Here is a 57,222-nt window from a genome sequence, read left to right as displayed (position 1 = left end):
ACCCGGTGGTCGGCCTGGTCCAGGCGCTGGCCCGGGTGGTGGCCGCCGAGGACCCGGCCGCCGCCGAGTACGTGCACCGCGGCTCGACCAGCCAGGACATCCTGGACACCGGCGCGATGCTGGTCGCCGCCCGGGCCCTGCGGCTGATCCGGGCCGACCTGGAGCGCACCGCCCGCGCGCTCGCCGCCCTGGCCGCCGGGCACCGGGACACCGTGCTGGCCGGACGCACCCTGGCGCTCCAGGCGGTGCCCACCACCTTCGGCCTCAAGGCGGCCGGCTGGCGGCAGCTGGTGCTGGACGCCGACCGCCGGCTCGCCGCCGTCCTGGCGGACGGCCTGCCGGTCTCCCTCGGCGGCGCCGCCGGCACCGTGGCCGGCTACCTGGAGTACGCCCGGCTGGACGGCCCGGACCCGGACGCCGACGCCGGCGGCTACCTGGACCGGCTGGTGGACGCCTTCGCGGCGGAGACCGGCCTGGCCCGCCCGGTGCTGCCCTGGCACGCGCTGCGCACCCCGATGGCCGACCTGGCGGCCGCGCTGGCCTTCACCGCCGGGGCGCTCGGCAAGATCGCGGTGGACGTGCAGTCGCTGACCCGCACCGAGGTCGCCGAGGTGGTCGAGCCGGCCGTCGCCGGGCGCGGCGCCTCCTCCGCGATGCCGCACAAGCGCAACCCGGTGCTCTCCACCCTGCTGCGCAGCGCCGCGCTCCAGGTGCCGGTGCTGGCCGCCGGGCTGACCCAGTGCCTGGTCACCGAGGACGAGCGCTCCGGCGGCGCCTGGCACGCCGAGTGGCTGCTGCTGCGGGAGTGCCTGCGGCTGGCCGGCGGCGCCGCGCACACCTCGGTGGAGCTCGCCGAGGGCCTGCTGGTCCGCCCGGAGCGGATGCGGGCCAACCTGGAGCTCACCGGCGGGCAGCTGGTCTCCGAGCGGATCGCCGCCCGGCTGGCCCCCAAGCTGGGCAAGGCGGTGGCCAAGCAGCTGCTCACGGAGGTGTCGCTGACCGCCGACCGGGAGGGCCGGACGCTGGCCGAGGTGCTCGGCGGACAGGCCGAACTGGCCGGCCGCTTCACGCCGGAGGAGGTCGCCGCGCTGTGCGACCCGGCCGGGTACACCGGCGCGGCCGGCGCCCTGGTGGACCGGGCCCTGCGGGACTGAGCGCCGCCGGGATCCCGGAGGGGACCACCCCCACCGGGATCCCGGGAAGGCTCACCGGATGACGGTCTTGGTCCGCATCAGGAACTCCCCGAGGTAGCCGTCGTGCGGCACCCCCGGCCGGATCCAGTACGTCGGGTGGTCGCCCCGGTAGACGTTGGCGATGCTCGGCTCCCGCAGCAGCCGGTCGAACAGCGCGTCGTCCCCGGTGAGCGCGGTCAGCACCAGCGAGTTCCGCAGCGGCGCGACTCCGGCCTCCGGGCTCCACGGTGCCACCCAGACGCAGGGGAAGGCCAGTTCGATCCCGGCCTGCTCGGCGTCCGGCCGGTCCAGCTGGTGCACGGCCGGGCGCAGCACCGCGCTGCCGTCGCCGAGTTCGGCCACCACGCCGTCCCCGCCGAGCCAGGCCCGGGTGCCGGCCGCGCGGCGCAGCAGGTACGCCTCGATCGCCCTGGCCTCGGCGACCGGCTGGACGGCGAGCACCGCCTTCTCGTCCTCGGGCGGCAGGGTGGGCAGCGTGGCCAGCCGCTCGGCGATCGCCGCCGCCAGCGGCGCCGGGTCGCCCTCGACCAGCACGGCGGTGGCGTTGATGCAGGCCACGCCGCCCTGGTGGGCGATCGAGTCGACGATGGTGTCCAGGTGGTCGCGCCAGTCGGTGTCCCGGGTGACCAGGATCTTGGAGCGGCCGGGGCCCTGCGGCAGCACGGTGCTGCCGGCGTACTTGCGGACCACCTCGTCGCCGCCGTAGACCATGCCGAGGTCGGCGCCGGCCAGCAGTTCGTCGGCGGCGTCGTGGTCGGTGGGCAGCAGCACCACCTGGTCGGAGCCGAAGCCGGCCAGCCGCAGCGCGGTGACCAGCCGGTGCGGGGTGAGCGGTTCACGGCGCGAGGGCCGGACGGCGACCCGGTAGCCGAGCGCCAGCGCCTCCAGCCAGAGGCCGTGCGGCCCGGGGTGGTTGCCGGCCGCGTGCACGGCGAACACCTCGCCGCGCCTGGTCCACACCGCGCTGCCGTTCAGCGTCGCGGCGTCCCGCCAGTCGGCCACCGCCCCGCCGGGACGGGCCTGGCGGGCGGCCCAGCCGGCCTTCTCCGCGGAGTCGGCGATGGCCCGCACGGCCTCCCGGACCACCCGGACCGGCACCCCGGAGACCCGGGCGACGGCCCGCTGGTAGCCGGGGAGGTCCAGGCCGTCGATGCGCTCGGTGAGGAAGATCCGCCCGGCCCGGGCGAGCGCGGCGGACCGCTCCTCGGCCGGCAGCGGCTCGGCGGCGTGCAGGGCGCGCATCGCCCGGCTGACGAACAGCCGCGGCACCAGGCTGAGTTCGGCGAACGGCGCGCCGGTGACGTCGCCCACCACGGTGCGCCGGCGGGCCCGGTAGGGCGCACCGGGGCCGAGCGCGTCCAGCTGCAGCAACGCCTGCTGGTCGGCCATCAGTACACCCCCTCGATCACCGTCTCGTCCTCGAACTCCCGGACCGGCGCGATGTCCGCCACCGAGTCGCCGGGCAGGCCGGGCGGCGCGGGGATCCGGGTGGCGAGGTCGCGCTCCAGGTTGTTGGGCACCAGCAGGCTCTTGGAGACGTGGTGCATCACCACCTGGCCGCGCTCGCCGTACTCCACCGTCCGCCCGGTCCCCGGGTCGACCACGCCGAAGCTCATGTACGGCGCGAAGGGGTCGTAGACACAGGGGTCGTCGTCGGTCAGCCCGGGGCGCTCACTGGCGTTGCCGAGGATCATGGTCGAGCCGTAGCCGCTGTAGAGCACGGTCCGCGGGAAGACCTCGGTGCGGTAGAGGTGGCGGGTGTCCGGGTCCAGCTGGGTGCCGACCCAGTTGACCGCCCGGACCTTCTCGTTCACCAGTTTGGCCAGGGCGTCCCGGCGGGCGATCCGCTCCAGCACCGGCGGGGTGCAGAGCAGCACGCCGACGTCCTGGGTCTCCAGCACGAAGGCGACCTGGTCGACGATGTGCTCGGCGTAGCCGGCGGCCTCCTCGCCCCGGCCCGCCGAGATCAGCTTCTTGACCCAGCGCGGGTCGAGGTCGACGGTGAAGGCGAGGCCGCCGCGCAGCGCGGTCTGCGCCTTGATGACGTCGCCGACCATGTGCGGTCCGGTGGGCCCGACGATCAGCCAGTTGACGCCCTGCGGCACGCCGTGCAGGTCGAGTTGGGCGCTGGACCAGCCGAGCAGCCGGTCCAGCCAGTCGCGCAGCAGCAGCACCCGCTTGGGCGCGCCGGTGGTGCCGCCGCTCTCGTAGACGCCGACCACCTCGGCGCGCCCGCCGTAGCCGCGCGGCAGCAGGTCCTCGACCCGGGCGGTGCGCAGCTCGCCCACGAGGTTGGGGAACTTCGCGAGGTCGGCGTGGGTGGTGACCTCGGTGAGCGGGTCGAAGCCGAGCGAGCCGGCCCGGGACAGCCAGAACGGGGAGCCGGTCTCCGGGGAGAAGTGCCAGCGCATCGCGGCGCGCAGATGGGCGTCCGGGTCGGGGGCGGCGTCGAAGGGCAGGTCGAGCAGCGGGTCGGGGGTCACTGCGGTCCCTCCTCGGGGAGGCGGTCGGTGCCGGGCGGGTTGTCGATGGCGTAGCGCCAGCGGCCGTCGGCGCCGCGCCGGGCGACGTCGGTGGCGGTGCCCGCGGAGCGGATCGGGTCGCCGTCCGGGCCCTTTCCCTCGATCAGGTAGTCGCCGATCAGCAGGGCGAGGTCGCCGCTGACGTAGCAGTGCCGCAGCTCGATGCGGATCGGCAGGCCGAAGGAGAGGAAGCGGGCGACGGCGGCGCGCCGGTCGTCGCCGGTGAGCACGGTGCCGGGGCGGTCGACGAAGGCGGCGCCGGGCTCGAAGAGCACCTCGACGGCGGCCGGGTCGCCGGTGTTGAACGCCGCGGCGAAGACGGCCGGCAGCCGGGCCGGGTCGGTCGGCGGGGGCGCGGGAGTCGGGGGAGTCGCGGGAGTCGGGGGAGTCGCGGGAGTCGGGGGAGTCGCGGGAGTCGTGGGAGCCATCGCGGTCAGCCGGTCTGGACGCCGGCGGTGACGCCGCCCTCGGGCCGGTCGGGCAGCCGGTCGAGGCTGAACCCGAAGTGGGTCTTGTACGCCTCCAGCACGGCCGCGTCCCCGGCGAACTCCCGGGTGCTGCGCTCGCCGCCGGCCAGCGTGGCGAGCTGGTTGCCCTTGAGGGTGATCCGGCCGTCCTCGGTGCGCAGGGTGCAGAACACGTCCTGCAGGAAGGGCGATTCGGGCGCGGTGCGGTACCACCAGAGGGTCGGGCGGAAGTCCTCGATCCGCACCGGGCGGTCGTCCAGCCGGTACAGCGGCTTGCCGTCCAGCAGCACGTCGAAGCCGCCGCCCTCGACGTCGGCGAGCCGGTACTCGCCGTCCGGGTCGTGCTGGACCTCGCGGGAGGCCAGCCGCAGCGGGTGCCGGCTGTTGCGGCCGAAGCCGGTGTCGACCAGCCACTGCTCGCCGTCCGCGGTGACCCGCAGGGCCAGGTGGCACAGGGCGGCGCCGAGCGTGCCGCCGGGGCGGTGGACCCGGCCGGGGAGGATCTCCACCGGGTAGCCGAGGGCGGCGAGCAGGAAGGAGAAGGCCGGGTTCAGCTCGTAGCAGCCGCCGCCCCGGCGCTGCCGGACGATCTTGTCGAGCACCTGCTCGTCCATGTGGACGGGCTCGTCGAGGTGGTAGCCGAGGTTCTCGAACGGCACGGACAGCACATGCCGTTCCTGGAGGCGGGTGAGCGCGGCGAGGTCGGCCCGCTCGGGCCGTTCGGCGCCGATCCGGGCCAGGTACGCGTCCACCATGGCGTCGTCGAGCACGGTGATCTCCTTGTCGGTGGTTGCCGTGGTTCCGGTGGTTCCGGTGGTTCCGCCGGGTTTTCCGGCTCCGCTAATGCCTTTCCAGGTGGAACGATTGAGGGACGTGTACAACCCGTCAGCGGAATTCCGCCCGCGCCGGCGCATTCCGGCCGGCCGGCGCCAATGCCAACGCGTGTTCGATCAGATCGCCGGTGATCCGGACGCCGTCCCGGGTGAGCACCGACTCGGCGTGGAACTGCACCGAGGCGAAGCCGGGACCGCGCAGCGCGTGCACCTCGCCGGTCGCAGCGTCCCGGGCGATCCGCACCGGGCCGACCCCGGGCGCCTCGAACTCCGCCGGCCGGTCCGCGCCCGCGTCCCAGGCGGCCGCGAAGGTGTTGTAGAAGCCCACCCGCTCGGCGGCGCCGAACAGGTCGATCGGGCGCTGCACGCCCTGGTTGGGCACCGCGCGGCGGACCAGCGGCAGGCCCAGCTCGGCACTGAGCACCTGGTGGCTCAGGCAGACCGCCAGGAACGGCCGCCGCCCGGCCAGCAACTCCCGGACCGCCGCGCGCAGATGGGCGATCTTCGGGTGCGCGGTGTCGCGCGGGTCGCCGGGCCCGGGCCCGAGCACCACCAGGTCCGCCCCGGTGAACGCGTACGGCTCGTCGAACCGGCGGACCTCGACCGTCAGGCCGAGCGCCCGCAGCTGGTGGCCGATCATCGCGGTGAAGGTGTCCTCGGCGTCCACCACCAGCACCCGCCGCCCGGCCAGCGCGGCGCGCGGCCGGGCCCGCTCGGCCTCCCCGGCCAGCCAGAAGTCCGCCAGTCCCCGGTTGCGCCCGGCCAGCGCCGCCCGGACGTCCGGGTGCGCGGCGAACCGGTCCCGGCCGCCGTCGGACAGCGCGGCCAGCAGGCCGGCCGCCTTGGCCCGGGTCTCGGCCACCTCGGAGCCCGGGTCGGAGTGCCGCACCAGGGTCGCCCCGACGCCGATCCGCAGCCGGCCGCCGGGCGCGATGTCGGCGGTGCGGATCAGGATGCCGGAGTCCAGGGTCCGCCCGCCGGCCGCGTCCCGGCCGATCAGCGCGGCCACCCCGCTGTAGTAACCCCGGCCGCCGGGCTCGTACTTGGCGATCACCCGGGCCGCGGACTCCAGCGGGCTGCCGGTCACGGTCGGCGCGAACAGCGTCTCGCGCAGCACCTCGCGCGGGTCCCGGCCGGTGCGGCCCTCGATGAAGTACTCGGTGTGCGCCAGCCGGGCCATCTCCCGGAGGTAGGGGCCGACCACCCGCCCGCCGCCCGGGCAGATCCGGGCCATCATCTTGAGCTCCTCGTCGAGCACCATGGACAGCTCCTCGACCTCCTTGCGGTCGGCCAGGAAGTCCATCAGCCCGGCGAGGTCCGGGCCGCGCTCCGGGTAGCGGTAGGTGCCGCTGATCGGGTTCATCACCGCGCGCCCGCCGTGCACGCTGATGTGCCGCTCGGGGGTGGCGCCGACCAGCGTCCGCTCCCCGGTGTGCACCAGGAAGGTCCAGTAGGCGCCGCTCTCCCGCTGCAGCAGCCGGCCGAACAGGGTGAGCGCGGCGGCCGTGGCGTTCCCGGCGAGCGTGGCGACGTAGGAGCGCTTGAGCACGAAGTTGGCGCCGGTGCCCTCGCCGATCTCCTCGGCGACCACCCGGCGGACGGTCTGCGCGTACTCCTCGTCGCCGAGGTCGAAGCCGCCGCCGGTCAGCTCGATCGGCCCGTCCGGGAGGCGGGCGAGCAGCTCGGCGAGCGGCAGCACGGCCTGCTCGGTGACGCTCAGCGCGAGCAGCGGGGCGCCGTCGTCCGGGGCCTCGAAGCCGCGCTCGGCGATCTGCCGGTACGGGACCAGGGCCAGCAGCTCGTGCCGCTCGCCGGCCGGCTCCGCGGCCGGCGGCCGCTCGGACAGCGGCAGGTCGGCCAGCGCCGCCGGGGCGGACACCTCGCCGAGCAGCAGCTCGACCAGGCCCGGACCGGTGGCCTCCGGCCGGTGCAGCAGCGCGAACGCGGGCGGCCGCTCGGCCAGCACCCGGTCCAGCGGGGACGGCGAGGACGGCGGGGACGGCCGGAAGGGCGGGGACGGCGGGGAAGGTCTGTCGCTACGCACCGAGCCCGGCACCCCCGTCCACCGTCAGCGCGTGCAGGGTGATGTGCCCGGCCTCGTCGGAGAGCAGGAAGGCCACCGCGTGCGCGACGTCCTCCGGCCGGGCCAGCTTGCCGAGCGGGATGCCGACCTTGTACGCGGCCGACAGCCCGGCGACGGTGGCCGCCCGCCCGGCCTCGGCGTCCGACCACATCGCGCTGAGCATCGGCGTGTCGGTCGAGCCGGGCGCGACCACGTTGCAGCGGATGCCGTACCGGGCGACCTCCAGGCCGAGGCTGCGGGTGAAGTGGGTGGCCGCCGCCTTGGAGGCCGCGTAGGCGGCCATCTCGGTGCGCGGCACCAGGCCGGCGTTGGAGGCGACGGTGACGATCGCGCCGCGCCCGCGCGGGATCATCCGCCGGACCACCGTCCGGGAGACCCGGAAGACGCCCTCCGTGTTGATCGCGAAGGTGGTCCGCCAGTCCTCGTCGCTCAGGTCGCGGATCTCGCCGAGCCGCAGCACCCCGGCGTTGTTGACCAGCCGGTCGATCGGCCCCAGCCGCTGCTCGGCGGCGTCGACGGCCGCCTCGACCGAGGCGCTGTCGGTGACGTCGGCGGGCACCGCCGCCACCGTGAGGCCCTCGGCGGTCAGCTTGCCGGCGAGCTCGGCGAGGCGGTCGGCGTCCCGGTCCACGGCCGCGACCAGCGCTCCGCGCTCGGCCAGCAGCCGGACCACGGCGGCGCCGATGCCGCCCGCCGCTCCGGTGACGAATGCCACCTTGTTTCTCATGTGCGGACCTCCCTGGGGGACGCGGCCCGGGGGCGTGGGCCGCGGGTGGGTTGGGGTGGTGCACAGCGGTGCGCTCCCGGCTCAGCGGCGCCAGGCGGACACCACGGCGAGCGCCTGGGCCGGGTTGAGCCGCGGATCGCACAGGCTCGTGTACTTGTCGCCGACCCGGGCGAGCCCGCCCGCGTGGTCGGCGCACTCGGTGACGTCGTCCGGGGTGGTCTCCAGGTGCAGACCCCCGTCGACGCCGCCCTCGGCGCGGACGGCCTGCTGGAACGCCTCGACCTCCCGCACCAGCGACGGCACCAGACGGGTCTTCAGCCCGTCCGGCCCGGGCACGGTGTTGCCGTGCATCGGGTCGCAGAGCCAGACCACCGGGTGCCCGGCCGTGCGGACGGCGCGGACCAGCCCGGGGAGGACCTCGGCGGCCCGGTCGGCGCCCAGCCGGGCGATCAGGGTGAGCCGGCCGGGCTCGCGGCCCGGGTCGAGCAGGGCGCACAGCCGCCGCAGCTCCTCGGCGGTGGTCGCCGGGCCGACCTTGCAGCCGACCGGGTTCACCACCCGGGCGAGCAGCGCGACATGGGCGCCGTCGGGACGGCGGGTGCGCTCGCCGATCCACGGGAAGTGCGTGGAGGCGAGCAGCGGCCGGCCCCGCTCGTCCCGGCGCAGCAGCGGCAGTTCGTAGTCCAGCAGCAGCGCCTCGTGGCTGGTCCACAGCGGCGGCCCGGCGGCGGCCGGGGCGCCGGGGGCGAGCCGGCCGAGGTGGTCCATGGCCCGCCGGGCCGCCTCGTAGCCGGCCGTCAGCCGGCGCGGGTCCGGGGTGCGCCGGGCCGGGTGGGGCTCCGGGCCGTTGACCAGGTGGCCCCGGTAGACCGGGAGTTCGACGCCGTCGCAGCGCTCGGTGGGGTGTGAGCGGGGCTTGGCGAACTGGCCGGCGAGCCGGCCGATCCGGACCACCGGGCGGTGCGTGGTGAGCTTCAGCCGGCCGGCCAGCAGGTCGAGCAGTCCGGCCTTGCGGGCGAGGTCCCCGGCGGTGCACTCCTGCGGGTCCTCGGCGCAGTCGCCGGCCTGCAGGACGTGCGCGCCGCCCTGCGCGACCCGGCCGAGCAGGGCGCGCAGCCGGTGCACGTCGGCGGCCGCCACCAGGGCCGGGCGGTCGGCCAACTCCTTCCTGACGGCGGCGACTTCGGCCGGATCCGGCCAGCCGGGCTGCTGCCCGGCGGGCCGCCCGGCGAGGGCGTCCGTGAGCGGGTCGTGCACTGTCCTCTCCCTCCCGGGTCGGGGGACCCGCCGGCCGCCGACCGCTAGCCGGCGAGGCCGCGGACCAGTCCGGCCACCCGGACCACCCGGCGGGCCTGGAACTCGACGGCGGCGATGTTCTCCTCGTGCACCTGGCCCGGCACGTTGCGGGAGACGGCGCTGGCCCCGTACGGATTGCCGTTGTTCGGGCGGAACAGCACCGGGTCGGTGGAGCCGGTGGCCAGGATCAGCGAGCCCCAGTGGCAGAACGCGTTGTGCAGCGCCAGGATCGCCGTCTCGTGGCCGCCGTGCGGCGCCGAGCCCGAGGTGAACGCGGAGACCGCCTTGTCGGCCAGCCCGCCGGGGATCGACAGCGGCGCCGTCGAGTCGACGAACCGCAGCACCGGCGCGGCCGGCAGGCCGAACCGCACCGGGGTGCCGATCAGGATGCCGTCCGCCCAGGCCAGGTCGTCCAGGGTGGCCTCGGGGACGTCCGCGGTGCGGATCCGCAACTGACGGGCGGCCTCCTCGGTGCCCAGCACATAGGTGTCGTCCGGCAGGTCCGCGATCCGGCGCAGCCGCACCTCGGCGCCCGCCTTCCCGGCGGCTTCGGCCGCCGCCCCGGCCAGCCTGGCGACATTTCCGGTCGACGAGTAATAGATGACGGCAATCGTGGTCACGGCGGCGAACTCCTCGGGGACGGCGGCGTGTTCCCCTGATCGTTGACCGTGGACGGCCGACCGGCCAACGGAGTTCCCGGCACTTCGTCAGGTGGCGGCGGAGTCCATCAAATACTCACCGATCACTTCGGCCACCCGACCTGACATTGACCGGAGGGCTCACTTTTCCGGGCACGAATTGCTCCCTATCCTCGGTGCACGGGCCGTTTGCGGACCGTCGCAGAGCCGAGGAGCAGTGATCCCGCAGTGAAGAAGCCGCCGGCCGCCTCGCCCCGCACCGGGGACCTGCGGCCGCTGATCGCCGAGGGCGTCTCACCCTGGCTGGACGGGATCCACCGCGGTCTGGCCACCTCGGGCCGGCTCGGCCGGCTGATCGAGGGCGCCGGGCTGCGCGGCGCCACCACCAACCCCGCCCTGCTGGCCGGGCCGCTGCGCCACGACCCGGCCTACGCCGAACAGTTGGCCCGGCTGGCCGGCCACCACGTCTCCCCCGAGGGCTCGGTCTGGGCGGCCACCGTGCACGACCTGCGGCTGGTCTGCGAGGAGTTCCTCGGCGTCTTCCGCACCACCCACGGCCACGACGGCCTGGTCTCCGCCGACCTGGACCCGCGGCTGGCCCACGACCCGGCGGCGACCGTCGCGGAGGCCGTCGAGCTGGCCCGCGCGGTGAACCGGCCCAATCTGCTGGTGAAGATCCCGGCCACTCCCGCCGGCCTGACCGCGATCCGCGACTGCCTGGGCCGCGGGCTCGGCGTGCACGCCACCGGCCTCTACTCGGTGCACCGCTACGGGCAGGTGGTGGACGCCTACTTCGACGGCCTGGAGCAGGCGCTGGCGGCCGGCCGGCCGCTGGCCGCGATCGCCTCGGTGGCCTCGCTGCCGGTCGGCCGGGTCGACCGGGAGATCGACCGGCGGCTCGCCGCGATCCCCGGGCCGGACGCCGCCGCGCTGCGCGGCCTCACCGCCCAGGCGGCGGCCCGGCTGATGTACCGGGCCTACGAGGACCGGCTCGGCGACGGCCGCTGGCGCACCCTGCGCGCCTCCGGGGCCCGCCCGCAGCGGCTGCTGTGGACCGACTCGGCGCTGGGCGGGGCCGCCGCACAGGCCCGCTACGTGGCCGGGCTGGTGTCCTGGGGCACCGCGCACGCGATGACCCGGCCGGTGCTGGAGGAGGCGGTCCGCAAGCTGCGGCTGGAGGGCGACACCCTGCTGGGCCGCTACGAGGCGGCCGGCGCGGTGCTCGACCGGCTGGGCCGGCTCGGCATCGACTACGGCGCGGTGGCCCGGCGGCTGGAGGAGGAGAGCGTGCCCGGACTGGTCGAGCACTGGCGGCGCCTGCACACCGTCGTCGAGCACCGCCCGGCCGGCCGCCCCGGCGACCAGGAACCGGCCCGGCTGAGCGATCGCGCCGTGCCCTGACGATCCGTCACCGCCTTGTCATGCGCCTCCGGTAAGGGCCCGGACCCGTTCTTGACGGGACCAACCGCCCCCGCATACCTTCCGATCTGCAGGCCGTCACGCACTCCTTCGTCCAGGAGGGCCTGGGGGGAGGGAAGGTCATGACGCGACGGTCGGCCGACTCAATCGCGTTCAACGTCCTGGAACTGCTGGCCAGTGAGGCGCCGGCCGCCGAGGTGGCGGAACTGGTCGAGCAGGCCCGGCGCGGCTGCGAGTCCGCCCGGGAACGGGAGGCGCTCTGCCGGATCGAGCAGCTCGGCCTGTCCATCCGGACCCAGTCCCAGCACCGCCGCCGGCGCGAGGCCGGGCTGGCCGCGCTCGCCGACACCGCCCGCGACCTGGCCCTTCCGTACGAACTGGACAGCCTGCTGCGGGTGATCACCCGCCGGGCCCGGCTGCTGCTCGGCGCCGATGTGTCCTGCCTGACCACCGCCGAGCCGGCCGGCCGGGACGCCGAGCCGGGCCGGGTGCGGATCCGCACCACCGACGGCCCCTGCTCGTCGCTGCGGACCGGCCTGGCCGTCCCCGACGGCCTCGGCGCGGGCGGCGGCGTCCCGGGCGACCCGGGGCCGTTCTGGACCCCGGACTACCTCGCCGACGAGCGGATCCGGCGCAGCCCGGTGGTCGACGCGACGATCCGCGCCGAGGGACTGCGCGCCGTGATGGCCGTCCCGCTCGGCCACCGCGCCCGCCCGTTCGGCACGCTGTACGTCGCCGAGCGCGCGGTGCGCTACTTCACCACCGACGAGATCTCGCTGATGGCCGCGCTCGGCGACCTCGCCGGGGTGGCGATCGAGAAGGCCCGGCTGCTGGAACGGGCCGCCCGGCCGCCCGCCGGAGCACCCGGCAGGCCGGCCGACCCGGCCGGCCCGGATCCGACCGGCCCGGCGGACCCGGCCGGTGAACTCGCCGAGGTGCACCGCACCCTGGTCGACCTGGCGCTCTCCGGCCGCGACCCGCACGCCCTGGTCCGGGACGCCGGCCGCCGGCTCGACCTGGGCCTGCGGGTGTACGCCAGCGACGGCACCGTGCTCGCCTCGGCCGGCGAGCTGCCCGAGCTCGACGAGCCGACCGTGGTGGCCACCGCCGTCGACACCCACGCGGCCGGCCGCCCGGTCCGGCTGGCCGGACCGCTCTGGGCCGCCCCGGTCTGCGCCGGCTCCACCGACCTCGGCACCCTGCTCGCCCGCCCGTCCGGCCGGCGCGCCGAACTGGCCGCGGAGTTCTGCCAGAGCGTCGCGCAGGCCCTCGCGGTCGCCCTGTTGCTGGAGGGCGAGCGGTCGGCCGCCCCGGCCCGCCCGGTCCGCGACGAACTGCTCGACGAGCTGCTCAGCACCCCCCAGCGCCCGCCCCAGCAACTCGCCGCCCGGGCCCGCCGGCTGGGCATCGACCTGTCCGCCGAGCACGTCCTGGTGGTCGCCCGGCCGGAGGGCGAGGCGCAGGGGCGGACGGCCACCTGGGCCGGCCTGTACGCCCACCGGATGGGCGGCCTCAAACGGGTGCACAACGGCCGGGCGGTGCTGCTGCTGCCCGGCACCGACCCGGGCCGGGCCGCCCGGGCGGTCGCCGAGGAGCTCACCCCGCTGCTCGGGCTGCCGGTGACGGTCGGCGCGGCCGGGCCGGTCTGCGATCCGACCTCGGTCCTGCACGGCTACCGGGAGGCGCTGCGCTGCCTGGACGCGATGACCTCGCTGGGCGCCGTCGGCCGCGCCGCCTCGGCCCGCGAACTCGGCTTCGTGGGCGTCCTGCTGGCCGACAACCACGACATCGACGGGTTCATCGAGTCGGCCGTCGGACCGGTCCTCGACTACGACCGGCACCGGCTGACCGAGCTGACCCGCACCCTGCAGGCCTGGTTCGAGACCGGCAACAGCCCGACCCACGCGGCGCAGCGGCTGCACGTCCACCCCAACACGGTGGCCCGGCGGCTGGAGCGGATCGGCGAACTGCTCGGCCCGGACTGGCTGAAGCCCGAGCGCTCCATCGAGATCCAGCTGGCGCTCAAGCTCTGCCGGGTGCGCCGCGTCCTGCTCGACCGCGACACCCGCGGCACCCGGGACGGCCACGCCGGTCCCGTCGGCTGACCTCCGCGGGAGCGCCGTCCGGTCCCCGGCCGCGGCCGCCCGCCGCTCACCGCCGGTCGTCGCCGCGGGCCAGCACCGCCACCGCGTGCGCCGCCGAGGCGAGCGTGATGTGCCGGTGCCAGCCGCCGAACGAGCGCCCGGCGAAGTCCCGGACCCCGACCCGGTCGGCGGTGCGGGTGAAGTCCCGGTCCACCCGGTCGGCCAGCCGCACCAGCCGGACCAGCCCGGCCGGCGGCAGGTCCACCAGGTCGGTCAGCCACAGCTCGGCCGGCCAGCGCCCGCCGGCCGCGCCGACCCCGAGCAGCAGCAGGTCCGCGCCGCCGCGCCGCCCCCGCTCGGCCCGGGCCGGCCCCGGCCAGGCCGGGCGCACCCGCACCGCGGCGACCAGCCCGGAGCGCAGCGCGCCCGCCGGGTCCGACCAGACCACCGGCCGGCGCAGGTCCCGGGCGGCGGTGAGCAGTTGGCAGGCGGGTCCCGGTCCGGCCGGGTGGCCGGGCAGCGGCGCCGCGGGCCGCAGCGGGAACGAGCCGCCCACCCGGACCAGCATCGGCAGCCGCTCGGCCCGCATCCGGCGCACCAGGCGCAGCCCGTCGGCGTCCCGGGCGTCCGCGACCACCGGGCGGGCCGGCAGCCCCCAGCGGGCGGGCAGGCCGAGCACCGCCTCCAGCGCGCAGTCACCCAGGGTCTCCGCGTCCACCTCGTCCGGGATCAGCGCCTGGCTGCGCCGCGGCGCGTCCTCCAGCCAGGTGCGCGGCAGGTGCAGCCGCCAGTTGACCGGGCCGCTGAAGCTCTCCGAGGCGGCCCAGACTCCCACCGCCTGCTGGGCGTTGAGCACCTGGCCGAGGGCCGGGATGAAGCGGCGGTCCACGCCCACCGAGTGGTCGCCGGCCTTCGGGACGACCATCGGCCGCAGCACGTACGCCTGCGGCGGGGCGATCCGGGCGAGGTGCTGGGCCAGCGCCTGGCGCACCGGGCCCCACTCCCAGGTGGAGCTGGTGATGAAGTGGTGCAGGCTCTGCTCGGCGGCCGGCCCGCCGACCACGGTGGCGATGTTGCGGATCGACTTGCGCCCGCGCGCGCCGAGCAGCCCGCGCAGGTACTGGGCGCCCTTGCGCCGCTGGTCGCTGCGCGGCAGCGAGGCGAACAGCACCGCGCACAGCTCCTTGAGCAGCACCTCGTGCGAGGCGTCGAGCAACCGGCCGTCCTCCGGGGGAGCCTGCGGCTCTCCCGGCAGAGGTCGGGTCATGGCTGGGCCGCTCATCGTTCCCCCTCGAATCGCGGTCGGCTGCGCCGTGTTCACGGCCAGGGTCCGTCCTCGCGCCCCGTCCCGCTAAGGTGCGCGGCCCACCTCTCCGGCGCGGTCGGTGGTGGCCCGGCCACCGGGGTCCCGCCGACCGGTGCGACGGGTCCGCATTCCGGTGCGGCCGGCCCGGTGGCGGGCCCGCCGGTCGGCGCTCAGGCGGTGAAGTCCGCGGCGTGGTCGCGGGCCCACTCGGCGAAGGTCCGGGCCGGGCGGCCGGTGATCCGCTCCACCGTGTCGGAGACCTCGGTCGGAACGCCGTCGGAGCCGGCCCAGTAGCCGACCACCGCGTCCATCACCCAGACCGGCACGATCGGGGCGAGTGCCTCGCGCGCCTCGGCGTCGGTCAGCTCCTCGAACACCAGCGGCCGCCCGAGCGCCTCGGAGAGCGCCGCCAGCTGCTCGCGCTGGGTGATCGAGACCGGGCCGCTGAGGAAGTACGCCCGCCCCTCGTGACCGGTCCCGGTGAGCGCGGCCACCGCGACCGCGGCGATGTCCTTCTCGTGGATCGCGTCGCTGTGCGACTCCGGGTACGGGAAGCGGATCCGCCCCTCGGCCCGGATCGACTCCGGCCAGCCCCACATCAGGATGTTGGTGGCGAAGTTGTGCGGCCGCAGGAAGGTGTACGGGATACCGGAGGCCAGCACCGCGTCCTCGACCGCGCGGTGCATCTCGACGATCGGCTTCTGCACCGGGAAGGCGTCCACCACGGTCTGCGAGGAGAGCACCACGACGTGCCGCACGCCCGCCTCCTTCGCCGCGGCGAGGAAGCCGGCCGTGCCCTGCGGGACGGCGTAGAGGAACACCTTCTCGACCCCGGCCAGCGCCGGGCCGTAGGTAGCGGGGTCGGTGAGGTCGAGCACGGCGCTCTCGACCGGGGTGGGCGGCGCCGGCTTCGCCGGGGTCCGGGCGCCCGCCCGGACGTCGGCACCGGCCGCCAGCAGTTGTGCCAGCACCTCGGCGCCGACCTGGCCGGTCGCCCCGGTGACGAGGATCTTGCCCATGGGTACGGCTCGCTTTCTCGACGTCGGTCAGGAGGGTCGGGACGTGGTCGTCCCGGCCGGCGCGCGGCGCGGGGCGGAGAACCGCCGGGTGAGCGGCGCCTCGACCAGCCGGTACAGCACCCAGGAGAGCAGCACGGTCACCCCGATGGCGAGCAGCAGCAGGCCGACGCCCTCGACGGTGGAGTACATCCGGGTGCCGAGCAGGTCGCGCAGCTCGGTCAGCACGATGAAGTGCAGCAGGTAGAAGGCGAAGGAGATCTCGCCGAGCCAGGTCATCGCCCGGTTGCGGAAGGGGGTGAACCGGCCGTCCCGGTCGGCGATCGCGGCGGAGGCGATCAGCAGCGCGATCGGCACCACGGTGAGCGCCCGCTGGGCGTACAGGTAGGGCACCCAGCGGGTGGCGGCGTAGCCGGCCACCAGCAGCAGGCCGGACCAGAGCATGCCGATGTCGCGCCAGCGGCCGGAGCGCACCGCGAGGGCGACCAGGATGCCGAGCGCGAAGTCCACCATCCGCACCGGCGGGAGCACGTAGGCGAACCAGTACTGGGCGACCGAGGCCCGGTAGCCGCCGGGCACGCCCGGGGTGTCGGGCAGCAGCAGATAGGCGAGGGCGGGGGTGGCGACCACGGCGGCGACCGCCCCGGCGATCCAGTACGGCAGCCGCTCCGGGCGGATCGCCCGCAGCGCCCGGTGCAGCAGCGGGAAGGAGAGGTAGAAGACCAGCTCGGCGGCGAGCGACCAGCTCGGCGGGTCGACGCTGAAGTAGGTGTTGAAGTCGGGTATCCAGACCTGCACCATCAGCAGGTTGAGGACCGCGGTGCGGACCGGGGTGTAGGAGCCCGCGAACAGCACCATGGCCAGCGCCCAGGCGACCACGTAATTGGGGACGATCTTGACCAGGCGGCGCCGCCAGAACCCGGTGGCGGTGTCGCCGGGGCGGGCCGACCAGGTCAGCACGAAGCCGCTGAGCACGAAGAAGAAGGCCACGCCGAGGCCGCCGGCCTGGTCGGCGAGGTCGGTGAAGCGGTACTCGGCGCCGTCGTCGGCGAACAGCCGCAGGGTCGGGATCGGCAGCGCCGCGTGGTAGGCGAAGACCGCGAGGGCGGCCGGGAAGCGCAGGCCGGTCAGGGACGGCAGGCGGACGGCGGACGGGCGCGGCGTGCCCGGTCCGCTCCCGCCGGCGGGTCTCGGCCCCGGCTGGGCGAGGAGTCGGTCGGTGGCCATGGTTCCGTCCTTGGTGTCGAGCGGTGGGCGGGAACGGAGGCAGGCCGGCCCACCCGCAGGCCGAGTAAACTACTCCGTGCAGATGAGAGATTGCACCGATCGGTGTAGCATCTATGTCAGGTCGGGGGACAACCCGTCCCCATCCGGCTTTCCGTCCGAGACAAGGGAGTTGACGAACGATGCCGCGATCCGCCGCCGCCCGTCCGCGCCTCCCGCAGGATCGGCCCCATGCGTGCAGCGTTCATCCCGCGACTCGGACCGGCCACCGCCATCCGTCACGGCGAGGTGCCGGAGCCGGTCCCCGGGCCCACCGATGTCCTGGTCCGGGTGGCCGCCGTGGCGGTCAACCCGGTCGACACCTTCGTCCGCTCGGGGCTCTACCGGACCCCGCTGCCCTTCCCGTTCGTGATCGGGCGGGACCTGGTGGGCACGGTGGTCCGGGCCGGCCCCGGCGCCCCCGGCTTCGCCCCCGGTGACCGGGTCTGGTGCAACAGCCTCGGCCACGACGGCCGGCAGGGCGCGGCGGCCGAACGCGCGGCCGTCCCGGCCGACCGGCTCTACCGCCTGCCCCCGGGCGTCGACCCGGCCGAGGCGGTCGCCGTGGTCCACCCCGCGGCCACCGCGCACCTCGCCCTGTTCACCCACGGCGGGCTGCGCACCGGCGAGACCGTGCTGGTCGGCGGCGGGGGCGGCAACGTCGGCGGCGCCCTGATCCTGCTGGCCGCCGAGGCCGGCGCCCGGGTGGTCGCCACCGCGAACCGCGCCGACGCCGGGCACTGCCGGGCCCTCGGCGCCACCGAGGTGCTCGACTACCGCGCCCCCGACCTGCCCGACCGGCTGCGCGCCGCCTGCCCCGGCGGCGTCGACCTCCACCTCGACACCTCCGGCACCAACGACCTCGCCACCGCCGTCGACCTGCTCGCCCCGCGCGGCCGGATCGTGCTGCTCGCCGGCGCCCGCTCCCGCCCCGAACTGCCCGCCGGCCGGCTCTACATGAAGGACGGCTCGGTCCGCGGGTTCGTCATCTCCCGCGCCACCACCGCCGAACTCGCCGACGCCGCGGTCACCGTCAACCGGCTGCTCGCGGCCGGCCGGCTGCGCCCGCGGGCTCTGGAGATCCACCCGCTGAGCGCCGCCGCCGAGACCCACCAGCGCCTGGAGAAAGGCGAGTTGAACGGCCGCCGGGTCGTCCTGACCCCTGGGCCGTGAGGGCTCGCACCCCGTCCACCGTCCCCGTGCTCCCCCGACCGCCCCGAAAGGCTCCCCATGTCCCCGTCCGCCGGCGCCGAGCACACCGCCGGGCCGAGCCGCTCGGGCCTCCTGCTGGCCCTGCTGGCGTTCGCCCAGCTGATCGTCTCGATCGACTACAACATCGTCTACGTGGCGCTCCCGGAGATCGGCAGCGGCCTCGGCTTCTCCGCGCAGACCCTGCAGTGGGTGGTCAGCGCCTACGCGGTCGCCTTCGGCGGCTTCCTGCTCTTCGGCGGCCGGGCCTCCGACCTCTTCGGCCGCCGCCGGATGTTCGTCCTCGGCCTGCTGCTCTACGCCGGCTCCTCGCTGCTCGGCGGCCTGGCCGGCGCCCCCGGCCTGCTGGTCGCGGCCCGCGCCCTGCAGGGCCTCGGCGGCGCCTTCCTGTTCCCCGCCACCCTCGCCCTGGTGGTCACCGGCTTCGCCGAGGGCCGCGAACGCAACCGGGCGCTGTCGGTCTGGGCGGCGGCCGGCGCCAGCGGCATGATCATCGGCTCGCTGGCCGGCGGGGTGCTCACCGAGGCCTTCGGCTGGCAGGCGGTCTTCTACGTCAACGTGCCGCTGGCCGGCGGCGCCGCCCTGCTCGCGCCCCGGCTGATCCGCGCCGACGGCCCGCGCGAGGGCGGCCGCTCCTTCGACCTGCCCGGCGCGCTGACCGCCACCGCCGGCGCCACCCTGGTGGTCTTCACCCTGGTCCAGGCGCCCGCCTCCGGCTGGACCTCGCCGCTGGTGCTGACCACCGCCGTGCTCGGACTCGGCCTGCTCGCCGCCTTCGTGGCGATCGAGGCCAGGGCAGGCGACCCGCTGATGCCGCTGCGGCTCTTCCGCAACCGCAACCTGTCCACCGGCGCGGTCACCACCTTCCTGTTCATGGCGAGCTTCGGCACCCTGCTCTACTTCCTGACCGTCTACTTCCAGACCGTGCACGGCTACAGCGCGCTGCGCACCGGCGTCGCCTTCCTGGTCCCGATGGCCTGCGGCTTCCTCGGCTCGATGCTGGGCGGCCGGCTCGCCACCCGGTTCGGCGCCCGCAACACGCTGATCGCCTCCTACCTGCTCGGCGCGCTCGGCACCGCCGCGACGGCGCTGACCATGGAGCCGGACGGCGGCTACGTCGCCCTGCTGCCCGGTCTGGTGGTGCTCAGCGTCTGCCAGGGCGTCATCTTCACCACCATGTTCGCCGCCTCCGCGACCGGGGTGCACCCCTACGAGCAGGGCATCGCCTCCGGCATCGTCTCCACCGGCCAGCAGGTCGGCAGCGCTGTCGGCCTCGGCGCGCTGGTGGCGATCGCCAACGCCGGCACCGAGGGCCTGACCGGGGAGGCGCTGCGCTCGGCCACCACCGACGGCCTGCGCACCGCCGTCCTGGTCGCCACCGGCGGCATCGTCGCCCTGGTCCTGGTCGCGCTCGGCTTCGAACGCGCCCCGCGCCCGGCCGCGGCCGCCGTCGACGACGACGACAGCGCCGCCAAGAGCCTCGCCTGACCCGTCCGTCCCGTTCCGTTCCGTCCGCCGCTTCGAGGAGAACCTCCGCCATGCCCTTCGTCACCAGCCCCAGCGCCCGCGTCTCCTACGCCGTCGAGGGCTCCGGCCACCCGCCCCTGGTCTTCGTGCACGGCACCGGTTTCGGCGCCGCGGGCACCTTCGGCCACCTCGTCGGCAACTTCACCGACGTCCGCACCGTCCTGCTGCCGGACTTCGCCGGCTGCGGCGACACCGAGGACGACGGCCGCGAGCTGACCCCCGAACTGCTCGCCGAGCAGATCGCCGCCGTGATCGAGGCGGTCGGCGACGGCCCGGCCGACCTGGTCGGCTTCTCGCTCGGCTCGCTGGTCGCCGCCACCCTGGCCGCGCTCCGCCCCGAACTGGTGCGCAGCCTGGTGCTCACCTCCGGCTGGACCCGCCCGGACGACACCTACCTGCGCAACCACATGACCACCTGGCGCGCCATCCGCGGCGACGCCGACGCCTTCGGCCGGTTCGGCACCCTGACCGCGTTCAGCCGCGACCACCTGAACTCCCTCGACCACGACGTCGTCGAGGGCATCGTCAAGGGCAACCAGCCGACCGAGGGCGCGCTGCGCCACATCGACCTCAACCTGCGCGCCGACATCCGCCCGCTGCTGCCCCGGATCACCGCCCGCACCCTGGTGATCGGCTGCACCCAGGACGCCACCGCCCCGGTCGGACTCTCCCGCGAGCTCGCCGACGCCATCACCGGCAGCACCTACGCGGAGATCGACAGCGGCCACGTCGTCGTCTACGAGCAGGTCGCCACCTGGTCCGGCCTGGTCCGCGACTTCGTCCTCCAGGAGGGCTGAGCGCGTCGCAACAGCCACCTGCGCCCCGGGTGATGACGGGACATCACCCGGGGCGTAGCGTGTCCGCCGTGGACGAACTGACCTTCCGTTCGAAGGACCGGTACCGCTGGTCCTGGTATTTCGCCATCGTGGTCGGGGTGGCCGCGGCCACCACCGGCGCCCGCGTCGTGCACGACTTCGGCCCGACGGCCCTCTACTGGGCGATCGGCGGCACCGCCGTCCTCGCCCTCCCCCGTCTGCTGGCCCCCTCCCCGTGGAGCACGGTGGGGGCCGCCGGGATCACCATCCGCGGGGGCCTCCGGCGCGCCCGCACCTACCCCTGGCACGAGATCCGGTGGATCGAGGTGTACGAGCTGGACTCCCGGTTCGGGGACTTCCGCACGCTCCAGATCCACTTCGCCAACGGGCGCAGCCGCTTCCTGAGCGGGCTCGTCCAGGACCGCTCGCACCCCTCCCCCGACTTCGAGGAGCAGGTGTGGCGCGTGCGCAACCGGTGGCAGCTCAGCACCGACCCCGCCGCCCGGGTCCGCCCGCCGCAGAAGTTCCTCGACCTGCCGGCCTCCCAGCTGGTCGGCCTGGTCGTCCTCCTCCTGGTCGGCACCGCTCTCCCGGCGGTCCTCCTGATGAAGTGAGCCCGCCCCTCCCTCACGCACGGCGACCGCCCCTGTCCGGACGGTCGCCGCGGCGTCCCGGGCCGCCGTTGGCAGCGGACGGGCGAACCCTGTGACACTGGAGTCGCTCGAAAACCGAGGTGCGCTCCACCGCATCTCCTTGCGAACCTAGAGGGATGCCCGCCGTGAGTTCTCCCGCAGTCCAGTCCGCCGCCGAGTCCGCCCGGAGCGAGGGGCCCGGCATCGGCGAGCTGGCCGCGCGCCTGCCCGAACTGACCCTGCGCGACCAGGTGCGGATCGGCCGCCGGCTGGACGGCGCGCGCCGGGTCCGCAAGCCCGAGGCGCGTGCGAAGATCGCCGCCGAGATCGCCGCCGACGTCGCCAGGGCCGAGCTGCTGGTCGAGCGCCGCCGCGCCGCCGTGCCGGCCGTCGACTACCCCGCCGAGCTGCCGGTCAGCCAGAAGAAGGACGAGATCCTCGAAGCCGTCCGCGACCACCAGGTGGTGATCGTGGCGGGCGAGACCGGCTCCGGCAAGACCACCCAGATCCCGAAGATCTGCCTGGAGCTGGGCCGCGGCGTGCGCGGTCTGGTCGGCCACACCCAGCCCCGCCGGATCGCCGCCCGCACGGTGGCCGAGCGGGTCGCCGAGGAGCTGCGCAGCCCGCTGGGCGAGGCGGTCGGCTGGAAGGTCCGGTTCACCGACCAGGTCGGCCCGGACACCCTGGTCAAGCTGATGACCGACGGCATCCTGCTCGCGGAGATCCAGACCGACCGCGAGCTGCGCCAGTACGACACCCTGATCATCGACGAGGCCCATGAGCGCAGCCTCAACATCGACTTCCTGCTCGGCTACCTCAAGCAGCTGCTGCCCCGCCGCCCCGACCTCAAGGTGATCATCACCTCGGCGACCATCGACCCGGAGCGCTTCTCCCGGCACTTCGAGGACGCCCCGATCGTCGAGGTCTCCGGCCGCACCTACCCGGTCGAGGTCCGCTACCGCCCGATCGTGGACGAGAACGACGAGGACGGCGACGGTGACGAGGCGGACCGCGACCGCGACCAGATCCAGGCGATCTGCGACGCCGCCGAGGAGCTCCAGGCCGAGGGCCCGGGCGACATCCTGGTCTTCCTCTCGGGCGAGCGCGAGATCCGCGACACCGCCGACGCGCTCGCCAAGCTGAAGCTGAAGAGCACCGAGATCCTGCCGCTGTACGCCCGGCTGAGCTCGGCCGAGCAGCACAAGGTCTTCCAGCGCTCCGGCTCCCGCCGGATCGTGCTGGCCACCAACGTCGCCGAGACCAGCCTCACCGTCCCCGGCATCAAGTACGTGATCGACCCGGGCACCGCCCGGATCTCCCGCTACAGCCACCGCACCAAGGTCCAGCGGCTGCCGATCGAGGCGATCAGCCAGGCCAGCGCCAACCAGCGCAAGGGCCGCTGCGGCCGCACCTCGGACGGCATCTGCATCCGGCTCTACTCGGAGGAGGACTTCCTCTCCCGCCCCGAGTTCACCGACGCCGAGATCCTGCGCACCAACCTGGCCTCGGTCATCCTCCAGATGACCGCCGCCGGCCTCGGCGACATCGCCGCCTTCCCGTTCCTGGACCCGCCGGACTCCCGCAACATCAAGGACGGCGTCAGCCTGCTGCACGAGCTGGGCGCGCTCGACCCGGAGGAGAAGGACGTCCGCAAGCGGCTCACCCCGCTCGGCCGCAAGCTGTCCCAGCTCCCGGTCGACCCGCGGATGGCCCGGATGGTCCTGGAGGCGGACCGGAACGGCTGCGTGCGCGACGTCATGGTGATCGCCGCCGCGCTCTCCATCCAGGACCCGCGCGAGCGCCCCGCCGAGAAGCGCCAGGCCGCCGACGACCGGCACCGCCGGTTCACCTCGGAGACCTCCGACTTCCTCTCCTTCCTGTCGATGTGGCGCTACGTGCGCGAGCAGCAGCGCGAGCTCTCCTCCTCCGCGTTCCGCCGGATGTGCAAGGCCGAGTTCCTCAACTACCTGCGGATACGGGAGTGGCAGGACATCTACTCCCAGCTGCGCACGGTCGCCAAGCAGCTCGGCGTCACCATCGAGGAGGCGCACGACGACGCCGAGCCGGACGCCGACCGGATCCACCAGTCGCTGCTGGCCGGCCTGCTCTCCCACATCGGTCTGTACGACGTGGAGAAGCGCGAGTACGGCGGCGCGCGCGGCGCCCGGTTCGCGGTCTTCCCCGGCTCGGGCCTGTTCAAGAAGCCGCCGCGCTGGGTGATGTCCGCCGAGCTGGTGGAGACCTCCCGGCTCTGGGCCCGGATCAACGCGAAGATCGAGCCGGAGTGGGTCGAGCCGCTGGCCGGCCACCTGGTGAAGCGCGGCTACAGCGAGCCGCACTGGGAGAAGAAGGCCGGGGCCGTCCTGGCGTACGAGAAGGTCACCCTCTACGGGGTGCCGGTGGTCGCCCAGCGCAAGGTCAACTACGGCCGGATCGACCCCGAGCTCTGCCGCGAGCTGTTCATCCGCAACGCCCTGGTCGAGGGCGACTGGGAGACCCACCACCGCTTCTTCGCCGAGAACCGCAAGCTGCTCAGCGAGGTCGAGGAGCTGGAGAACCGGGCCCGCCGCCGGGACATCCTGGTCGACGACCAGACCCTGTTCGACTTCTACGACGGCCGGCTGCCCGACGACATCGTCTCCACCCGGCACTTCGACTCCTGGTGGAAGCAGGCCCGCCGGGAGCAGCCCGACCTGCTCAGCTTCGAGAAGTCGATGCTGATCAACGACGCCGCCGACGGCGTCACCGAGGCCGACTACCCGGACTACTGGCAGCAGGGCACGCTCCGCTTCAAGCTCACCTACCAGTTCGAGCCGGGCAGCGACGCGGACGGCGTGACCGTGCACATCCCGCTGCCGGTGCTCAACCAGGTCACCGCGGAGGGCTTCGACTGGCAGATCCCGGGTCTGCGCGAGGAGCTGGTCACCGCCTGGATCAAGGCGCTGCCCAAGGCGGTGCGGCGCAACTTCGTGCCCGCCCCGGACTTCGCCCGCGCCGCGCTGCGCGAGCTGAGGAACCACCAGGAGTGCCAGGAGCCGCTGCTCCCGGCCCTGGAGCACGCCCTGAAGCGGCTGACGGCGGTCACCGTGCCTCCGGAGGCCTGGGACGGGGAACGCGTCCCGGAACACCTCAAGGTGACCTTCCGGGTGGTGGACGGCCGCAAGAAGCTCGCCGAGTCCAAGGACCTGGAGGACCTGCGGCTGCGGCTCAACCCGAAGCTGAAGGAGACACTCTCCTCGGCCGCCTCCGGCCGGGGCATCGAGCGGTCCGGGCTGACCGCCTGGCCGGAGGGCCTGCCGGTGCTGCAGCGCACCTTCGAGCAGCGCTCCCGCGGCCACGCGCTGCGCGCCTACCCGGCGCTGGTGGACGAGCGGGAGGCGGTCGGCATCCGGCTGTTCGACACCCCGGAGGCGCAGCGGAAGGCGATGTGGGAGGGCACCCGGCGGCTGCTGATGCTCTCCACCACCTCGCCCGCCAAGTCCATCCAGGGGCGGCTGGGCAACCAGGCCAAGCTCGCGCTGTCGTACAACCCGCACGGCTCGATCCCGGCGCTCTTCGAGGACGTGGTGGCCTGCGCCGCGGACCGGCTGATGGCCCTGGCCGGCGGCCCGGTCTGGGACGAGGCGGCGTTCGGCGTGCTGCGCGACAAGGTCCGGGCCGACCTGTACGACCTCTCGGCGGACACCACGCTGAAGACGGCCACCGCGCTGATCGCCTTCCACAAGGCGTCGACCCGGCTGAAGTCGGTGAGCAGCCCGGTGCTGCTGAACGCGGTGAACGACATCCGGCTGCACCTCGCCTCGCTGGTGCACCCGGGCTTCGTCACCGGGACCGGCTGGCAGCGGCTGCCGGACCTCAAGCGCTACCTGCTGGCGGTGGACCGGCGGCTGGAGGCGCTGCCCAACCACCCGCAGCGGGACGCCCAGCAGCTGCTGAAGGTGCAGCAGGTCCAGCAGGCCTACGGGGAGCTGCTGGCGGCCGTGCCGGCCGGGCGGGAGCCGTCCCCGGAGGTACGGGCGATCCGCTGGATGATCGAGGAGCTGCGGGTCAGCTTCTTCGCCCAGTCGCTGGGCACGCCGTCGCCGGTCTCGGAGAAGCGGATCACCAAGGCGATGGAGGCGGCCAGGGCCACGCTCTGAGCTGCGCCGGGGGCCCTCCGGAGCCGGTTCGACCTGGGGGCCCCACATGGGCTACGATCTGTCTTGTTCGCAGCGCGGCCCGAAAGGGAAGCGGAGCGGACGGATCAGGAACACTCTGGTCCCGTGGAGCAGTTGGTTAGCTCGCCACCCTGTCAAGGTGGAGGTCGCGGGTTCAAGTCCCGTCGGGATCGCCGTAGTCGAGAGGCCCGGAACCGTTTGGTTCCGGGCCTTTCGCGTTCTCCGGGCCGGCCCTTTTACCCGGACTAGGTCTAGACCACAAGTGACGTTGCGTGTGATAGTCGTCACCCGCTTTTGCCGGGAACCGGCCGTTCGAACACCCTTCCCAGAAGGGGCTAATTTAATATGTAAAATTGTACTGCTATTCACAGTAAATCCCCCCCACCCCTTCCCCCTCAAATCGTTATCCGGAGTTCAACATTCCGGGGTGGATCGCACCAGTACGACAGTCCTGTAGAAGGAACTCCGCGGGGCGCGCCGGAACAAACAAAGGGGCTGCTTACCGGACCCGGCGGAGTCCGGTAAGCAGCCCCTTCGAAAGAGCGTTGAGCGTCGGCCCTGTCAGGCCTCAGTACGCTGCGCCGGAATACCGGCCAGCAGGGCGCGCACCTCCGCCTCACGGTAACGGCGATGGCCGCCCAGCGTGCGGATCGACGTGAGCTTGCCGGCCTTCGCCCAGCGCGTCACGGTCTTCGGATCCACACGGAACATGGTGGCGACCTCTGCCGGAGTCAGCAGGGGCTCGGCATCGGGGGTACGAGCGGTCATGAGCGGCCTCCTCGGGAGAACCGAACCAGGGCGGTTCTATCCTTCAAATTCTGCACCTTGGCCCGCGATGCCCGAAATGGCATAGACGGGCCGAGTCGGTTATAGGACGAACGGCTTGTCCTGGTGTCTACAACTACACCATCCGTCCAGCCCTATCGACCAAACCGCCAAAATTGACCCCTCACGGGTTCAAGCCCGGCGGATGGCGATGGACCACCCCATAACGGGCGGTCACCCTATAGTGACATTCGGTTACGAGGGGACCAGACCCACCGTTTCCCCGCAAAGCACGCATCGACTCCAGAACCACCCAAAAGTGGGCACGCTCACGTGAACTTGGGCTGGTTGTCCCATTTTTGCACATAGGGGTGAGTTCGCGTCAACAGTGAGTAGTGTCACGTTCGACAGCTATTGACCCGAACCAGGACCTTGGTCATATGGCTCGGGCCATAGGACTCTTACAGTCTTACAAGTACCACCGACACCCGCTCCGGCCAGCGGTGACGCCTCCTCAGCCGGTCCTCCCCCGTCCTCCCCCGTCCTCCCCCGTCCTCCCCGGCCCACGGCCGGCCCGCCCGGCTCAGTTCGCGTGGCGCAGCGCCAGCACCCGCCGCCAGCGCACCGCCAGCGCCTCGTACGCGCGCACCGCCTCCGCCTCGTCCCCCGCCCGCAGCGCCCGCAGCCCGTCCTCCAGCTCCCCGGCCGAACGGTCCGCCAACAGCCGCTCCGGCCCCAGCAGATGCACCAGCCCCCCGTAGTCCAGTTCCACCAGCGACCTCGGATGGAACTCCTCCAGCCACCGCCCGACCTGCTCCGCCCCCCGCACCAGCTCCCCTTCCGGCACCGCCTCGCGCAGCGCCCGGTACGCCCGGGCGACCCGGCGGCGCGCCTGCGCCATCGGCGTCAGATAGAACAGCGACGCCTGGTCCCCCCGGACCCCTTCCTCCCTCTTCTCCCCCGTCCCTGCGGGAACGAAGCATCGATCCTCGTCCCCGAACGGCAGGAACCACCGCACCGGCACCTCCCAGCGGCTGGTGAGGATCCACGGCCGGGCGTCCGGGTGCTCCGCCCGCCAGCGCTCGCGGTCCGCCTCGGCCTCCGCCCGGGTGGCCGGCGGCAGCGCGGTGTCCACCAGCGCCACCGGCGCCGCGGCCCGCAGGTCCTCCAGCGCCTGCCAGTTGCGCAGCCTGGTCGCCCACGGGCAGACGTACAGCACACCGTCCACCAGCCGGACGAAGGCCCGCTCGCTCTCCCGCTCCGGCAGCGCCCGCGGGGTGCGGCCGACCACCTCGGCCAGCGCCGTGCGCTGCTCCGCCAGCGCCGCCGCGGCCACCGAGCGGCCCGCCTCCGAGGCGTCCGGACCGTGCTCCGCCGCATAGGCCTGCCAGTGCGCCCGCTCGGGCTCCGGGAAGGCGGCCAGCGGCTCGTAGACCCGCAGGTGCGCGGCGTAGGGCGGCAGCACGGAGGTACGGACGACGGTCACGTCCTGCATCGTCGCACGCACCCCCCGCCGCCCGGGAGTGTCCGGCCGCCGCCACCCGGCGGGCCCGGGGCGGCGGCCGGACGGCGGGCCCGTTCGCGGACGCACCCGCGGGACACGAACGGGCTGCTGGCAACCGCCCCCGTCTCAACCCTCGGACAACCTGCCCGACCTTCGTCAAGGGGGCGGATCGGCGGCGCCCTCGGGGCTACGCTTCGCCCTAGGCGCCCGCACCACAGCAAGCGGGCCTCGATTGCTGGAGTCACCACAGTGACCGACGTACAGACCGCCGCCCCCACGCACTCCGCACCCGGCGTGCTCGGCAGGATCTTCGGCAACTCCCAGGACGGCGCCACCGGCGACGGCCACGAGCAGGTCGTGCTCTGCCACGACCGCTCCTCCGGGCTGAAGGCGATCATCGCCATCCACTCCACCGCGCTGGGCCCGGCCCTCGGCGGCACCCGCTTCTTCCCGTACGCCTCCGAGGAGGCGGCGCTGGAGGACGCGCTGAACCTCTCCCGCGGCATGTCCTACAAGAACGCGCTGGCCGGGCTCGACCTCGGCGGCGGCAAGGCCGTCATCATCGGCGACCCGAACAAGGACAAGAACGAGGCGATGCTGCGCGCCTACGGCCGCTTCGTCGAGTCGCTGCGCGGCCGCTACATCACCGCCTGCGACGTGGGCACCTACGTCCAGGACATGGACGTCGTGGCGCGCGAGACCGAGTTCGTCACCGGTCGCTCGCCCGAGCACGGCGGCGCCGGCGACTCGTCCATCCTGACCGCCTTCGGCGTCTTCCAGGGCATGCGCGCCTCGGCCCAGGCCCGCTGGGGCCAGCCGACCCTGCGCGGCAAGCGGGTCGGCGTGGCCGGCGTCGGCAAGGTCGGCCACTACCTGGTCGGCCACCTGGTCGCGGACGGCGCCACCGTCGTCGTCACCGACGTCTCCGAGGCCGCCGTCAACCGCGTGCGGGCGGCCCACCCGGAGGTCGAGGTGGTCGCCGACACCGCCGCGCTGCTCCAGGCCAAGCTGGACGTCTACGCCCCCTGCGCGCTGGGCGGCGCCCTCACCGACGACAGCGTGGCCGCGCTGGGCGAGTTCGGCACCGTCGTCGTCTGCGGCGCCGCCAACAACCAGCTGGCCCACCCGGGCGTCGAGAAGGACCTCGCCGACCGCGGCATCCTCTACGCCCCGGACTACCTGGTGAACTCCGGCGGCGTCATCCAGGTCGCCGACGAGATCGACGGCTTCAACTTCGAGCGGGCCAAGAACAAGGCCACGAGGATCTTCGACACCACCCTGGAGATCTTCACCCGGGCCGCCTCCGACGGCGTGCCGCCGGCCGTCGCCGCCGACCGCCTCGCCGAGAAGCGGATGCGCGAGATCAGCGCGCTGCGCTCGGTGCTGCTGCCGGGCGCCCGCCGGGGCTGATCCCCGCCCGCCCCGGATCACCCGCGCGGGGGACGGCCGCTCGCCGTCCCCCGCGCATCACTCGCGCATCACAATGTGGAACCGGATTCTCGATTCTGCACCCGACCGGGTGATCCAACGTCCCCCTTGGGGGGATAATCGGTGAGGAAACAACGGACCTGAGACACCTCCGGACAGCGTGCAGAAAGCCGCGGAACCTCCCCTGACCTGGGACGACCTGGTCGCGGGTGCGGCTGGTGCGCGCCACGTCACACCGACGACGTACCGTCCAGCGGCAGAAACAGGTACCGTTAATGCTCCAAGGGACGGTTCTCCCCATTCGGGCAGGCCGCTCTTGATCATGAACACGTGTCAGACTCGGGGCCGTGAGCCCCATCGTTGAGGGGGTCGACCCATGGGGCGCGGCCGGGCCAAGGCCAAGCAGACGAAGGTCGCCCGCGAGCTGAAGTACAACAGCGGCGGGTTTGACGCCAATCGTCTCTCCAGCGAGCTGGGCGTATCGCCCTCCACCTCCCCGATCGAGCCGGAGCCGATCGAAGAGGACGAGGACGATGACCCTTACGCGGAGTATGCGGCTCGTTACGCCGATGACGGCGAGGACGACGACACCGAGTCGGGCACCGGGCCTTCCCAGGCCCGCCGTCGCGCGTAGTCTCCCAGTCTGACCTGACCGGCCTCGGTGCCCAGTGCACCGGGCCGGTCTTCGGCGTTCCCGCATCCCGGCCGTTCCCGCGGGCCGGACGCGGAGCCCCTGTGCGAAGGCCCCGCCGGCACGCCGCCGGCGGGGCCCGTCACCTGTCCGCGGCTCAGCCCGCCGTGAAGCCCTCGTAGGCGTTGTAGAGGGCCGCGCCGTCCGCGTGCTCGGCGGTGCGCTCGACGATGTCGCCCAGCACCCAGGACTCCACGCCGCGGTCCTCCAGGACCGCCAGCACGGTGTCCACCGAGTGCGGCGGGACGACCGCGACCATGCCGACGCCCATGTTGAGCGTCTTCTCGATCTCCAGGGTGGCCACCTTGCCGACCTCGGCCACGGTCCGGAAGACCGGCAGCGGGGTCCAGGTGCCGCGGTCCAGGCGGGCGTGCAGGCCGTCCGGGATCACCCGGGCCAGGTTGGCCGCCAGGCCGCCGCCGGTGACGTGCGAGAAGGCGTGCACCTCGGTGGCCCGGATCAGCGCCAGGCAGTCCAGCGAGTAGATCCGGGTCGGCTCCAGCAGCTCCTCGCCGAGCGTGCGGCCGAACTCCTCGACCTTGCGGTCCAGCTTCCAGCCGGCCTGGTTCAGCAGCACGTGGCGGACCAGCGAGTAGCCGTTGGAGTGCAGGCCGGAGGCGGCCATCGCGATCACCACGTCGCCGGCCCGGACGCGCTCGGCGCCCAGCAGCGCGTCCGCCTCGACCACGCCGGTGCCGGCGCCCGCGACGTCGTACTCGTCCGGACCGAGCAGGCCCGGGTGCTCGGCGGTCTCGCCGCCGACCAGGGCGCAGCCGGCCAGCGCGCAGCCCTCGGCGATGCCCTTGACGATCGCGGCGACCCGCTCCGGGACGACCTTGCCGACGCAGATGTAGTCGGTCATGAAGAGCGGCTCGGCGCCGCACACCACGATGTCGTCGACGACCATGCCGACCAGGTCGTGGCCGATGGTGTCGTGCTTGTCCATCGCGGCCGCGATGGCCACCTTGGTCCCCACGCCGTCGGTGGCCGAGGCCAGCAGCGGCCGCTCGTAGTTCTTGAAGGCGGAGACGTCGAAGAGGCCGGCGAAGCCGCCGAGACCGCCGACCACCTCGGGGCGGTTGGCCTTCTTCACCCACTGCTTCATGAGCTCGACGGCGCGGTCGCCCGCCTCGATGTCCACGCCGGCGGCGGCGTAGGTGGCGCCGTTCTGGTCGGTAGTCACTGCTGTGCGGCCCTTTCGGGTCTGTGGTGGGGGTTGGAACGACGGCGGGGTCCCGGTTGCGGGACCCCACCGCGGGTTCGTCGTTACGGGCGGCGCAGCGCGTCGGCCGCGCCCGCCCCGCCGAGCAGCGACTGGACGCCGTCCAGGTCGCTGCCGCTGGTCGGCTTGCCGCGGACCGCGGGGGCCTGCTGGCCACCCTTGATCTCGGCCTCCAGCAGGAGCTTGCCGAGCAGCGCGGGGTCCGGCAGCTCCATCGGGTACTCACCGTCGAAGCAGGCCCGGCAGAGCCGGTCCTTCGGCTGCTTGGTGGCCTCGATCATGCCGTCGATCGAGATGTAGGAGAGCGAGTCCGCGCCGAGCGTGCGGCCGATCTCCTCGATGGTCATGCCGTTGGCGATCAGCTCCGCGCGGGTGGCGAAGTCGATGCCGAAGAAGCACGGCCACTTCACCGGCGGCGAGGAGATCCGGATGTGGACCTCGGCGGCGCCGGCCTCGCGGAGCATCTTCACCAGGGCGCGCTGGGTGTTGCCGCGGACGATCGAGTCGTCGACCACGACCAGGCGCTTGCCCCGGATGACCTCGCGCAGCGGGTTGAGCTTGAGCCGGATGCCGAGCTGGCGGATGGTCTGGCTGGGCTGGATGAAGGTGCGGCCCACGTAGGCGTTCTTCACCAGGCCGGAGCCGTACGGGATGCCGCTGGCCTCGGCGTAGCCGATGGCGGCCGGGGTGCCGGACTCGGGCGTCGCTATCACCAGGTCGGCCTCGACCGGGGCCTCCTTCGCCAGCCGGCGGCCCATCTCCACGCGGGAGAGGTGGACGTTGCGGCCGGCGATGGTGGTGTCCGGGCGGGCCAGGTACACGTACTCGAAGACGCAGCCCTTGGGCTTGGCCTCGGCGAACCTGGAGGTGCGCATGCCGTTCTCGTCGATGGCGATGAGCTCGCCGGGCTCGACCTCGCGGATGAAGGAGGCGCCGCAGATGTCCAGCGCCGCCGTCTCGGAGGCGACCACCCAGCCGCGCTCCAGCCGGCCCAGCACCAGCGGGCGGATGCCCTGCGGGTCACGGGCGGCGTAGAGCGTGTTCTCGTCCATGAAGACGAGCGAGAAGGCGCCCTTGACCTTGGGCAGGACGACCTTGGCCGTCTCCTCGATGGAGAGGTCCGGGTGGCCGGCGAGCAGCGCCGTCACCAGGTCGGTGTCATTGGTCGCGGCCGTCCGCCCGGAGCGGGAGACGTGCTCCTCGCCGGGGAGTTCGGCGACCATGGCCGCCAGTTCGGCGGTGTTCACCAGGTTTCCGTTGTGACCGAGGGCCAGGGAGCCGTGAACGGTCGCCCGGAAGGTCGGCTGGGCGTTCTCCCAGACCGAGGAACCGGTGGTCGAGTAGCGGGCGTGTCCGACGGCGATATGCCCGTGCAACGACCCCAGCGAGGCCTCGTCGAAGACCTGGGAGACGAGTCCCATGTCCTTGAAGACGAGAATCTGGGAGCCGTTGCTCACTGCGATGCCCGCGGATTCCTGACCGCGGTGCTGCAGGGCGTAAAGGCCGAAGAACGTGAGCTTGGCGACCTCCTCGCCGGGAGCCCAGACACCGAAGACGCCGCAAGCGTCCTGGGGGCCTTTCTCGCCGGGAAGAAGATCGTGGTTGAGTCTTCCGTCACCACGTGGCACGCCATCGAGTCTAGGCCAGCCGACCTGCCCTTCCGGCACCCGGGCGGCCGGATCTGACCGGGTGTGCGCCGGTAACGCGCGTAGACGAAACCCCTTACCCGCGGCGGACTTCCGCGCCCCGGGGCGGCCGGCGCACGCGCCCGGCCTTGCGATTCGCGCCCGTTGGCGCGTTCCGGCCGTGCCCGGGGCTTCGCCGCGCGTTCGTCCGGCGTTCGTCCAACGTGAGCCTGCTCACCCGGGGGCCCGCTCGGCGCGGGACGGCCGGTCGGCGGGCAGCAGCAGGCCCCAGCACCCCGGATGGACCGTCCAGGTGCGGGCCCGGACCGGGCCCACCGGGTGGCCGTCCGCCTCGTACCCGAAGCCGCGCCCGGCCACCGAGACGCTGGCCGCCCGGGCCCGGAGCAGGGCCCCGGGGGCGCGCACCACGATCTCCATCACGCCCTCGCCGGCCGGCAGGGTCACCTGGACCACCCGGACCGGCCGATGCACGTCGGCGAGCAGCCGGCCGTCCGCCTCGACCCGCAGCCGCGAGCTCGGCTCGCCCAGGCCGGGCTCGGCGCGCGCGGCGCGCCCCGCCGCCCCGGTGCGCGCGATCCGCTCCGGGGTGAGTACGGTCCCCTGCTCGGCCGCAGCCAGTTTCGCCCATAGCGAACGCCAGCCGCTCGGACGGCCCGCCGGGCGCCGTATCCCGCTCCCGGAGATCCGCACCCCGCCGAGCGCCACCCCGCCACCGTCGTCGACCAGCAGGTCCAGCTTGCGCACCGTCCCCGCCAGCACCGCCCGCGCCGCCGCCACCGGGGCCACCGGCACGCCCAGCCCGCGGGCCGCCGCCACCTCCTCCGGCCGGCCGACCGGCACCAGGCCCACCGGGTCCGTCCCCAGCTCACGTTGGCGGTACAGCGCCTGGAGCACCCGCTGGAGCGCGAGATCGGAACCGATCACCACCGGTCGCCTCCGACCGCGGTGCGAAAGCATCCGGTCGAGCTCGGAGGGCGTCTCCGGATAGGCCACCTTGACGTCCGTCCCACCGGAGAGAACGTCCTTCGCGATCCGCACCGACTCGCCGTCGGACTGCCGGGCCGCCGGGTCGAGGAGCAGGAGAAGCGGCTCCGGGCCGCCGGTTGCAGGCGTGGACAGGGACGACACAACCGGTCCTTCCTCAGGTAATCTCTCGGTGCAAGAGCCCCTTGCGCTATTGCGCCAGGGGCTTCGTCTATCTCGGGGCAGACTGCGGCCTACGCAGGATGCCCCAACCGGAAGGGGTGTACGCCTGTGCCGGCACTCGTGCTCGTTGGCGCTCAGTGGGGAGACGAGGGCAAGGGGAAGGCGACCGACCTCCTCGGCGGCTCCGTCGACTACGTCGTCCGCTACCAGGGCGGCAACAACGCCGGTCACACGGTGGTCATCGGCGACCAGAAGTACGCGCTGCACCTGCTGCCTTCCGGCATCCTCAGCCCGAATGTGACGCCGGTGATCGGCAACGGCGTCGTCATCGACCCGGGCGTGCTGCTCTCCGAGCTCAACGGCCTGAACGAGCGCGGCATCGACACCTCCAAGCTGCTGGTCTCGGGCAACGCCCACCTGATCACGCCGTACCACCGCACCCTGGACAAGGTCACCGAGCGCTTCCTCGGCAAGCGCCGGATCGGCACCACCGGCCGCGGCATCGGCCCGACCTACGCGGACAAGATCAACCGCGTCGGCATCCGGGTCCAGGACCTCTTCGACGAGTCGATCCTGCGCCAGAAGATCGAGGCGGCGCTGCACGACAAGAACCAGCTGCTGGTCAAGCTGTACAACCGCCGTGCCATCCCCGCCGACCTGGTGCTGGAGGAGTACCTGGGCTACGCGGACAAGATCAAGCCGTTCCTGGCCGACACCACCCTGGTGCTCGACGAGGCGCTGAAGGCCGGCAAGGTCGTCCTGCTGGAGGGCGGCCAGGGCACCCTGCTCGACGTCGACCACGGCACGTACCCGTTCGTCACCTCCAGCAACCCGACCTCGGGCGGCGCCTGCACCGGCTCCGGCATCGGCCCCACCAAGATCGACCGGGTCATCGGCATCCTGAAGGCCTACACCACCCGCGTCGGCTCCGGCCCGTTCCCGACCGAGCTGCTCGACGAGGACGGCGAGGCGCTGCGCCGCATCGGCGGCGAGCGCGGCGTCACCACCGGCCGCGACCGCCGCTGCGGCTGGTTCGACGCGGTGATCGCGCGCTACGCGACCCGGGTCAACGGCCTCACCGACTTCTTCCTGACCAAGCTCGACGTGCTCACCGGCTGGGAGCAGATCCCGGTCTGCGTGGCCTACGAGATCGACGGCCGGCGGGTCGAGGAGCTGCCGTACAACCAGTCGGACTTCCACCACGCCAAGCCGGTCTACGAGACCCTGCCGGGCTGGAGCGAGGACATCAGCAAGGCGAAGACCTTCGCCGAGCTGCCGAAGAACGCCCAGGCGTACGTGAAGGCGCTGGAGGAGATGTCGGGCGCCCCGATCTCCGCCATCGGCGTCGGCCCGGGCCGCGACGAGACGATCCAGATCAACTCGTTCCTGTAGGCCCGTCGGCCGCTTGGGAGGAGGCCCCGCGGGTTCGCCCGCGGGGCCTCCTCTTGTCTTGGGGATTTTGCACTAGCACAAAAAGCCATTGCCTCTAGTGCATTCGCGGGCTACCGTTGGCGATCATGACCGCCAAGCTGCCCGTCCCCGTCACCCTCACCGGCCGCCACGTCCGCCTGGAACCGCTGGAGCGCCGCCACCTGTCCGGCCTGTGGGCCGCCGTCGGGCCGGACCCCGAGGTGTGGCGGTGGATCCCGTTCGCCGCGCCGGCCTCGGAGCAGGAACTGGGGGCGATCCTCGACGTCCGGCTCGCCGAGACGGCGGCCGGGGAGGCCGTGAAGTTCGCCGTGATCGACCTCGCCTCCGGCCGGGCCGTCGGCATCACCGGCTACTACGCGTTCGACGCGGAGGACGAGCTCGTCGAGATCGGCGGCACCTGGTACGCCCGGTCGGTGTGGCGCAGCGCCGTCAACACGGAGTCGAAGCTGCTGCTGCTCACGCACGCGTTCGACGAGTTGGGCATGGGTCGGGTGTTCTGGAAGACCGACGCGCTCAACGAGCGCTCGCGCAACGCGATCCTGCGGCTGGGCGCGCGGTACGAGGGCGTCCACCGGCGCGAGAAGCGGCGCGCCAGTGGCGTCTGGCGGGACACCGCGTACTTCTCGATGCTGCGCGACGAGTGGCCGGCCGCCCGGACCCGGCTGGAGCGGCGGCTCGCCGCCGGCTGACCGCTACCTCTCCTTGCGGGACGCCAAGTCGCGTTTGCCCGACCGCCGTTCCCGCGGCTGACGGGTCGCGATGATCTGCGCCACCACTCCGACGAAGACCACCGACACCAGCAGGCCCGTCAGCAACACCACGGCCATCAGCGATCGACCGCCGCCACGGCCCGGACCGCCTCGCCGCACACCCCGATGAGTTCCACACCCCAGTCATCGGCCAAAGCGGCGACGAGGTCAAGCCCCCGCCCGCACGTTCGATCGGCGTCCGGTTCCCCGGTGCCGGGGAGCCGCCCGTGACGTGGTCCTTCGGGGTCGGCCCCGATCCGCGGTGGAAGCAACATCGACTGTCTCCAGTCCAGTTGAGGGGTGGAGTCGGCTGCCGACGCAGTCCGGACCCGTGTCGACGACGCTAGGGTTCCAGGGGCAACAGTTGCTACCGCATCCGGCGCACTTCACCCCATCGGGCTACTCGGTGGACCCGGTGTCCACCGGGCGGCAAACTGCACCGAAGGCACCGAGCGAGGAGGGACGCGCATGCCACCACGCCTGTCGCCCAGCGTGCGCCAGCAACGACTCGGCTCGGAACTGCGCCGGCTGCGCGAGCACGCCGGCATGACGCCCAAGGCCATGGCGGCCGCCCTGGGCACGGACGTTCCCAAGATCTCCCAGATGGAGAACGGCAAGTCCGGCATCAGCGCCGACCGCCTCCGCTCCTGGGCCGCCGCCTGCCGGTGCGCCAACCTCCCGCTCATCGAGGCCCTGACCCTGATGACCCAGGACCGCGGCAGGCACTGGTGGCACCACTTCCGCGGCCGGGTCCCCGCCGGCATGCTCGACATCGCCGAACTCGAACACCACGCCGAGTCCCTGCTCGTCCTGAACACCACCTCGATCCCCGGCCTGCTCCAGACCAGTCGCTACGCCGCCGCGATGTTCGCCCGGCTGCGCCCGCCGCTGCCCCGCCACGACGCCGACGTCCGGACCGCCTTCCGCACCGAACGCCAGCAAGTCCTCTCCGCCGGAAGGCCGTTCACCGCGTTCATACACGAGGCGGCGCTCCGGATGCAGTTCGGCGGCCCGGCGGTCCTCCGGGAGCAGCTGGCGAGCCTGCTCGACGACGCCGAGCGCCCCGGCGTCACCCTCCGCGCCATCCCCTTCAGCGTCGACACCTATCCGGGCTCGGGCGAGGACCTCTTCCTCGCGCACGGCCCGGTCCCCGAACTCGACACGGTGCAGATCGACCTGACCCAGGGGCCGCAGTTCATCGACTCGGAGGCGGACTTGGCGTCCTACCGCGCCATCGTCGCCGAGTCCGACGCGCTCGCCCTGAGCCCCGGGGAGTCCCACGACTTCATCCGGGGCGTCTTGACGGACCTGAAAGGCCGGCAATCCCGATGAGCGACTGGCAGAAGTCCTCGATCAGCGGCAACAGCAACCAGTGCGTCGAAGTCCGGGCCGCCGGCGGCCGCATCGAGATCCGCGAGTCCGACGCCCCCGACTCCGTCGTCGTCACCACCCCGCAGACGTTCGCGCTGTGCATCGAAGGCGTCAAGCGCGGCGAGTTCGACCACCTCACCCCCTGAAGGAGCCCTCCCCATGGACACCTGGCAGAAGGCCGCCCCCGGCGGCCAGGGCGACGACGCCCTGGAGATCCGCACCGTCAACGGCATGGTCGAGATCCGCGACCCCCGCAACGACGCCGTCATCGTGCGCACCACTCCCCGCAAGTGGGCCGCCTTCGTCCTCGGCGTGAAGGCCGGCGAATTCGACCACTTCGTCGCCGACTGACCGCCCCCTGCCGCCATCCCGCCGTCCTCCCCCTCGGGGGGCGCGGCGGGCCCGGCGGGCGACGCCCCCGGAAAAATGGGCGCGAGGGGGCGGGGCGGGCTTCGATAGGATTGGGACGCCCACAGTGGAACGTCGCTCTGGCCGGCAGCCCGGGAGGCGGCGCCTGTGCCCGGTTCCCTTCGCCGCCCCAGACCCTGCGCCCGTCGCGGCACTCCGGGACAGGGGTGCGTGCGGGAGAAATCGGAGCATCCGAGGATGGCTCGGCACCTGATCACCAGCGCCCTCCCCTATATCAACGGGATCAAGCACCTGGGCAACATGGTCGGGTCCATGCTGCCGGCGGACGTCTACGCGCGGTACCTGCGCCGGCGCGGGCACGAGGTGCTGTACATCTGCGCGACCGACGAGCACGGGACGCCGGCCGAGCTGGCCGCCCAGGAGGCCGGGCTGCCGGTGGCGGAGTTCTGCGCGCGGGCGCACGAGCAGCAGAAGGCGGTGTACGACGGCTTCAAGCTGTCGTTCGACTACTTCGGCCGCAGCTCCTCGCCGCAGAACCGGGAGATCACCCAGGAGATCGCCCGCGAGCTGCACGCCAACGGGTTCATCGAGGAGCGGGCGATCCGCCAGGTGTACTCCAACGCGGACGGCCGCTTCCTGCCGGACCGGTACATCGTCGGCACCTGCCCGCACTGCGGCTACGACAAGGCGCGCGGCGACCAGTGCGAGAACTGCACCCGCGTCCTGGACCCGACGGACCTGCTGGAGCCGCGCTCGGCGATCAGCGGCAGCGCGGACCTGGAGGTCCGGGAGACCAAGCACCTGTTCCTGCTCCAGTCGAAGCTGACCGGGCAGGTGGAGGACTGGGTCGCCGCGCACGGCGACGAGTGGCCGGTGCTGGCCTCCTCGATCGCCCGCAAGTGGCTGACCGAGGGCCTGCAGGACCGCGCGATCACCCGTGACCTGGAGTGGGGCGTGCCGGTGCCGGCCGATGTGTGGCCGGAGCTGGCGGCCGCCGGCAAGGTCTTCTACGTCTGGTTCGACGCGCCGATCGAGTACATCGGCGCGACGAAGGAGTGGGCGGACGCGGCGCCGGCCGGCGAGCAGCGGGACTGGAAGTCCTGGTGGTACGAGGCGGACGAGACCGTCCGCTACACCGAGTTCATGGCCAAGGACAACGTCCCGTTCCACACCGTGATGTTCCCGGCCACGATCCTCGGCTCGCGCAAGCCGTGGAAGAAGGTCGACTACGTCAAGGCCTTCAACTGGCTGACCTACTACGGCGGGAAGTTCTCCACCAGCCAGAAGCGGGGCATCTTCACCGACGTCGCCCTGGAGCTGCTGCCCGCCGACTACTGGCGCTACTTCCTGATGGCGCACGCGCCCGAGTCGGACGACTCCAGCTTCACCTGGGACCTCTTCGCCTCGGTGGTCAACAAGGACCTCGCCGACACCCTCGGCAACTTCGTCAACCGGGTGCTGTCGTTCAGCCGCAAGCGGTTCGGCGACGACGTGCCGGCCGGGAACCCGGCGGGCGAGGCGGAGCAGCGGCTGGGCGCGCAGATCGCCGAGCTGCTGGCCGACTACGAGACGCAGCTGGAGGCGCTCAACTTCCGCAAGGCGGCGCAGAGCCTGCGCACCCTGTGGAGCGCGGGCAACGCCTACCTGGACGAGAAGGCGCCCTGGCTGCAGGTGAAGACCGACCCGGAGGCGGCGGCGCTGACGCTGCGCACGGCGATGAACCTCATCCACCTGTACGCGGTGGTCTCCGAGCCGTTCATCCCGACGGCGGCGCGGGCGATGCGCGAGGCCTTCGCCCTGCCCGCCGACGCCCCGGCGCGCACCGCCGCCTGGGTGGACGCGGACGCGGCGCGGGCGCTGGACGCGGTGCCGGCCGGCACGCCGTTCACGGTCCCGCCGGTGCTGTTCGCCAAGATCACCGACGAGGACCTGGCCACCTGGACCGAGCGCTTCGGCGGCGGCGAGTAGAGCGCGGGACGGCCGCTCTCCCCGTACCGGGAGGGCGGCCGACCCGTCCTGCCCGCGCCGTGGGGGGCGTTGCGACGATCGGCGGATGACCACCACGAGCGGCGCGCCCCCCGGCGGTACCCGGCTCCCCTGCCGCGTCCTCGGCCGGGGCGAGCCGCTGCCCGTCCTGCCCGGCGGGGCGACGCGCGCCTGCGTACCCGTGCGGCCTCGGCGGGCGCGTCGGACACCGCCCGCTCCACCTCCCGGACCTGCGCGGCACCGGCCGCTCGCCCGGGACGTGTCCTGAAGACCGGCCCGGGGCCACGACGCCGGGGCACGCGCGCCCCCGGCCTCGTCCCGACCTGATCCACAGGACCGCCCTATCGGGCGTCGGCCGCGCGGGCGGTGTGGACGGTGAGGGCGGCGAGGTAGAAGGCGTCGGGGCGGGTGAGGATGCCGGTGGGCGCGTCGCGGTCCAGCAGGGCGTCCAGGGCGGCGAGGTCGCCGGCGTCCAGCAGGTCGGCGAACTGCTCCCGGCGGCGGGTGAGTTGGACGTGCAGGAACTCGCGGGCCGAGGTGTCCAGCGGGGCCGGGCGGTCGACCAGGAAGGTCCGGGTGCCGGAGGGCACCAGGCCGGCGGCGGCCAGCATGGCCGGCCAGTCCTCGACCACGGCCACCGAGCCCGGGGCGGACTCGCGCATCGCCGTGAAGGTGTCCTCGTGCGCCGCGTCCAGGCGGGCCTGGAGGCCCGGACGGCCGAGACCGAGGTCGCGCGGGAGGTAGCGGGCCGGCAGGCCGCGCTCGGCGACGGCCAGCACGCCGCCCGGGCGCAGGGTGGCGGCCAGCGCGGTGAGCGCGGCCTGCTGGTCGCCGAGGTGGTGGATCGCGTTGCCGGACCAGACCAGGTCGGCGGCGCCGAGCGTGCCGAAGTCCTCGGGCAGGTCGGCCCGGTGGGTGGCGACGCGACCGGCCGAGCGGGTGCGGGCGCGCTCCAGCAGGGCCTCGGACTGGTCGACGGCGACCACCTCGGCGGCCGGGAAGGCGTCCGCGAGCAGCCCGGCGATCACGCCGGGGCCGCTGCCCACGTCGAGCACCCGGCGGACCGGGGTGCCGTCCAGCAGCCCGCCCAGCCACCGGGCGGCCTCGGTGACGGCCGGGGCCTGGACCTCGGCCTCGCGCTCCAGGTGGACGGCGAGGGCGTCCCAGTCGAAGTCGGCGTCCTGGCCGTGGCCGTGAGCATGGCCGTGGCCGTGCTGCGCGTGGCCGTGCTGCGCGTGGGTGTGGGCGTGGATATCGGCGTGCCGGGTCATGGGGAACTCCGTCCTCTCGATGGGTCGACTCAGGCGGCGGCGAGGGCGTGCTCGACGTCCTCGTCCACCAGGTCGTGGTTGAGCGCGAACGCCGCCGCGGCGCCCGCCCCGGCGGCGGTGACCACCTGGGCGCGCGGGTCGGCGACGTTGCCCACCGCCCACACCCCCGGCACGCTGGTGCGGCCCGTGCGGTCGGTGGTCACCCAGCCCTGCGCGTCCCGCTCGCAGGCCAGGCCGAACAGCAGGGCGTCCCGGGGCACCGCCCGGGGGAACAGGAACACCGCCTCGCGCGGCACCGCCGTGCCGTCCGCCAGTTCGACGCCGCGCAGCCGGTCGTCGGTGACGACCACCCGCTTGAGCTCGCCCTCGACGACCCGCACGCCCCGGGCGGCGAGCCGGGCCCGGTCGTCCGCGGAGAGCTCCAGGGTGTGCGCGAGCAGCACCACGTCCGCCGACCACTGGCGCAGCAGCAGCGCCTGGTGCACCGCGCCCGGGTGGGTGCCGAGCACCCCGAGCGGGCGGTCGCGGACCTCGTAGCCGTGGCAGTACGGGCAGTGCAGCACGTCGCGGCCCCAGCGTTCGGCCAGGCCGGGCAGCTCCGGCAGGCCGTCGCGCAGCCCGGTGGCGACGACCACCCGGCGGGCCCGCAGCGCCGGACCGCCGGCCAGGTGGACGTCGAAGGCGGGGCCCCGCGGGGACGGCGCCGGCTCGATGTGGTCCACCCGGGCGTCGAGCAGGTCGACCCCGTACCCCGCCAGTTCGGCGCGGCCGGTCTCCAGCAGCGCGGCCGGGGCCATGCCGTCCCGGGAGAGGAAGCCCCCCATCCGCGCGGCCGGGGCGTTGCGCGGCTGCCCGGCGTCCACCACGGCCACCCGGCGGCAGGCCCGGGCCAGGACCAGGGCCGCGTTCAGTCCGGCGGCGCCGCCGCCGACCACCACGACGTCATGGCCGTCGGTGCCGGCGGGGATCTCGGGAACAGTCCCGTTTCGCGTGTCGCTCACGGCGATCACCTCCACCGCCAGGCTGCGCCGACCGCCGGGCGGCGGGCAACTTTCGTTGCTGTTTCGGCAACACCTGCCGACGTCGGGGAAACGGCCCTTGCCTTGGAGCGCACTCCAACTCCTAGGGTCGGCAGTCGGAATCAGCGCCCCGCACACCCGTACACCCGTACACCCGCACGCCCGTACACCCGCACACCCCAGGGGGACCACCACCATGCGTTACCGCACCCTCGGCGGCACCGGCATCGAGGTCAGCGCCTACTGCCTCGGCACGATGATGTTCGGCGCGATCGGCAACCCCGACCACGACGACTGCGCCCGGATCGTCCACGCCGCACTCGACGCGGGCGTCAACTTCGTGGACACCGCCGACATGTACTCGGCCGGCGAGTCCGAGGAGATCGTCGGCAAGGCCCTGCAGGCCCGCGGCGACCGCGACGACGTCGTGCTCGCCACCAAGGTGCACTTCCCGATGGGCGAGGGCCGCAACCGCGGCGGCAACTCCCGCCGCTGGATCGTCCGCGAGGTCGAGGAGAGCCTGCGCCGGCTGCGCACCGACCGGATCGACCTCTACCAGGTGCACCGGCCGGACCCCGGCACCGACCTGGAGGAGACCCTGGCCGTCCTCGGCGACCTGGTGCGGGCCGGCAAGATCCTCGCCTTCGGCTGCTCGACCTTCCCGGCCCATGAGCTCGTCGAGGCCCACCACGTCGCCGAGCGGCGCGGCCTGCCCCGCTTCCGCACCGAGCAGCCGCCGTACTCGCTGCTCGCCCGCGGCGTCGAGCGGGACGTCCTGCCGACCGTGCGGCGGCTCGGCATGGGGGCGCTGACCTGGTCGCCGCTCGCCTCCGGCTTCCTCACCGGCCGCTACCGCAAGGACCGGCCGATCGACCTGGGCAGCGGGCGGGCCGCCCTGATGCCGGCCCGCTTCGACCCGGCGCTGCCGGTCAACCAGGCCAAGCTGGACGCCGTCGAGGCCCTGACCGCCGTCGCCGAGGACCTCGGCCGTACCCTGCCCGAGCTGGCCCTCGCCTTCCCGCTGGCGCACCCGGCGGTCACCTCGGTGATCATCGGACCGCGCACCCCCGGCCAGCTGGAGGCCGCCCTCAGGGGCGCCGACCTGGTGCTCGACGACGCCACCCTGGACCGCATCGACGCCATCGTCCCGCCCGGCACCGACGTCTACCCCCCGGACGGCGTCTGGCGCCCCCGCGCCCTCACCGACCCCGCCCTGCGCCGCCGCCTGCCCACCGACCGACCGGCGGCCGACCGCCCGGCGGCCGGCTGAACGGGAGGACCGGCAGGGGGCCGGGGGCGGGAGCCCTACCCGCGCAGGAGGTCGACCACGCCGGTGAGGTCCTCCACGCCGTGGCGGGCCGGGTCGGCGTCCAGGCGGCGGCGCATCAGCTCGAAGTAGGGCGTGAGCAGTTCGCCGCTCACGCCCTGCTCCTCGGCGGTCCGCAGGAAGGTCGGCACCCCGGCGACCTGCATCGCCAGGTTGGAGACGACGCCCTCGGTGTAGTCACCGGCCGCCAGCTGCCCGGCGGTGGCCGCGACCGAGCCGGTCATCGCGGTGAGCCAGGAGGACAGCAGCGGGGCCAGCGCGCGCGGGTCGACGGACTCGCCGCGGACCAGCGCGAAGGCGTGTGCGACGCCCGCGAACATGCCGTACATCGCGCTCAGCAGCGCCACGTCGTGCAGCGCGGCGAAGCCGGCGTCCTCGCCGACGTACCGCGCGCCGGCCGGGGCCTCCAGGGTCACGCGGTGCTCCTCGAACAGCTCCGGGGAGCCGCTGTAGAAGACGTACGGGCCGGCCTGCGGGACCCCGATCATCGGCGGGACGGCCATGATGCCGCCGTCCAGGTAGCGGGCGCCGCGCCCGGTCACCCGGGCCGCGCGGGCGCGGGCCGTGCCGGGGGTGCTGGTGACCAGGTTGACGACGTCCTTGCCGGTGAGGTCGGCGCCGGCCAGCGCCTCCTCGACCGAGGCGTCGTCGAGCAGGCAGACCACCACCAGCCCGTTGGCGGCGACCGCCTCGGCCGCGGTGGCGGCGACGGCGGCGCCCCGGGCGGCCAGCGGTTCGGCCCGGGCGGCGGTGCGGTTCCAGACGGTGAGCGGATGCCCGGCGTCCAGCCATGCCCCGGCCAGCGCGGTGCCCATCGCACCGAGGCCGAGCAGGGTGAGCGGGGTCTTCGAAACGGCGTCAGCGGCGTTCTGTGTCATGCCGGCCAGCCTCGTTCCGGCCCCGGGAACGATCAAGTACGCACGTGGGAGTGGGTGGTTACCCTGAGGTGAGCGAGCAGGCCGGCGAAGGGGTGGGACAGGACATGGCGGCAACCGTGCCGAGGCCCGGTGCGTACGTCTGCGGGATCGACGCCGCGATGGACGTCATCGGCGGCAAGTGGAAGGTGCTGATCCTCTGGGCGCTGGGCGAGCGGCCGCACCTGCGCTTCGGCGAGCTGCGCCGGCAGGTGCCGGGGATCACCGAGAAGGTGCTCGCCGCCCACCTGCGCGAGCTGGAGGCGGACGGCATCGTGCACCGCGCCTCGTACGACGAGGTGCCGCCGCGGGTCGAGTACTCGCTCACGGCGGCCGGACGGCGGCTCAACGAGGCGCTGGCACCGCTGGGCGCCTGGGGCCGGCAGCACGTGCTGAACGACGCCCCGCACCCCTGAGCGGGCCGGGGTCAGGCGATCGAGGCGGACACGATCGCCGCCACCGCGAGGTTGCAGCTGGCGGTCACCCAGACCGCCGGGTGCGGCTCCGGGTCGACGAGGATCGCGCCCAGCTTGCCCGGCGTCAGCACGTCCACCACCCAGAACGCGACGGCCATCAGCACCAGGCCGAGGACGCCGAAGCAGGCGGTGGAGGCCAGGCCCTTCCCGAAGTCCTCGTAGGTGTAGAGGATCGCGGTGAAGACGATGCCGCCGATGCCGAGCAGCGCCGAGCTGAGCAGCACGGCCGCGTTGCGGTTGCGCTCCACCCAGATCTGCCGGCCGAGCTTGCCCGGTGTCAGGACGTCCACCAGGACGATGCCGAGCAGCAGCAGAACCACGCCGACGCCGCCGAAGGCCGCCGCCGCGCCGAGACCGTGCAGGATGTCGTTCATGGGTGTGTGGCCCCCCGGGTCCGTGTCGCAGGTCGCACGCCGTGGGCCGGGCCACCCGCGCGCGGGCCCCCTCCCGCGGTCAAGGATCGGCAAAAGATAACCCATCACGGCCTGGTTCCGAGAGGGAACGGACCCCTCCCGCACCAACAGGGGCACGCGTACCATCGGACGCCATGACCCAGCCGTCGCCCGCCAGTTCCACCCGGATACCGGACATCCCCGGACCGGCCGCCGCAAAGCCCCCGGCCGCCGCACCCGTGGCCGCCGCACCGGGCGCCCCCGCGGCGGACGGCGCGACGCCGGGGGCCGCCTCCCGCCGCCGCTCCGGCTTCGTCGCCCTGGGCATGGTCGGCACCCTCGCCCTCGCGCTCTCCGGCTGCTCGTCCTCCTCCGGGAAGAACCCGCCGAGCCGCTGCGTCGACCCGGCCACCCTCAAGGTCCTCGACAGCCACTCCTGCACCACCAAGAGCAGCACCACCACCGCCGGCCGCTGGTACTACTGCGGCTCGGGCGGCACCACCGCCACCGGCGGCACCTTCGACAAGGCCGCCACCAAGCGCGGCGGCTTCGGCTGCCCGTCCGGCTCCAGCGGCTCGGGCGGGGGCTGATCCGCCGTGCGCCGCCGCACCCTCGAACCCCGCCCCGACTGGCTGGCCACCGTCGAGGGCCAGGGCCTCATCTACGCGATGTGCTCGGACCCGTGCAACCAGGGCGGCCCGCACGCCTACTGGGACGAGTCCGCATACTACGAGTTCTCGCTGCCCGAGGTGGAGGCGCTGGAGGAGGTGGTCGAGGAGCTGCACGAGATGTCGCTGGCCGCCGCCGGCCACGTGGTCCGTACCGGCCGCTTCGCCGACTACGGCATCACCGACCCGCGGCTCGCCGCCGCCGTCACCGAGTCCTGGCACCGCCGCGACGAACAGCCCACCCTCTACGGGCGGTTCGACCTCGCCTACGACGGCACCGGCCCGGCGAAGCTGTTCGAGTACAACGCCGACACCCCGACCTCGCTGATCGAGGCGGCCGGACCCCAGTGGTTCTGGATGGAGGAGCGGTTCCCGCACGCCGACCAGTGGAACTCGCTGCACGAGCGGCTGGTCGCCGCCTGGGGCCGGCAGAAGCACCTGCTGCCGCCCGGCCCGGTGCACTTCGCGCACTCGCGCGGCGACACCGAGGGCGAGGACTGGATGACCACCCTCTACCTCCAGGAGTGCGCCGAGCAGGCCGGCATCGAGACGGTCGGCATCGCCATGGAGGACATCGGCTGGGACGGCCTGTCCGGGCGCTTCGTCGACCTGGAGCACCGCTTCGTCCGCGCCGCGTTCAAGCTCTACCCGTGGGAGTGGCTGGCCACCGACGAGTTCGCCGAGCAGCTGCTGGACGTCGTCGACCACGGCGGCTCCACCGGCTCCACAATGTGGATCGAGCCGGCCTGGAAGATGCTGCTCTCCAACAAGGCCCTGCTGGCCGTCCTCTGGGAGCTGTACCCGGGCCACCCCAACCTGCTGCCCGCCTACCTGGACGGCCCGCGCGAGCTCGCCGACCCGGACGGCCCGGGCTACGCCGCCAAGCCGCTGCTCGGCCGCGAGGGCGCGGGCGTGCGCATCGTCGAGCCGGGCGGCCGCGAGACCCGGCTCGCCGACTGGGCCGGCGACCCGGACCGCTACGGCGCCGAGGGCCACTGCTACCAGCAGCTCCACCCGCTGCCCGACTTCGACGGCAACCGCCCCGTCCTCGGCACCTGGGTGGTCGACGGCGAGGCCGCCGGCCTCGGCATCCGCGAGACCGACGACAGCCCCATCACCCACCAGGGCGCCCGCTTCCTCCCCCACCTCATCCTCTGAACCCGCCCGGCCCGGCCCCCCGCCCCGGCCCGCCGCCGGAATGCCGGCCGGGCCGGTGCTGTTTGATTGGCCCATGGCATCTCGTGCACGTGTACGCGCCCCCGAGCTGGTCGGGGCAGGCGGTTGGCTGAACACCGGCGGCAAGGAGCTGACGCTCGCCGACTTCCGGGGCAAGATCACCATTCTGGACTTCTGGACGTTCTGCTGCATCAACTGCCTGCACGTCCTCGACGAGCTGCGGGAGCTGGAGGAGAAGCACCGGGACACCGTGGTGATCGTCGGCGTGCACTCGCCCAAGTTCGTGCACGAGGCCGACCACCGGGCCGTGGTGGACGCGGTGGACCGGTACGAGGTGCACCACCCGGTACTGGACGACCCGGCGCTCGCGACCTGGAAGCAGTACGCGGTGCGCGCCTGGCCGACACTGGTGGTGATCGACCCGGAGGGGTACGTGGTCGCCCAGCACGCCGGCGAGGGGCACGCGCACGCGATCGCCCGGCTGGTCGAGGAGCTGGAGGCGGAGCACGCCGCCAAGGGCACCCTGCGGCGCGGCGACGGCCCGTACGTGGCGCCCGAGCCGACCGCCGGGGACCTCAAGTTCCCGGGCAAGGCCGTCCGGCTGCCGAACGGCCACTTCCTGGTGGCCGACTCCGGTCACCACTCGCTGGTCGAGCTGGAGGCCGACGGCGAGACCGTGGTGCGCCGGATCGGCGACGGGGTGCGCGGCCTGGTGGACGGCCACGGCCCCCGGTTCAGCGAGCCGCAGGGCCTCGCGCTGCTGCCGGAGGGCACCGCCGAGTACGACGTGATCGTCGCCGACACCGTCAACCACGCACTGCGCGGCGTCCGGCTCGCGGACGGCCACGTGACCACCCTGGCCGGCACCGGCCGGCAGTGGTGGCAGGGCTCGGCGACCGAGGGCCCGGCCCGCGAGGTGGACCTCTCCTCGCCGTGGGACGTCGCCTGGTTCGACGGCCGGGTCTGGATCGCGATGGCCGGCGTCCACCAGCTGTGGGCGTACGACCCGGCCGCCGGCACCGTCGGCGTCGCGGCCGGCACCACCAACGAGGGCCTGGTCGACGGACCCGCCGCCGAGGCCTGGTTCGCCCAGCCCTCCGGCCTGGCCGTCTCCGCGGACGGCGAGCGGCTCTGGGTCGCCGACTCCGAGACCTCGGCGCTGCGCTGGGTTTCACGTGAAACCAAGACCGTGCACAGCGCCGTCGGCACCGGCCTGTTCGACTTCGGGCACCGGGACGGCGCGGCCGGACAGGCGCTGCTCCAGCACCCGCTGGGCGTGACCGTGCTGCCGGACGGCTCGGTGGCCGTCAGCGACACCTACAACCACGCGCTGCGCCGCTACGACCCGGCGAGCGGCGAGGTCAGCACGCTGGCCACCGACCTGCGCGAGCCCTCCGGCGCGGTGCTGGCCGACGGCGACATCGTGGTGGTCGAGTCCGCCCGGCACCGGCTGACCCGGCTGCGGCTGCCCGAGGAGGCCGTCCGGGTGGACGCGGTGGCGCACCGCACCCAGCGGGCCGCCACCGAGGTCGCGCCGGGCGCGCTGCGGCTGGACGTGGTCTTCCGGGCGCCCACCGGCCAGAAGCTGGACGAGCGCTACGGCCCGTCCACCCGGCTGCTGGTCAGCGCCACCCCGCCCGAACTGCTGGTCTCCGGCGCGGGCGCGGACAGCGCGCTCTCCCGTGAGCTGGTGCTCTCCGACACGGTGGCCGAGGGCGTGCTGCACGTCTCCGCGATGGCGGCGTCCTGCGACGACGACCCGGCGATCGAGTACCCGGCCTGCCACGTCCACCAGCAGGACTGGGGCGTGCCGGTGAAGCTCACCGCCGGCGGCGCGCGCCGGCTGCCGCTGGTGCTGGCGGGTCTGGAGTAGCCGCCCGCGGAACGGACGAAGGGGCCCGGCGAGCGCGCTGCTCGCCGGGCCCCTTCCGCGTCCTGCGGGGGCTCAGCCCTCCAGGAACGCCTTGATCGCGCTCGCCAGCAGGTACGGGTCCTCCGCGCCGCACAGCTCGCGCGCCGAGTGCATGGAGAGCGCCGCGATGCCGCAGTCCACGGTCTGGATGCCGAGGCGGGCCGCGGTGATCGGGCCGATCGTGGTCCCGCAGGGCATGGCGTTGTTGGAGACGAAGGTCTGCCACGGCACGCCGGCCTTCTCGCAGGCCGCCGCGAACACCGCCCGGCCGACACCGTCGGTGGCGTACCGGTTGTTGACGTTGACCTTGAGGATCGGACCGCCGTTGGGCAGCGGGTGGTGGCCCGGCTCGTGCCGCTCGCTGTAGTTCGGGTGGACGGCGTGGCCCATGTCGGAGGAGAGGCAGACGGTGCCGGCCAGCGCCCGGGCCCGGTCCTCCAGGCCGCCGCCGCGCGCGTACACGCTGCGCTCCAGGACGTTGCCGAGCAGCGGGCTCTGCGCGCCGGTGTCCGACTCGCTGCCGGTCTCCTCGTGGTCGAAGGCGGCCAGCACCGGGATGTACGGCAGCGCCGCGCCGTCCGTCTCGGCGGCGGTGGCCACCGCGGCCAGCGCGGCGGTGGCGGCGTGCACCGAGAGCAGGTTGTCCAGCCGCGGGCCGGCCAGCAGCTCGCGGTCCCGGCCCAGGTAGGAGGCCGGCTGGACGTCATGGGTCATCAGGTCCCAGCCGGTCACCTCCTCCGCGTCGAGCCCCGCCCGCTGGGCGACGTAGCCGATCAGCGAGCCCTCGTCGACCGGGCCGAGGCCCCAGATCGGCGTGAGGTGGCGCTGCTTGTCCAGCTTCATGCCGTCGTTGACCTGGCGGTCCAGGTGGATCGCCAGCTGCGGCACGCGCAGCAGCGGCTCGTCCAGCTGGACCAGCCGCCGGCTGCCGTCGCGCAGGGTGAGCCGGCCGGAGAGGCCGAGGTCCCGGTCGAGCCAGGTGTTGAGCGGCACCCCGCCGTAGATCTCCACCGCGACCTGCCGCCAGCCCGCCGACCCGGTGTCGGGGATCGGCTTGACCCGCAGGTTGGGCGAGTCGGTATGGGTGCCGACCACGCGGAACGGTGTCTCCGGTCCCGCGCCGGCCGGCACGTACCAGGCGATCAGCGCGCCGCCGCGGACGACGTACCGGCCGCCGGCCACGCCGTCCCAGGAGTCCGTTTCCAGCACCTGCCGGAAGCCGGCTTTCTCCAGACGCTCGGCCGCGCTCGCGACCGCGTGATAGGGCGACGGCGAGGTGCCGAGGAAGGCGATCAGGTCATCGGTGTGCGTCCGGTCGAAGAAGGCCTGGCGGGCGGCGGTCGACATGCTGCTCCTGGGTCGAGGGAGGGCCGGGGCCGAAATGGGGGATCGGCCTCGCACCTTGAGCATATGCCCGTACACGGACATGACACTCGGAGCATCCCAACGGATGCAGAACGCAGACAGAAACGTGAACTGACGCCCCCTTCACAGCCGCTGGACCATCGGTACCGCGGCCGTGCCGCCGGTGGGTACACCGAAGGACCCGGTCGGCGGGACCGGGCCCTTCGGTGTGAGGGTGGGGTCAGGCGGTCAGGAAGGTGTCACGCGCGGCGTGCCCGGTGAAGGGGGACGGCCGGGAGACGGGTGGGCGTCAGAACGCCTCCTCCGCCAGCTCCATGATCTCGTTGTCGATGCCCTCGGCGATCAGGCGCTGCGGGGCGACGGTGGGCAGCACGTTCCTGGCGAAGAAGCGGGCGGCCGCGACCTTGCCCTGGTAGAACGGCACGTCCTTCCCGGAGGCGCCGGCCTCCAGCTTGGCCAGGGCCACCGCGGCCTGGCGCAGCAGCAGCCAGCCGACCACGACGTCGCCGGAGACCATCAGCAGGCGGGTGGTGTTGAGGCCCACCTTGTACATGTTCTTGACGTCCTGCTCGACCGAGGAGAGGTCGGCGAGCAGCTTGCCGACGATGGCCTCCAGGTCGCCGGCGGCCTTGGCGAGCAGCTCGCGCTCGGCGGCCAGGGCGTCGCCGCCCGCGGCGGAGCCGAGGAACTTCTGGATCTGCTCGGACAGCGCGGTGAGCGCCTGGCCGCCGTCCTTGACGATCTTGCGGAAGAAGAAGTCCTGGCCCTGGATGGCCGTGGTGCCCTCGTAGAGGGTGTCGATCTTGGCGTCCCGGATGTACTGCTCGATCGGGTACTCCTGCAGGTAGCCGGAGCCGCCGAAGGTCTGCAGGGACTGGGCGAGCTGCTCGTAGGACTTCTCCGAGCCGTAGCCCTTGACGATCGGCAGGAGCAGGTCGTTCAGGCGCTCGGCGGCCTCGTCGCGCTCACCGCGCAGCTTGGCGGCCGTCATGTCGTCCTGGACGGAGGCGGTGAACAGCACCAGGGCGCGCATGCCCTCGGCGTACGCCTTCTGGGTCAGCAGCGAGCGGCGCACGTCCGGGTGGTGGGTGATGGTGACGCGCGGGGCGGTCTTGTCCAGGAACTGCGAGATGTCGGCGCCCTGCACGCGCTCCTTGGCGTACTCCAGCGCGTTCAGGTAGCCGGTGGAGAGGGTGGCGATGGCCTTCGTGCCGACCATCATCCGGGCGAACTCGATGATCTTGAACATCTGGCGGATGCCGTCGACCTTCTCGCCGAGCAGCCAGCCCTTGGCCGGGTGCTTGGCGCCGAAGGTCATCTCGCAGGTGTTCGAGGCCTTCAGGCCCATCTTGTGCTCGACGTTGGTGGCGTAGACGCCGTTGCGCTCGCCCAGCTCGCCGGTCTCCCAGTCGAAGTCGTACTTGGGGACGATGAACAGGCCCAGGCCCTTGGTGCCCGGCTTGCCGCCCTCGGGGCGGGCCAGCACCATGTGGACGATGTTCTCGGACATGTCGTGCTCGCCCGAGGTGATGAAGCGCTTGACGCCCTCGATGTGCCAGGAGCCGTCCTCCTGCTGGATCGCCTTGGTGCGGCCGGCGCCCACGTCCGAGCCGGCGTCCGGCTCGGTGAGGACCATGGTGGAGCCCCACAGGCGGTCGGTCATCCGCTTGGCGATCTCGAGCTGCTGCTCGGTGCCCTCCTCGGCGATGACGCCGGCGAAGGCCGGGCCGGAGGAGTACATCCAGATGGCCGGGTTGGAGCCCAGGATCTGCTCGGCGAAGGCCCAGATCAGCGAGTTCGGGGTGACCTGGCCGCCGATCGACTCCGGGATGCCCAGGCGCCACCACTCGGCGTCCATGAAGGTCTGGTAGCTCTTCTTGAAGGCCGCCGGGACCGGTGCGGTGCTGGTCTCGGGGTCGAAGACCGGGGGGTTGCGGTCGGTGTCGGTGAAGGACGCGGCGAGGTCGTTCTCGGCGAGGCGCGAGATCTCGCTCAGGATGTTCTTCGCGGTCTCGACGTCCATCTCCGCGAACGGTCCGGTGCCGTACACCTGCTCGCGGCCGAACACCTCGAAGAGGTTGAACTCCACGTCGCGCAGGTTGGACTTGTAGTGACCCATGGCCGTTATCTCCGGTTCGTCGCTTCCGGGACATCTCCGCGTTCGGGCGCCCGTACCCACCAGTAGGCCTCATGATGCTACCCAGCGGTAACTTGTTTCAAGCCCCCGCCCGGGAATCCTCCGATGATTACCGTATGAACGTGGTCACGTCCCACAAGGCGGGACGGTCCGCTCTTGTCAGGATCGACGCCCACGCGGGGGCCCGCGCTCCCGATAGCCTGTCCGTGTGTACGGCTATGACCAGAACGCGTACCCGGGCGACCCCTACCAGCAGGCGGGGCCGCAGCCGGGCATGAGCGGCATGCCCGGCCCCGGCCCGTACGGCGAGCAGCCGCCGAACGCGCAGCAGTCCCTCTATCCGGAGCCGTCGCCGCCGTCCCTGGCCGACGCCGTCCGGGCCTTCACCACCGGCTCGATGGCGGTGGAGGACTTCCAGGCCATCTTCATCACCTCCAAGGTGCACTGCCCGCGCGGCGACCGGCCGGGCTTCCTGGCCCTGCACAACACGCCGACGCCGGTCATCCCGATGTTCAGCTCGCTGAAGGAGCTGCGCCGCTACGCCGGCAAGGACTCCAAGCACTTCACCGTCACCGGCGCCGAGGTCCTCGACCTGCTGCCGACCGGCTACGGCTTCGCGCTGGACATGGAGGGCGAGCACCGGATGGTGTTCGACGCCAAGGCGGTCGAGCAGATGGTCGACTTCACCATGCGCCGGATGTACGGCTGACGGACGATGGACGGGGGCCCGCCCGCCCCCGCCCGGCGGCCGCCCCGCACAGATTTGGTTCAACATTCAACTTGCTTCTTGTTGAGGATTGAACTAATCTCGTGGACACAGGCCGAGGAGCATCCACCGAAGGAGGCCGACATGCCCGCCGTGACCGTCGACAACCCGCTGACCCTCCCGCGCGTCACCACCCCGGACCCCGCCGTCACGAGCGCCCGGCCGGTCCTGCAGGTGGCCACCGCCCCCGAGGGCTTCGAGGGCGAGGGCTTCCCCGTCCGCCGCGCCTTCGCCAAGATCAACACCAAGCACCTCGACCCGTTCATCATGATGGACCAGATGGGCGAGGTGGACTACGCGGCCGGCGAGCCCAAGGGCACCCCCTGGCACCCGCACCGCGGCTTCGAGACCGTCACCTACATCATCGACGGAACGTTCATCCACCAGGACTCGCACGGCGGTGGCGGCACCATCACCGACGGCGACACCCAGTGGATGACGGCCGGCTCCGGCCTCCTCCACATCGAGAGCCCGCCGGAGTCGCTGGTGATGTCCGGCGGCCTCTTCCACGGCCTCCAGCTGTGGGTGAACCTGCCCGCCTCGGACAAGATGATCGCCCCCAAGTACCAGGACATCCGCGGCGGCAGCGTCAAGCTGCTCAGCACCGAGGACGGCGGCGCGCTGCTGCGGGTCATCGCCGGCGAGGTCGACGGCCACCAGGGCCCCGGCACCACCTTCACCCCGATCACCATGATCCACGCCTCGATCAGCCCCGGCGCCCAGCTCACCCTCCCCTGGCGCCCCGACTTCAACGCCCTCGCCTACGGCCTCGCCGGCAACGGCTCGGCCGGCCCCGAGCACCGCCCCTTCCACCGCGGCCAGGCCGTCGTGTTCGGCGACGGCGACTCCCTCACCATCCGCGCCGACGAGAAGCAGGACTCCCGCGACCCCAACTTCGAGGTCGTCCTCCTCGGCGGCCTCCCCATCCGCGAACCCGTCGCCTGGTACGGCCCCTTCGTGATGAACAGCCACCGCGAACTCCAGCAGGCCATGGAGGACTTCCAGGCCGGCCGCCTCGGCACCGTCCCCGCCGACCGGTAGTCGCACCCGCGATGCCCTCCGCCGCCCGAACGCCGCCACATCGGCGTTCGGGCGGCGGAGGGCATCGCCGTGACTCGGGGCTACGACTCGCCGGCGGAGCAGACGTCAGCGTGCTCGTGCTCCAAGGTGTCGACGGCAGCTGCCGCGAGCGGATGCACGGGGTCGCGCAGCGCATCGGCGGCGTGGCGCGGGGCCTTGACCCGGGTCGGACGGTCGGGGCTCACAGCAGGATCTGCAGGCTGACGGCGGCGGTCAGGGAGGAGTAGCCGGTCGTCAGGCAGACCAGGGGGTTGGGCGCGGGCGCGGTGGCGACCTGGAGGACGGTGGAGCCCGTGAACCGGCCTGCGGTGACGGTTCCGGAGTTGGTGACCACCAGGGTGCCGGCGATGTCGGACACCGCCCTGGTGTAGGCGTACGTGGTGGTCGAGCCGTCCGCCCAGGTGATGGTCTGCGTGCCGGGGGCGGTCGACAGGAGATCGATGCAGGAGTAGTCGGGCACGGTGACGTGCAGGTGGGCGCTACCGGGCAGGATGTCTTCGTGGCCGGGTGCCACACAGCCGATGTTGTAGGAGGAGTCGACGGTGACCTCGGTGTCCCGCGGCGTGGCGGTCAGCGGCGGGTCGTAGGCGTTGTGCACCGTGCCTTCGCAGGACACCTGGACGACGTGGGCCTGTGCCGTCGTGGGCGCGGCGAGGCCGATCAGGGTGAGCAGGAGTGCGACGACGATCAGTTGCCGTTTTCTGGACACGTTCCCTCCGGAACCGTGAATGATTCGCATGCTGCGCGAACCATGGTCCGCCCCGGCACCAGGCGGGGCTGAGGGACAGTATGAGTCGTGACGGTTCCACCTTCCAGGGCCGGCGCTTCCCGCTTGGCGTGGAGAGGTGCGCACGGAGCGCATTGTCGGTCCGCGAGCCCTTCGTGCGGGCCGGGCACGCCGCCCGCGAAGGCGGGGCACGCGTTGCCGGGTCGGCAACGCGCACCGCCCGCCGGGAGTTTCCCGGCGGGCGGTGTCGGTGACGGGGCGGTGCGGGCGGTGGCTACTGGCTCTTGATGGCGCCCAGGATGTCCATCCGGGCCGCGCGGCGGGCGGGCCAGAGGGCGGCGAGCAGGCCGGTCACCGCGGCGGCGACCAGGAACAGCAGGACCTGTGCCGAGGGCACCACCATCGTGATGTCCTTGAAGCTGTCCTCCAGGGTGCGGGTGCCGGCCCAGGCGGTGACGATGCCGAGCAGCACGCCGACCACGCCGCCGAACAGCGCGATCATCAGCGACTCCAGCCGGACCATCCGGCCGATGCCGAGCCGGTCCAGGCCGATCGCCCGGAGCATGCCGATCTCCCGGCGACGCTCGAACACCGACATGGCCATGGTGTTGACGACACCGAGCACGGCGATCACCACGGACATGCCCAGCAGGCCGTACATCATGCTCAGCACGGACGTCACCATCCGGCGGTCCTCCGCCTTGATGTCCTTCTCGCCCTTGACGCTGATCAGCGGGTTGCCGCCGGTGGCGTCGCGCAGCGCCTGCTGGAGTTCCGGGGTCGCGCCGCCGGCGCCCTTGACCAGGACCTTCGTCAGGCCCGTGCCCGGTTCGGTGTGCGGGCCGACCACGGTGTCCGGGGCGATCAGGCCCGCCACCATGCTGCTCGGCTCCACCACGGCGCCGACGCTCAGCGTGTCCGGGGTGCCGTCCGGGTAGGTGACGGTCATCGTCGAGCCGACCGTCAGCCCGTTGCGCTCGGCGTAGCCGGTGGTGGCCAGCAGCTTGCCCTGCTTCAGGGCGTCGGCGGTGCCCTGCGTCGCCTTCAGGGCGACCAGCTGGTCGAAGGTGGCGGCGTCCACGGCGGTGAGCCACTCGCGGTCCCCGTCCACGCCGGTTGTGACCGGGACGTCGCGCATCGCGCTCATCGCGGCGACCCCGGGAGCCTCGGCGATCTGGCCGGCGACCTCGGGGGCGAGCATGGAGGAGTTCTCCATGGCGACGGCGTAGTCGGCCTTCAGGTCGTTCGCGGTGGCCTCGTCGACGGCCTTGTTCACCGAGGCGCCGACCACGGTCAGCGCGGTGATCAGGGTGACGCCGATGGTGAGCGCGGAGGCGGTGGCGGCGGTGCGGCGCGGGTTGCGCACGGCGTTCTCGCGGGCCAGCTTGCCCGGGGTGCCGAACAGCTTGCGCAGCACCGGGGCGAACAGCGCGATCACCGGGCGGGACAGCAGCGGGGTGAGCACGAAGACGCCGACCAGCAGCGCGCCCGCGCCCGCGCCGACCAGGTTGACCTCCGCACTCGCCGCGCCTGCCAGCAGCCCGCCCAGGCCGAGGGCGGTGAACGACGAGCCGATGACGTTGCGGACCACCAGGGACTTCTGGGTGGCGGGCTGTTCGGCCGAGCTCATCGCGGCGACCGGCGCGATCCGGGAGGCGCGGCGTGCCGGCAGCCAGGCGGCGAGCACGGTCACCACGACTCCGACGGCGAGCGAGCCGATCACCGTGGAGGGGCCGACCAGCAGCGGACCGTCCGGCAGGTTGGCCTCCCCCGGGCCGTTGAGCAGGCCACGCAGGCCGGCGGCGATGCCGATGCCGGCGGCCAGGCCGCCCAGCGAGGCGGTCACGCCGACCAGCACGGCCTCGGCCAGTACGGAGAGGGTGACCTGCTTGCGGCTGGCGCCGATCGCGCGCAGCAGGGCGAGTTCCCTGGTGCGCTGGGCGACCAGCATGGTGAAGGTGTTGGCGATGATGAAGACGCCGACGAAGAGCGCGATGCCGGCGAAGACCAGCAGGGCGGAGGACAGGCCCTTGGTCGTCGCGGTGATCATCCGGTCCTGCTCGTCGGCGAGTTCGCGGCCGGTGCGGGCCTCGATGTCGTCGGAGGCGGGCAGGGTCTGCTGGACGGCGGCGAGCAGCGCGGTGTCGTCGGTGCCGGGCTTGCCCTTGACGTCGATCTCGGCGAACCGGCCGGGGCTCAGGTAGAGCTGCTGGGCGGTGGCGGTGTCGAAGGCGGCGAGCGAGCCGCCGGAGATGACGCGCGGGTCGTTGGTGGTCACGGTGCCGGTGAGCTTCAGCTCCATGACCGGCCCGTTGACGGCGACGCGCACGGTGTCGCCGATCTTGTAGCCGCCCTTCTCGGCGGTCTTGGCGTCCAGCGCCACCTCGCCGGAGGTGCGCGGACCGCGGCCGTCGACCAGCGGGTAGCGCGGGTCGGTGCCGTCGGCGCCGGGCACGTAGTTGGTGCCGGTGGTGGAGAAGCCGTTGCCGATCAGCGC

General features: G+C 73.4%; 48 protein-coding genes and 1 tRNA gene (1 of these 49 only partly in view). 24 read left to right on the top strand and 25 right to left on the bottom strand.

The annotated features are described in order from the left end of the window. A protein-coding gene (locus ABTX81_RS20375) for a nitrosuccinate lyase (RefSeq protein WP_350547642.1) crosses the window boundary here: on the top strand, positions 1 to 1,154 show its 3' portion. Its footprint begins 262 nt before the window's first position; the window shows 1,154 of its 1,416 coding nt (coding positions 263-1,416); the start codon falls outside the window, past its left edge; it ends in the stop codon at positions 1,152 to 1,154. Between the two features lie 51 nt (positions 1,155 to 1,205). On the opposite strand, the gene ABTX81_RS20370 is transcribed toward ABTX81_RS20375, so the two are convergent. The 8 genes from ABTX81_RS20370 to ABTX81_RS20335 all read right to left on the bottom strand — a co-directional run bounded on the left by ABTX81_RS20370 (position 1,206) and on the right by ABTX81_RS20335 (position 9,741). Continuing rightward, a complete protein-coding gene (locus ABTX81_RS20370) occupies positions 1,206 to 2,582 on the bottom strand; it encodes an aldehyde dehydrogenase family protein (protein ID WP_350547640.1) in 1,377 nt (458 codons plus the stop codon). After that, entirely contained in the window at positions 2,582 to 3,676 is a 1,095-nt protein-coding gene (locus tag ABTX81_RS20365; RefSeq protein WP_350547638.1) for a phenazine antibiotic biosynthesis protein, read from the bottom strand. The genes ABTX81_RS20370 and ABTX81_RS20365 overlap by 1 nt, the downstream gene beginning before the upstream one ends. Next, complete coding sequence (locus ABTX81_RS20360) at positions 3,673 to 4,143, bottom strand: YybH family protein (RefSeq protein WP_350547636.1); 471 nt, start codon at positions 4,141 to 4,143, stop codon at positions 3,673 to 3,675. The genes ABTX81_RS20365 and ABTX81_RS20360 overlap by 4 nt, the downstream gene beginning before the upstream one ends. Positions 4,144 to 4,148: 5 nt before the next feature. Beyond that, positions 4,149 to 4,952, bottom strand: a complete 804-nt coding sequence (locus tag ABTX81_RS20355) for an arylamine N-acetyltransferase family protein (RefSeq protein ID WP_350547634.1) — start codon at positions 4,950 to 4,952, stop codon at positions 4,149 to 4,151. A gap of 115 nt (positions 4,953 to 5,067) precedes the next feature. Next, on the bottom strand, positions 5,068 to 7,059 hold the full coding sequence (locus tag ABTX81_RS20350) for an anthranilate synthase family protein (protein ID WP_502892818.1): 1,992 nt from the start codon (positions 7,057 to 7,059) through the stop codon (positions 5,068 to 5,070). Then, complete coding sequence (locus tag ABTX81_RS20345) at positions 7,052 to 7,825, bottom strand: 2,3-dihydro-2,3-dihydroxybenzoate dehydrogenase (protein ID WP_350547632.1); 774 nt, start codon at positions 7,823 to 7,825, stop codon at positions 7,052 to 7,054. The genes ABTX81_RS20350 and ABTX81_RS20345 overlap by 8 nt, the downstream gene beginning before the upstream one ends. Positions 7,826 to 7,906: 81 nt before the next feature. Then, complete coding sequence (locus ABTX81_RS20340) at positions 7,907 to 9,082, bottom strand: 3-deoxy-7-phosphoheptulonate synthase (RefSeq protein WP_350547630.1); 1,176 nt, start codon at positions 9,080 to 9,082, stop codon at positions 7,907 to 7,909. Positions 9,083 to 9,126: 44 nt separating this feature from the next. Then, on the bottom strand, positions 9,127 to 9,741 hold the full coding sequence (locus tag ABTX81_RS20335; protein WP_350547628.1) for a flavodoxin family protein: 615 nt from the start codon (positions 9,739 to 9,741) through the stop codon (positions 9,127 to 9,129). Positions 9,742 to 9,987: 246 nt separating this feature from the next. Here ABTX81_RS20335 and ABTX81_RS20330 point away from each other — a divergent pair, with 246 nt between their 5' ends. Then, entirely contained in the window at positions 9,988 to 11,160 is a 1,173-nt protein-coding gene (locus ABTX81_RS20330; protein WP_350547626.1) for a transaldolase family protein, read from the top strand. A gap of 140 nt (positions 11,161 to 11,300) precedes the next feature. Next, the gene (locus ABTX81_RS20325; protein WP_350547624.1) at positions 11,301 to 13,283 is read left to right on the top strand and encodes a helix-turn-helix domain-containing protein; all 1,983 of its coding nucleotides are present in this window, start codon (positions 11,301 to 11,303) and stop codon (positions 13,281 to 13,283) included. Between the two features lie 46 nt (positions 13,284 to 13,329). On the opposite strand, the gene ABTX81_RS20320 is transcribed toward ABTX81_RS20325, so the two are convergent. From ABTX81_RS20320 to ABTX81_RS20310, 3 genes are all read right to left on the bottom strand, one after another. Continuing rightward, positions 13,330 to 14,529 (bottom strand): IS701 family transposase, encoded by a 1,200-nt coding sequence (locus ABTX81_RS20320; RefSeq protein ID WP_350547622.1) that lies wholly within the window; start codon positions 14,527 to 14,529, stop codon positions 13,330 to 13,332. Between the two features lie 209 nt (positions 14,530 to 14,738). After that, positions 14,739 to 15,587, bottom strand: a complete 849-nt coding sequence (locus ABTX81_RS20315; protein WP_350547620.1) for an NAD(P)H-binding protein — start codon at positions 15,585 to 15,587, stop codon at positions 14,739 to 14,741. A 27-nt stretch (positions 15,588 to 15,614) separates the two neighbouring features. Continuing rightward, the gene (locus ABTX81_RS20310; protein ID WP_350547618.1) at positions 15,615 to 16,811 is read right to left on the bottom strand and encodes an acyltransferase family protein; all 1,197 of its coding nucleotides are present in this window, start codon (positions 16,809 to 16,811) and stop codon (positions 15,615 to 15,617) included. 228 nt (positions 16,812 to 17,039) lie between these two features. Between ABTX81_RS20310 and ABTX81_RS20305 the strand changes: the two genes are divergently transcribed. From ABTX81_RS20305 to ABTX81_RS20280, 6 genes are all read left to right on the top strand, one after another. Then, positions 17,040 to 18,020: an NADPH:quinone reductase gene (locus tag ABTX81_RS20305; RefSeq protein ID WP_350547616.1), complete on the top strand. Its 981-nt coding sequence runs from the start codon at positions 17,040 to 17,042 to the stop codon at positions 18,018 to 18,020. Positions 18,021 to 18,077: 57 nt separating this feature from the next. Continuing rightward, positions 18,078 to 19,544, top strand: a complete 1,467-nt coding sequence (locus ABTX81_RS20300; RefSeq protein ID WP_350547614.1) for an MFS transporter — start codon at positions 18,078 to 18,080, stop codon at positions 19,542 to 19,544. 50 nt (positions 19,545 to 19,594) lie between these two features. Then, positions 19,595 to 20,380 carry an alpha/beta fold hydrolase gene (locus tag ABTX81_RS20295; RefSeq protein WP_350547612.1) on the top strand — a complete coding sequence of 262 codons (786 nt, stop codon included), beginning with the start codon at positions 19,595 to 19,597 and terminating at the stop codon, positions 20,378 to 20,380. Between the two features lie 68 nt (positions 20,381 to 20,448). After that, a complete protein-coding gene (locus tag ABTX81_RS20290) occupies positions 20,449 to 21,012 on the top strand; it encodes a hypothetical protein (protein ID WP_350547610.1) in 564 nt (187 codons plus the stop codon). A gap of 155 nt (positions 21,013 to 21,167) precedes the next feature. Next, on the top strand, positions 21,168 to 25,169 hold the full coding sequence (hrpA, locus tag ABTX81_RS20285) for an ATP-dependent RNA helicase HrpA (protein WP_502892817.1): 4,002 nt from the start codon (positions 21,168 to 21,170) through the stop codon (positions 25,167 to 25,169). Between the two features lie 117 nt (positions 25,170 to 25,286). Next, positions 25,287 to 25,360: transfer RNA gene (locus ABTX81_RS20280), tRNA-Asp, on the top strand. A 388-nt stretch (positions 25,361 to 25,748) separates the two neighbouring features. On the opposite strand, the gene bldC is transcribed toward ABTX81_RS20280, so the two are convergent. Beyond that, positions 25,749 to 25,955 carry a developmental transcriptional regulator BldC gene (gene bldC / locus ABTX81_RS20275; RefSeq protein ID WP_014137253.1) on the bottom strand — a complete coding sequence of 69 codons (207 nt, stop codon included), beginning with the start codon at positions 25,953 to 25,955 and terminating at the stop codon, positions 25,749 to 25,751. Positions 25,956 to 26,535: 580 nt separating this feature from the next. Further along, a complete protein-coding gene (locus ABTX81_RS20270) occupies positions 26,536 to 27,438 on the bottom strand; it encodes a DUF8083 family protein (RefSeq protein ID WP_350547608.1) in 903 nt (300 codons plus the stop codon). 267 nt (positions 27,439 to 27,705) lie between these two features. On the opposite strand from ABTX81_RS20270, the gene ABTX81_RS20265 reads away from it, so the two are divergent. Both ABTX81_RS20265 and ABTX81_RS20260 read left to right on the top strand, forming a co-directional pair. Then, positions 27,706 to 28,866, top strand: coding sequence for a Glu/Leu/Phe/Val dehydrogenase dimerization domain-containing protein (locus ABTX81_RS20265; protein WP_502892816.1), 1,161 nt, complete (start codon positions 27,706 to 27,708; stop codon positions 28,864 to 28,866). A gap of 394 nt (positions 28,867 to 29,260) precedes the next feature. Then, positions 29,261 to 29,518, top strand: coding sequence for a DUF3073 domain-containing protein (locus ABTX81_RS20260; protein ID WP_327679361.1), 258 nt, complete (start codon positions 29,261 to 29,263; stop codon positions 29,516 to 29,518). 154 nt (positions 29,519 to 29,672) lie between these two features. Here ABTX81_RS20260 and purM read toward each other — a convergent pair whose 3' ends face one another. From purM to ABTX81_RS20245, 3 genes are all read right to left on the bottom strand, one after another. After that, entirely contained in the window at positions 29,673 to 30,758 is a 1,086-nt protein-coding gene (purM, locus tag ABTX81_RS20255; protein WP_350547606.1) for a phosphoribosylformylglycinamidine cyclo-ligase, read from the bottom strand. 83 nt (positions 30,759 to 30,841) lie between these two features. Further along, a complete protein-coding gene (purF, locus tag ABTX81_RS20250; protein WP_350547604.1) occupies positions 30,842 to 32,425 on the bottom strand; it encodes an amidophosphoribosyltransferase in 1,584 nt (527 codons plus the stop codon). A 231-nt stretch (positions 32,426 to 32,656) separates the two neighbouring features. Further along, on the bottom strand, positions 32,657 to 33,571 hold the full coding sequence (locus ABTX81_RS20245; RefSeq protein WP_350547602.1) for a diacylglycerol kinase: 915 nt from the start codon (positions 33,569 to 33,571) through the stop codon (positions 32,657 to 32,659). A 126-nt stretch (positions 33,572 to 33,697) separates the two neighbouring features. Here ABTX81_RS20245 and ABTX81_RS20240 point away from each other — a divergent pair, with 126 nt between their 5' ends. The 6 genes from ABTX81_RS20240 (at position 33,698) to metG (ending at position 39,477) form a co-directional block, all read left to right on the top strand. After that, entirely contained in the window at positions 33,698 to 34,981 is a 1,284-nt protein-coding gene (locus tag ABTX81_RS20240; protein ID WP_350547600.1) for an adenylosuccinate synthase, read from the top strand. 125 nt (positions 34,982 to 35,106) lie between these two features. Next, the gene (locus ABTX81_RS20235) at positions 35,107 to 35,709 is read left to right on the top strand and encodes a GNAT family N-acetyltransferase (RefSeq protein WP_350547598.1); all 603 of its coding nucleotides are present in this window, start codon (positions 35,107 to 35,109) and stop codon (positions 35,707 to 35,709) included. 528 nt (positions 35,710 to 36,237) lie between these two features. Continuing rightward, positions 36,238 to 37,101, top strand: coding sequence for a helix-turn-helix domain-containing protein (locus ABTX81_RS20230; protein ID WP_350547596.1), 864 nt, complete (start codon positions 36,238 to 36,240; stop codon positions 37,099 to 37,101). Continuing rightward, positions 37,098 to 37,286: a DUF397 domain-containing protein gene (locus tag ABTX81_RS20225; RefSeq protein WP_350547595.1), complete on the top strand. Its 189-nt coding sequence runs from the start codon at positions 37,098 to 37,100 to the stop codon at positions 37,284 to 37,286. Before ABTX81_RS20230 ends, ABTX81_RS20225 begins: the two co-directional genes overlap by 4 nt. Positions 37,287 to 37,299: 13 nt before the next feature. Next, a complete protein-coding gene (locus tag ABTX81_RS20220; RefSeq protein ID WP_350547593.1) occupies positions 37,300 to 37,491 on the top strand; it encodes a DUF397 domain-containing protein in 192 nt (63 codons plus the stop codon). A 255-nt stretch (positions 37,492 to 37,746) separates the two neighbouring features. Then, complete coding sequence (gene metG, locus ABTX81_RS20215) at positions 37,747 to 39,477, top strand: methionine--tRNA ligase (protein WP_350547591.1); 1,731 nt, start codon at positions 37,747 to 37,749, stop codon at positions 39,475 to 39,477. A gap of 359 nt (positions 39,478 to 39,836) precedes the next feature. Here metG and ABTX81_RS20210 read toward each other — a convergent pair whose 3' ends face one another. Together ABTX81_RS20210 and ABTX81_RS20205 are read right to left on the bottom strand one after the other, a co-directional pair. Then, positions 39,837 to 40,766, bottom strand: coding sequence for a class I SAM-dependent methyltransferase (locus ABTX81_RS20210; RefSeq protein ID WP_350547589.1), 930 nt, complete (start codon positions 40,764 to 40,766; stop codon positions 39,837 to 39,839). Positions 40,767 to 40,795: 29 nt separating this feature from the next. Further along, the gene (locus ABTX81_RS20205) at positions 40,796 to 41,773 is read right to left on the bottom strand and encodes an NAD(P)/FAD-dependent oxidoreductase (protein WP_502892820.1); all 978 of its coding nucleotides are present in this window, start codon (positions 41,771 to 41,773) and stop codon (positions 40,796 to 40,798) included. A gap of 208 nt (positions 41,774 to 41,981) precedes the next feature. Here ABTX81_RS20205 and ABTX81_RS20200 point away from each other — a divergent pair, with 208 nt between their 5' ends. Further along, the gene (locus ABTX81_RS20200) at positions 41,982 to 43,055 is read left to right on the top strand and encodes an aldo/keto reductase (RefSeq protein ID WP_350547585.1); all 1,074 of its coding nucleotides are present in this window, start codon (positions 41,982 to 41,984) and stop codon (positions 43,053 to 43,055) included. 35 nt (positions 43,056 to 43,090) lie between these two features. Here ABTX81_RS20200 and ABTX81_RS20195 read toward each other — a convergent pair whose 3' ends face one another. Beyond that, positions 43,091 to 43,990, bottom strand: a complete 900-nt coding sequence (locus tag ABTX81_RS20195; RefSeq protein ID WP_350547583.1) for an NAD(P)-dependent oxidoreductase — start codon at positions 43,988 to 43,990, stop codon at positions 43,091 to 43,093. A 104-nt stretch (positions 43,991 to 44,094) separates the two neighbouring features. Between ABTX81_RS20195 and ABTX81_RS20190 the strand changes: the two genes are divergently transcribed. Then, a complete protein-coding gene (locus ABTX81_RS20190; RefSeq protein ID WP_350547842.1) occupies positions 44,095 to 44,442 on the top strand; it encodes a winged helix-turn-helix transcriptional regulator in 348 nt (115 codons plus the stop codon). 11 nt (positions 44,443 to 44,453) lie between these two features. Here ABTX81_RS20190 and ABTX81_RS20185 read toward each other — a convergent pair whose 3' ends face one another. Next, positions 44,454 to 44,876: a DUF350 domain-containing protein gene (locus ABTX81_RS20185; RefSeq protein WP_350547581.1), complete on the bottom strand. Its 423-nt coding sequence runs from the start codon at positions 44,874 to 44,876 to the stop codon at positions 44,454 to 44,456. 173 nt (positions 44,877 to 45,049) lie between these two features. On the opposite strand from ABTX81_RS20185, the gene ABTX81_RS20180 reads away from it, so the two are divergent. The 3 genes from ABTX81_RS20180 to ABTX81_RS20170 all read left to right on the top strand — a co-directional run bounded on the left by ABTX81_RS20180 (position 45,050) and on the right by ABTX81_RS20170 (position 48,611). Next, the gene (locus tag ABTX81_RS20180) at positions 45,050 to 45,484 is read left to right on the top strand and encodes a hypothetical protein (RefSeq protein ID WP_350547579.1); all 435 of its coding nucleotides are present in this window, start codon (positions 45,050 to 45,052) and stop codon (positions 45,482 to 45,484) included. Positions 45,485 to 45,490: 6 nt separating this feature from the next. Continuing rightward, positions 45,491 to 46,720: a glutathionylspermidine synthase family protein gene (locus ABTX81_RS20175; RefSeq protein WP_350547577.1), complete on the top strand. Its 1,230-nt coding sequence runs from the start codon at positions 45,491 to 45,493 to the stop codon at positions 46,718 to 46,720. 73 nt (positions 46,721 to 46,793) lie between these two features. Further along, positions 46,794 to 48,611: an NHL domain-containing thioredoxin family protein gene (locus ABTX81_RS20170; protein WP_350547575.1), complete on the top strand. Its 1,818-nt coding sequence runs from the start codon at positions 46,794 to 46,796 to the stop codon at positions 48,609 to 48,611. A gap of 72 nt (positions 48,612 to 48,683) precedes the next feature. On the opposite strand, the gene ABTX81_RS20165 is transcribed toward ABTX81_RS20170, so the two are convergent. Both ABTX81_RS20165 and ABTX81_RS20160 read right to left on the bottom strand, forming a co-directional pair. Then, positions 48,684 to 49,997 (bottom strand): M18 family aminopeptidase, encoded by a 1,314-nt coding sequence (locus tag ABTX81_RS20165; RefSeq protein ID WP_350547573.1) that lies wholly within the window; start codon positions 49,995 to 49,997, stop codon positions 48,684 to 48,686. Positions 49,998 to 50,304: 307 nt separating this feature from the next. Continuing rightward, positions 50,305 to 52,134: an acyl-CoA dehydrogenase gene (locus tag ABTX81_RS20160; RefSeq protein ID WP_350547571.1), complete on the bottom strand. Its 1,830-nt coding sequence runs from the start codon at positions 52,132 to 52,134 to the stop codon at positions 50,305 to 50,307. Between the two features lie 226 nt (positions 52,135 to 52,360). Between ABTX81_RS20160 and ABTX81_RS20155 the strand changes: the two genes are divergently transcribed. Further along, a complete protein-coding gene (locus ABTX81_RS20155) occupies positions 52,361 to 52,861 on the top strand; it encodes an SseB family protein (protein WP_350547569.1) in 501 nt (166 codons plus the stop codon). Positions 52,862 to 53,002: 141 nt separating this feature from the next. After that, positions 53,003 to 53,959 carry a pirin family protein gene (locus ABTX81_RS20150; RefSeq protein WP_350547567.1) on the top strand — a complete coding sequence of 319 codons (957 nt, stop codon included), beginning with the start codon at positions 53,003 to 53,005 and terminating at the stop codon, positions 53,957 to 53,959. Positions 53,960 to 54,039: 80 nt separating this feature from the next. Here ABTX81_RS20150 and ABTX81_RS20145 read toward each other — a convergent pair whose 3' ends face one another. The 3 genes from ABTX81_RS20145 to ABTX81_RS20135 form a co-directional block, all read right to left on the bottom strand. Further along, on the bottom strand, positions 54,040 to 54,183 hold the full coding sequence (locus ABTX81_RS20145) for a hypothetical protein (protein ID WP_350547565.1): 144 nt from the start codon (positions 54,181 to 54,183) through the stop codon (positions 54,040 to 54,042). After that, the gene (locus tag ABTX81_RS20140) at positions 54,180 to 54,707 is read right to left on the bottom strand and encodes a hypothetical protein (protein WP_350547563.1); all 528 of its coding nucleotides are present in this window, start codon (positions 54,705 to 54,707) and stop codon (positions 54,180 to 54,182) included. Before ABTX81_RS20140 ends, ABTX81_RS20145 begins: the two co-directional genes overlap by 4 nt. Before the next feature lie 292 nt (positions 54,708 to 54,999). Further along, positions 55,000 to 57,222, bottom strand: a 2,223-nt coding sequence (locus ABTX81_RS20135; protein WP_350547561.1) for an ABC transporter permease, incomplete at its 5' end; no start/stop codon positions are given.

This window comes from Kitasatospora sp. NPDC097605 (genome assembly GCF_040302725.1).
Taxonomy (GTDB): domain Bacteria; phylum Actinomycetota; class Actinomycetes; order Streptomycetales; family Streptomycetaceae; genus Kitasatospora.
The sequence above is the reverse complement of the archived record's forward strand: the minus strand, read 5'-3'. Positions and strand labels throughout refer to the sequence as shown.

What these genes read in the sequence shown, in the direction of transcription:
- ABTX81_RS20150 (WP_350547567.1), top strand. Translation starts at nt 53,003, where the DNA reads ATGCCCGCCGTGACCGTCGACAACCCGCTGACCCTCCCGCGCGTCACC.
- ABTX81_RS20230 (WP_350547596.1), top strand. Translation starts at nt 36,238, where the DNA reads ATGCCACCACGCCTGTCGCCCAGCGTGCGCCAGCAACGACTCGGCTCG.
- ABTX81_RS20195 (WP_350547583.1), bottom strand. Translation starts at nt 43,990, where the DNA reads ATGACACAGAACGCCGCTGACGCCGTTTCGAAGACCCCGCTCACCCTG.
- ABTX81_RS20180 (WP_350547579.1), top strand. Translation starts at nt 45,050, where the DNA reads ATGACCCAGCCGTCGCCCGCCAGTTCCACCCGGATACCGGACATCCCC.
- ABTX81_RS20160 (WP_350547571.1), bottom strand. Translation starts at nt 52,134, where the DNA reads ATGGGTCACTACAAGTCCAACCTGCGCGACGTGGAGTTCAACCTCTTC.
- hrpA (WP_502892817.1), top strand. Translation starts at nt 21,168, where the DNA reads ATGCCCGCCGTGAGTTCTCCCGCAGTCCAGTCCGCCGCCGAGTCCGCC.
- ABTX81_RS20295 (WP_350547612.1), top strand. Translation starts at nt 19,595, where the DNA reads ATGCCCTTCGTCACCAGCCCCAGCGCCCGCGTCTCCTACGCCGTCGAG.
- ABTX81_RS20320 (WP_350547622.1), bottom strand. Translation starts at nt 14,529, where the DNA reads ATGACCCGACCTCTGCCGGGAGAGCCGCAGGCTCCCCCGGAGGACGGC.
- ABTX81_RS20300 (WP_350547614.1), top strand. Translation starts at nt 18,078, where the DNA reads ATGTCCCCGTCCGCCGGCGCCGAGCACACCGCCGGGCCGAGCCGCTCG.
- ABTX81_RS20370 (WP_350547640.1), bottom strand. Translation starts at nt 2,582, where the DNA reads ATGGCCGACCAGCAGGCGTTGCTGCAGCTGGACGCGCTCGGCCCCGGT.
- ABTX81_RS20310 (WP_350547618.1), bottom strand. Translation starts at nt 16,811, where the DNA reads ATGGCCACCGACCGACTCCTCGCCCAGCCGGGGCCGAGACCCGCCGGC.
- ABTX81_RS20210 (WP_350547589.1), bottom strand. Translation starts at nt 40,766, where the DNA reads ATGACCCGGCACGCCGATATCCACGCCCACACCCACGCGCAGCACGGC.
- bldC (WP_014137253.1), bottom strand. Translation starts at nt 25,955, where the DNA reads ATGACCGCTCGTACCCCCGATGCCGAGCCCCTGCTGACTCCGGCAGAG.
- ABTX81_RS20325 (WP_350547624.1), top strand. Translation starts at nt 11,301, where the DNA reads ATGACGCGACGGTCGGCCGACTCAATCGCGTTCAACGTCCTGGAACTG.
- ABTX81_RS20170 (WP_350547575.1), top strand. Translation starts at nt 46,794, where the DNA reads ATGGCATCTCGTGCACGTGTACGCGCCCCCGAGCTGGTCGGGGCAGGC.
- ABTX81_RS20360 (WP_350547636.1), bottom strand. Translation starts at nt 4,143, where the DNA reads ATGGCTCCCACGACTCCCGCGACTCCCCCGACTCCCGCGACTCCCCCG.
- ABTX81_RS20315 (WP_350547620.1), bottom strand. Translation starts at nt 15,587, where the DNA reads ATGGGCAAGATCCTCGTCACCGGGGCGACCGGCCAGGTCGGCGCCGAG.
- ABTX81_RS20235 (WP_350547598.1), top strand. Translation starts at nt 35,107, where the DNA reads ATGACCGCCAAGCTGCCCGTCCCCGTCACCCTCACCGGCCGCCACGTC.
- ABTX81_RS20305 (WP_350547616.1), top strand. Translation starts at nt 17,040, where the DNA reads ATGCGTGCAGCGTTCATCCCGCGACTCGGACCGGCCACCGCCATCCGT.
- ABTX81_RS20190 (WP_350547842.1), top strand. Translation starts at nt 44,095, where the DNA reads ATGGCGGCAACCGTGCCGAGGCCCGGTGCGTACGTCTGCGGGATCGAC.
- ABTX81_RS20185 (WP_350547581.1), bottom strand. Translation starts at nt 44,876, where the DNA reads ATGAACGACATCCTGCACGGTCTCGGCGCGGCGGCGGCCTTCGGCGGC.
- ABTX81_RS20220 (WP_350547593.1), top strand. Translation starts at nt 37,300, where the DNA reads ATGGACACCTGGCAGAAGGCCGCCCCCGGCGGCCAGGGCGACGACGCC.
- ABTX81_RS20225 (WP_350547595.1), top strand. Translation starts at nt 37,098, where the DNA reads ATGAGCGACTGGCAGAAGTCCTCGATCAGCGGCAACAGCAACCAGTGC.
- ABTX81_RS20260 (WP_327679361.1), top strand. Translation starts at nt 29,261, where the DNA reads ATGGGGCGCGGCCGGGCCAAGGCCAAGCAGACGAAGGTCGCCCGCGAG.
- ABTX81_RS20345 (WP_350547632.1), bottom strand. Translation starts at nt 7,825, where the DNA reads ATGAGAAACAAGGTGGCATTCGTCACCGGAGCGGCGGGCGGCATCGGC.
- ABTX81_RS20165 (WP_350547573.1), bottom strand. Translation starts at nt 49,997, where the DNA reads ATGTCGACCGCCGCCCGCCAGGCCTTCTTCGACCGGACGCACACCGAT.
- ABTX81_RS20200 (WP_350547585.1), top strand. Translation starts at nt 41,982, where the DNA reads ATGCGTTACCGCACCCTCGGCGGCACCGGCATCGAGGTCAGCGCCTAC.
- metG (WP_350547591.1), top strand. Translation starts at nt 37,747, where the DNA reads ATGGCTCGGCACCTGATCACCAGCGCCCTCCCCTATATCAACGGGATC.